We start from the raw sequence: 57,671 nt of genomic DNA, 5'->3' as shown, positions 1-57,671 counted from the left end.
CACTGATATTTATCTGGATCAGCACGTTTAACGGCGGCATTTCTGCGGGGCGCTGATCGTTCAGGCGCAGTGCAATACGTAAGCGGTCAACGGTGTGGCACCAGGCAAAGTGCTCTGCCACCAGCCTGCTTTTATTGGATTGCAGCGGGCCGATAAAGTGCCATTCCAATCCAGCCCCTTCCGGCCGCTGGGCAAAATACTGGATCTTGTCTACCCCTTCCTGCACGTAATTCTCGCCAAACGCGTGCTGGCCTGCGGCGATGGCTTGTGCGATCGCCTCCGCAGGTTTGGTTTTGCTGACTGCAAGCAATGTCACTTCTTCTGGAATGCGTGCGCAGTCTTGAGCGGCCGCTGCAATACGGCTCCTGACATCCTGCAGATTCTGTTGGATAGTGCTCATGATTAACCCGGGAGATTGATATGGATATCGATGAATTTGTGGCTCTTAGTGTAAAGCATAATGCCTCCGATCTGCACCTTTGTACCGGCCATCTGCCAATGTTACGTATCGATGGCGAACTCCAGGCCGTGGAACGTGGGGAAATCCTCACCCAACAGCAGATGTCGGCATGGTGCCAAACGCAGTTATCGCAAACGATGTGGCAGCAACTCCAGCAGGTGGGGCAGCTCGATCTGGCGCTAGCTCTGGCTGATGGTACCCGGCTGCGTGCCAATTTCTTTTTGCAAAACGCCGGGGTCTCCGTGGCGTTACGCCGGATCGCCAGCCACTGCCCAACGTTGGCCGAACTGACTACCCCGGAAATTATTCCGGCGCTGCTGCAACGCGAAGATGGCTTGATACTTGTCACCGGTGCTACCGGCAGCGGCAAGTCGACCACCTTGGCGGCGATGATCGACTTTATTAATCGGCATCAGCGCCGACATATCCTCACGCTGGAAGATCCGATCGAATTTATCCATCGTAGCCAGCGTTCCCTAATCCAGCAGCGCGAGTTAGGGCGGGATACCCATAGTTTTGACGATGCGCTGCGGGCCGCACTGCGTGAAGATCCAGACGTGATCCTGCTGGGGGAGCTGCGTGATACCACCACCGTTCGGCTGGCGTTGACCGCGGCAGAAACTGGCCATCTAGTTCTAGCTACTTTGCATACCCGCAGCGCACCACAGGCGGTGGAAAGGCTGGTGGATGTCTTCCCGGCGGAAGAGAAAACCTATGTTCGGGCCCAGTTGGCCAGTAGCCTGCAGGCGGTGATCGCGCAAAAGCTGCTGAGCAAACCCGGAGGAGGGCGTGTTGCCATTTACGAGATCCTCACGGCCACGGCGGCGGTGAGCAGCATGATCCGCGAAGGTAAAACCCATCAGTTGGTCAGCGTATTGCAAACCGGTGCGCAGTCAGGCATGCAAACTTTTGAACAGGGTTTGCAACAGCGTGTTGCGCAGGGAATATTATAATGCCACAATCGATTAGCTATTCCCCCCTTATACCTTATATTTAATTGCAATCAATAGCACAGAGGTTGCGTGCAAGAGCGAAGTATATTGGTAACTCAAGAGCGAATTGTGTTGCAGTATAAGCAACTCTCTATGGGTTTTTATTTTTAGGACTAGTATTAGGATAAGGATATTCTTATGGGTTCCTGGCTGATTGTTGACGATCACCCCGCAATTTGTTTCGCTGTGAAAGCAATTTTATCTTCATTAGGTAATAACTCGATCCAGACCGCAACTAACGGTCTGGATGCCATGGCGCGAATAAGGGAAAATACGCCGCAGCTGGTGATACTTGATATCATGCTGAACAAAATGGATGGGCTGCAGATCCTACAGCATATTCGCCAGGTGGACAGCGCTATTAAAGTGGTGGTCTATACTAGCCTGCCCACGGGGAGCTATGCAGAAAGAGCGTTGCGTGCCGGGGCTAGCGGGTTTTTCAACAAGGATCAGGATATCAGTCAATTGGCACCATTGTGCCAACTGGTGCTGCAAGGCTATGCTTGCTTTCCACAGATTACTCTGATGCCTTTGCTAAATTCACCGCAAAAAAGTGAGAATGATCTTGCTCGCCTTTCCGATCGTGAATTGACCGTGTTGCGGTATTTGTCAGAGGGTCTTAGCAATAAGGAAATAGCCGATCGTCTGATTTTGAGCAATAAAACTATCAGCACTTATAAGACACGTCTGATGGAAAAACTAAAAGTTAGCAGTACGGAAGATTTAGTGGCTTTTTTTCATCATCAGAGCGAACGACCTGACGATGAATAAATTGCTCTTGATACTTTTGTTTTTTGGCTGTGGTGTTTCCGCTGGGGAAGTTCCAGCGTTTCGTGAAACAAATTTGCTTAGCCGTAGCCAGGTTCAATTATCCGAGCCTGAGCTAACCAGTGATGATTGGCAATGGTTGCGCCGTAAACGTGTGCTGGTTTTCGGCATTGCGGCCCCCAATTATTCTCCTTTTGATATCATCAGTGGCACCCGGGATTATGGTGGTATCAATGCTGATTACCTGGGGATCGTCGGCTATAACCTTAACGTACAGATAAAGGTGCGTTACTACGAAGATGCCTCAGCCTTGCGGAGGAGTCTGGATAAGGGAGAAGTCGATCTGATCGGCAATGTCGCTGCAAAAAGCGTAGCCGATCCCGACATGCTGCTTTCTACACCTTATGTCTCTGCCTCACCGGCATTGGTGGTGCGCACCGACAGCCTGCTGCAACAGAATCCCCCCAAGCGCATTGCTATCGAACGCCTATACAGCGGTAATCAGAGCTTGGTAGCACGCTTTCCGGCGGATTATCAGGTTTTTGACATACCGCGCCGGGCGCTGGAGGCGTTGTCGTTCAAGAAGCTGGACGCTTTTATAGGTGATGCCACGGTGGCTCGCTATTTAATCAATCAGGGCAACCTGAACAATCTGCGTTTGCAATTGCTGCCACAGCAGGACATCAAAGGCTTCTCCTTTGGCATGGCCAAGGGGAATGTGCGTTTACAGCGAATATTGAACGCTGTTTTAGCGAGCATTCCGGAAAGCACCCATGCAGAGATCCAAAGCCGCTGGAATGGCGGGATCCCCATGTCACAAAGCGATGAACACCTGCTGCTGACCTCATTGGAAAGAAAGTGGGTGGAAGAACATCCCAGGGTGCGCTTGGCCGTTAATGGCGATTTTGCCCCTCTGGGCTTCTTCGACGTTCAGGGGGAGTTCCGTGGTCTGACAGCCGATGTGTTGGAGGCTATCTCTAGCCGTATAGGGCTCAAGTTTGACATTATCCGCGCGCAATCGCTGCAAGACTCCCTGGATGCGGTGAAAACCGGCAGGGCTGACATTGTCGCTGGCGTGACGCTAGATGCAATCTGGCCTAACGGGTTGCTGACCACTCGTTCTTATTTATTCAACTCTTGGGTATTGCTGGGGATCCAGGAGCAGATTAGCCATGATCCTCCGCAGTTGATTGCCCTGGTCGCAGGGCACCCTCTGCAGGTTATCTTGCGGGAACAGTACCCCGAGAGCCGGATCATTACCGTGCCTTCACCCCAAGCCGGTATTGAGGCGCTAAAAGCAGGGAAGGCTGAAGCACTCGTGTTGCCGATGATTAGCGCCGATTATTTCCTGGCTCGGGAGCCCACATCGGGGCTTAGTATTCTGAGTGCTCTGGATATTGAACCGGCGCGTTTTGTGATTGGTGTCTCTGGTAATGAATATCCCCTGGCAACCATCCTCGACAAGGCATTGCTGAATATCCCCCCAGAGGATATCCATGCGATGACCAGCAATTGGTATAACAACACCTATCTGCTTGAAGGTACCCCGGGTGATGGAGAATTGCTTGCCCACTGTTATTCCACAGCGTGGTTACCGATCGTTCTGTTGCTGGCAATGCTGGTGATAGTCTTGGTTATCAGCCGGTTGCGCAGTAAGCGCCGCCTGGTGCAGCGTTGCCAGGCGATCATCGATAGCGTGCCCTTGCCGATTTACATCACCAATCTGAAAGACCAGATAGTGATGGCGAACACGCCGTTTTTTAATGCCATCAATGCTCCCGCAGAGAAGGTGGTCGGTAGCTCACTGGAAAATTACCCACTGCAACTGCCTGTTACGCTGGATATTGGCCGGGGTGGTGAGCAGGAACAGGTTTTATCAGTTATGCAGTTGGGAGGCCAGTCGCGTACTTTGCAGCAGTGGGGCCAATTGTTAATTACTGAAGATCAGCGTGCTGAAGGAAAAATCGGCGGGTGGTTTGACGTGACCGAACGAGATCGCCTGATCGCGCAGTTACAGCAGGCGAAAGAGCGCGCAGACAGTGCCAACCGGGCTAAAACCACCTTCCTGGCCACCATGAGCCATGAGATCCGTACCCCGCTCAATGCCATTATCGGCATGTTGGAGCTGTTGCTGAACCGCCCGCAACGGGAGGAAGCTTTAGATCGAGAACTGCTGAGCGTTGCACATGAGTCCGCCCATTCTCTGCTGGCCTTGATTGGTGACATTCTTGATATCTCACGCATTGAGGCGGACCGTCTGATCCTGCATCCACAGCGTGCCGATATCCGTCGCCTGATTGAAGCCGTGGCGATGTTATTTGACGGTGTGGCACGCCAAAAAGGGTTAGCGTTCAGGTTGGATATTGACGCGGAGATCACTGGCGATGTGTTAGTAGATCCTATGCGTTTCAAGCAGGTGCTATCCAATCTGGTGAGTAACGCCATCAAGTTTACCGAGCAAGGGCAGGTCACGCTCAGCGTCGTGGTCGATCAGATTAGCGAAGAACGAGCGGATCTGCGGCTACGTGTTTCTGATACTGGCAAGGGGATTGATGCTGTTACTCAAGCGCGTCTTTTCCAACCCTTTACTCAGGGCAATGGGGAGGCTGGCGGGACGGGGCTAGGGCTGTATATTTGCCGCAAGCTGGTAGAGATGATGGGAGGGACCATCGCATTGAACAGTGAGGTGGGTATTGGCAGCGAGGTCATCGTGCTGCTTTCGGTGCCGAGATTGCTGAAATTCCCCCCTCAAACACCTCTGGAGGAACCCGCCCCGGTGGCATCATCCCAGCTGCGGGTACTGATCGTTGAAGATCATCCGGCGGGTAGAATGTTGTTGACCCAACAGTTGCAGTTTCTTGGCCATCAGCCCAGTGCGGTGGGGGATGGGGAGCAGGCGCTGCAGTTGTTGGAGCAGGACAGCTTCAACCTGATTATCACCGACTGCCAGATGCCTGAACGCGATGGTTACAGCCTGAGCCGCCAAATCAGGCTCCTCGAGCGTGAACAGCAGTCCGTTCCTACGGTGATCTGGGGGCTGACGGCCAATGCGCAAGAAAGTGCACGGGAGGCCTGTCTGCAGGCGGGAATGGATGACTGCCTGTTTAAGCCGGTTAACCTGAGCATATTAAAAGCGAAATTGTCTACGTTGCCACTGGCTGATGTGGGGAGCAGTGAAGAGGAGCCTGCGTTTGTCGTGGAAGATTTACCTGCGGAATTGCGCCAGCCAAAGATATTGCAAGAGTTCATCCAAACCCTGCTGGATTGCTTGCATGAAGACTGTACGCAACTTGCCATGGACATGAAGCAACAACCGATGGACCTGATAAGCATACGGGCGTTGGCCCATAAATTGGCTGGTGCGGCCCGGTTGGTGAATGCTGAAAAACTGAATCAAGCTTGTCAGTCATTGCATGACAACCCCGTTCAGGCCACCGCAACGGCGGTGCTGGGGGAAGCGCAACGGCTGCTCAGTAGCTTAAAGAAGGTACAACGGACTACAGGAGAATAGTCCCTTCCTACAGAGTGATTAAGCCTTCTGCAGATATTAAGGTAAGGGCGATCATTTTATTCTTTGTTGCACAGGAAGGGGGGCTTTTGGGCTCCTCATGTGTAATAACGTTTAAGGATAAAATGATGAAAAACACCACTAAATTAGCGATTCTGCCACTGGTTTTGGTTCTGGGCGCGAGCTTCTCTACCATGGCTAATGCGGCTTACGACTGTAACGCCAAGCGTGCTGCGATCGAATATCAGATCCAGCAGGCAGAGAAGTACGGTAACTACAACCGCGTAGCGGGTCTGAAGCGTGCTCTGAGCGAAGTTAATGCCCATTGCACCAACGGTAGCGTGCTGCAGGACGCGCAGAAGAAAGTCACCAAGCTGGAACAGAAACTGGCCGACAAGCAGCAAGACGTCCAGGAAATCAAAGCCGACCTGCGCGAAGCTCAGGCTAAAGGTGACGCCAAGAAAGTGGCCAAGTACCAGAAAAAACTGCAAGAAAAGCAGGCTGACGTAAAAGAAATCAAGCAAGAGCTGAAGCAGGCTCGTGCTGAACTGGCCGCTGCACAGAAATAAGCAGTCATGATTTGGTAATTAAGGGGCGCAGATGCGCCTCTTTTTGTGTCGGATAAATATTGTGGTTTGCACTCAGGGAACGAATGAAACCCACTTTTCATATTGCCATTATGTCGTTAGGCCTGTTGGTTAACGGTGCCAGGGCTGAAATAAATAACGTCTATCTCATTATTAACGATAACTTTAAGGGCGAGGTGGCCGTTAACCTGGGGCTGGATGAGCAGCCGTGTATTAATGCCCCCTTGCTACGTGAGTGGGGGATACGTGATGCCGCGATAGTGATGGAAACGACCCCTGAGGGCTGTATTCTGCCCGACGCATTAAGTGCGCGAAAAATTGGGGTGTTCTATGAGCCGATAGCACAATTGCTGACGGTAGATATCCCGGCTGGCATGCTGGGTGACAGCAAGCTGGCAGGCCGCTGGAATGACGGCATTAATGCGGCATTTGTTAACTATCAGTTCAATTACGGCCACTATGCGGGCGAAAACTATCGCGATACGCAGCGGCACGAAAGCCTGTATGCCGATATTACCACCGGGGTAAACGTGGGCCCTTGGCGGCTGCGTTATCAGCCCGTCTATCAGAAAGAGATCTGGGGCAACCCGACCTGGCACACCGAAAGGGCGCTAGCCTATCGGGATCTCAAAGCTTGGCGCGCCACGCTGACCTTGGGCGACAGCATGACGCCATCAGTTTTATTCGACAACGTCCGATTCCGTGGCATCAGCCTGGTATCGGATAGCCGAATGCTACCGGATGGCCTGCGGCAGTTTTCCCCCTGGATACGCGGCTTCGCACGGAGTAATGCGGAAGTGAGGGTGCGCCAGAACGGTGAAGTCATCTATCAGACATTTGTTTCCCCGGGAGCATTCGTGTTGAAAGATGTCTATCCGCCCGCGCTTGAGGGGGATCTTACCGTCACGATACGCGAAAGCGACAGTACCGAAACCGAACGAAAAATTCCCTACTCCTCCATGCCCAACCTGGTTTATGCCGGCCAGTGGCGCTATGACGCCTCGGTGGGTAAATACCAACCCTATTACGGTATGGAAGAGGTGCAGCCAGGCTTTGCCCAGGCCTCGCTCAGTTATGGGCTCCCGGGGAAGGTTACGCTGTATGGTGGTTTCCAGGGGGCAGATATTTATCGCAGCGTGGCGGTCGGGATTGGCAAGAGTCTTAACCACTGGGGAGCGATTTCGGCGGATTACACGTTTTCATCTGCCCGTCAGCCAAGACGTTCAGCGCCGGACACCGGCGGCATGGCGCGTATGCGTTACGCTAAGGCTTTCCCGGCCTGGGAGTCTTCCCTCAGCCTGATGGCGCAATATTATCCGCGGCAGCGCTATCGTACGTTTGGCACGGCAATAGATCAGCAGAGCACCTATTGGTGGGACTGGGAAGACGGCATTTTTGTCGGTGACTTTGACGAGGAAAAAAAGTATCGCCTGGAAGCGCGCTATAACCAGTATCTGTCCGATTCAGACAGCCTGTACCTGACGTTGGCTCGAGAAGCTACTCGGGGTAATCAAAGAGGTGAAACCAGCGTCGAGATGGGCTTCAGCGCCAGCCTGGGTAAGGTAGACGTTGCGCTGTATGCGGAATATAACCGTCCCTCGTATGGCAAAGAGCAGGCACAGTTGGGGCTCTCTGTCTCGCTGCCGTTGAACGCGATCGGCGCACCACGTATGAAGCTGAATTATGATCATACGTTGGCTAACGATCGGACCGACAGCCGGCGGATAGGCGTCAGTGGTACGCTGCTTGACGACTATAGCCTGAGCTACAACGCCAGCACTAGCCAAAGTCAACGCAATGGCAGTAGCCAGGATCTGAGCGCCAATTATCAATATAACGCAGGTGACCTGCGGGTAGGTCATTCGCAAGGGGCAGGCTATCGCCAGCAGAATCTGGAGCTTGCTGGCAGCCTGATGGCGCATCAGGAAGGACTCACGCTTGGGCAGACGTTAGGCGACACCGTGGCCATCGTCAGTGTGCCTGGGACGCCGGGGATTGGCATCGATAATCAGTATGGCGTCACCACCGACTGGCGGGGCTATGCCCTGATAGGCAATCTGACGCCGTACCGTATCAACAGTCTGACGCTGGACAGCCTTGAGCTACCCGATACGCTTGAATTGCCTGAATCTGATCAGGAAGTGGTGCCTACCGCTGGTGCGATCATGTTCAGCCGCTTTGCTCCGGCTCGGAAAATCAGCCCGGATGCTGCTCAAACCAGCTCTCCAGAATAACCACTGCGGAGGCAGAATCGACGCTGCCTTTATCCAATGCGCGGAATCCCCCATGGTCAAACAGATTGGCCCGTGCCTCCACGGTGCTCAGGCGCTCATCATGCAGGGCAATCTGCACACCAAAGCGGCCATGCAGCCGGTTGGCAAATTTACGCGCTCGTTCGGTCAGCGGCTGTTCGGTGCCATCCATATTCAACGGTAAGCCAACCACCACCAGGTCTGGCTGCCACTCTTTCAGCAGGCGCTCGATCTTCTGCCAGTCAGGTACGCCGTCCTGGGCTTTAAAGGCCGCCAGCGCTCGAGCGGTGCCAGTAATTTCCTGGCCGATCGCTGCGCCGATGCTTTTGGTCCCGAAGTCGAAGGCGATAATGGTGCGGTTAGTCATCAGGCGTGTCCTGCGTGGCTGGCAATGCTGCGAATATCGATGCCAAGGCGGTTGGCGGCTTCGCGCCAGCGGTTGGCGATCGGCGTGTGGAACAGAATGTCGGTATCGGCCTCGGCGGTCAGCCAGGCATTTTCCAGCAGTTCCTGTTCCAACTGGCCCTTTTCCCAGCCCGCATAGCCAAGCGCCACCAGCACATCGGTGGGCTGATCTGGCGTGCCAAGCGTTTCCAGCACGTCTTTCGAGGTGGTGATCATGGTGGCCGGTGAGATCTGAATGCTGGAGCCAAAGCCTTTGCGTGGGGTATGCAGAATAAAACCGCGATCGTCAGCCAGCGGGCCGCCAGCGAACACTGGTTTGTCCAGGCTGATCGCCAGATCGCGTGGTGAAGGCTTGATATCGAGTTTATCCAGCACCGTCTCCACGGTGAAATGTTCCACGGGCTTGTTGATCACTAATCCCATGGCTCCGTCGTCATTATGTTCGCAAACGTATATCACCGAACGTTTGAAGCGCGGATCTTGCATTGCGGGCATGGCAATCAGGAAATGGTGCTGTAAATTCATGGCGTTAATTCAATTCGGAAGTAAAATGCATGCCCTCTCCCAATGAGAGAGGGCGCGTCGTCGGCCTACTTCGCGGCCAGACGTTTTTCAATGGCGTCCATCAGCATGCCGGTGACGGAAACCGGGAATGCGGCTTCGATCTCACGGGCGCAGGTTGGGCTGGTGACGTTGATCTCGGTGAGGCGATCGCCAATCACGTCCAGGCCAACAAAGATCAGCCCTTTCTCTTTTAGTGTTGGAGCAACCGCGCGGGCAATTTTCCAGTCGCTTTCGCTCAGCGGGCGCGCTTCACCACGGCCACCTGCGGCCAGGTTACCACGGGTTTCGCCTTGGGCAGGGATACGCGCCAGGCAGTAAGGCACCGGTTCGCCATCCACCACCAGGATGCGTTTGTCCCCATCCTTGATGGCTGGCAGGAAGTTTTGCGCCATGCAGAAGCGGCTGCCGTGTTCGGTCAGGGTTTCTATAATCACCGACAGGTTGGGGTCGTCCTGCTTCACGCGGAAGATCGAGGCCCCGCCCATGCCATCCAGCGGCTTGAGGATGATATCGCCATGCTGCTGGTGGAATTTGCGGATATGGGCAGCGCTGCGGCTGACCAAGGTGTCTGGCGTCAGCTCCGGGAACCAGGCGGTGAACAGCTTTTCGTTACAGTCACGCAGGCTCTGTGGCTTGTTGACCACCAGCGTGCCTTTCACTTCGGCGCGTTCCAGGATGTAGGTTGCATAGATGTATTCAGTGTCGAACGGCGGATCTTTGCGCATCAGGATCACGTCCAGATCCTGCAACGCCAGATCCTGCTCGCTGCCAAAGCTGAAGCAGCTCGCTTTGTCTTCTTTCACGTTCAGCAGGCGCGTGCGGGCACGGCCATCACCGGCATGCAGATAGAGATCGTTCATCTCCATATAATGCAGTTCCCAGCCGCGGCGCTGCGCTTCGAGCAGCATGGCAAAGCTGGTGTCTTTTTTGATATTGATGGATGCGATAGGGTCCATCACGATGCCGAGCTTGATCATCTCTTCTCCTTACGAACCTGTGAGACAGGTTCTTAGCCCAGGTCGCCGAAACGGACCTGCAAAGCGGTAATTGCGGTGAGCGCGGTGGTTTCTGTACGCAAAACGCGTGGCCCCAGCAGGATATCAGTAAATCCATAGTCTGTGGTCATGGCAATTTCTTCGGCGGATAATCCGCCCTCCGGCCCAATGAGCAGACGTACGCTCACTACCGGCAACGGCAGGGTATTGATACTTTGGCTGGCGCGTGGATGCAGGTTCAGCTTGAGGCTATCGTCCTGCTCGGCGCACCAGTGTTCCAGAGACATCGCTGGGCGGATTTCCGGAATGCGGTTGCGGCCGCATTGTTCGCAGGCCGCGATGGCGATTTTTTGCCACTGCTGGAGTTTTTTCTCCAGTCGCTCACCGTCGAGTTTAACGCCGCAGCGCTCGGAAAATAGCGGAGTGATCACGTTCACCCCCAACTCAATGGATTTCTGGATGGTGAATTCCATCTTTTCGCCACGGGAGATCACCTGGCCAAGATGTAAGTTGAGCGGTGATTCGCGATCTTCCAGTTGCCCGGCGTTGATCTGAACCAGCACGTTCTTTTTATCCACCCGGGTGATTTCTGCCTCAAACACCTGGTTGCTGCCATCGAACAGTTGCAGTGCCTGCCCGGCGCTCATCCGCAGCACGCGGCCGACATGATTGGCGGCATCCTCGCTCAATGCAATTTCTGCACTGGCGCTCAAGGGCTCTGGATGGTAAATGCGGGGTTTACGCATAATGATTGTCAGATCCTGGCTCAATGATACGGCGCTGCCGGAGGGCAGCGCGAAAGCACTATAGTAGGTCAGCCTTTTTGCTGCTGACAAGCCTGTTGAATATAAGGGTTGTGATTCCCTTGTACCATGGCGATGCGTGCTTCACGTCGACATTCCCAGGCGCTGACCGGATACAGGCGGTTCCAGGCTTCAAACAGCTGGGTTTGCTGGCGTGAAAGCGGCAACTGGTAGCGATCGCGTATGTAGAAGTAGGTGCGGGCGATGGCGCCTCGCGCACGGGCAGGTGGCTCGGCCTGCTTGTTCTTGAAGTCCACCTTCATCTGGCACTGTCCGTATTGCCCTTCGCCACCTCGCCACTGGCTGTACATAAAGTTATTGCGGTCACCGTTTACTTCACCGATGGCGGGTTGCAGGTTGTGCAAGTCGATCTCTATCTGGCGATAAACCGGATCCTTGTTGCAGTTTTTACGCCCACCCTGTTGCCAGCACTGCAACTGATGGCCGAACTGCCAGGCCGGAACCACATGTTCCCACTCGATACGCCCGGCGCGTTGGGCATTTTTACGCACCTGATAGCCGCAGCTATCAAGATCGGGAACACCTTTCTTACCTTGCCAGTCGATCTTGCAGCCACAATAAAAGCTGCCTGGGGCATCCTGGTTGATTTTGGCGGCGGCAGCCTTGGCCTGGTTAAAGTTATTAATCCCCTTGGCTAGCGTGCCGCTAGAGGCCGTCAATACGACTAAAAATAAAATTTTGCGATGCATATTCCAAAACAGCTCAAAATTGGAAAGGCAGGCAGGGTAACGGAAGTCACCGACAGGTGCAAATCGAGATAATGGATTGTTTTAACTTATAAATATGATTGTTAACGGCTTTGATTAACCGGAAAATGTCAGCTTTTCACCACACTGGCGGCAGCGGTATTCGCTCTCGCCGCGCATCACCCGATTATGGCGGCGCAGGGTCAGCTGATGCTGCTGGCAATCGCAGCGGTAGGGAAAGGTTTTGCTCTGTACCGAGCGGGTCTCAAACTGGTGGGTACGGCTGGCGGGAACCTGCAATACGTTTTCCATCATCCAGCGCCATTCCCGGCCATGCGGCGGCACGCGGCCAAACTGGCGGAAGACCAGCAGATGAGCCAACTCATGGGGGACCACTTCGTCGATAAACGGCTGCTGGTTTTCCATCAGCAGCACCGGATTGAGGCGGATTTCCCAGGCTTGCAGCCAGGCAGTGCCCGCGCTGGTGCCGCGTTGCTGATACAAAATCTTGGGCTCTGGGAACTCGACGGCAAAATGCTGCCGCGCCAGCTGCAATTTGTCTCGCAGGCAGCGCATTACCGCCTGTTGCAGCGCAATGGGGATTCTTACTCTGTTCATAGTGGCGCTAGCTTAAGCAATGATGCGGCGGCTGGCAACGGGGCTGTAGGGAAAAGTCTATGGGTTCTAACCGTTACGCAAGGCTTGTATGTACGATGCTTGTGTCTACAATAGCAGCGATTTCCCCCTTACCCTAACGGCGATAACAATGCTTTTACCGAACCAGATTGAATTACTCAGTCCCGCCCGCGATGCAGATATCGCCCGTGAGGCTATTTTGCACGGGGCCGATGCGGTCTATATCGGTGGCCCAGGCTTCGGCGCCCGTCACAATGCTGGCAACAGCTTGAGCGATATCGCCGGGCTGGTTGAATTTGCCCGCCGTTATCGGGCCAAAGTGTTCATCGCCCTCAATACCATTTTGCATGACGACGAGCTGGAGCCGGCACGCCGCTTGATCCATCAACTGTATGACGCCGGAGTTGATGCGCTTATCGTGCAAGATATGGGGATCCTGGAACTGGATATTCCGCCAATTGAGCTGCATGCCAGCACCCAGACCGACATCCGTAGCGTAGAGAAGGCTCGTTTCCTGTCCGATGCCGGTTTCTCCCAACTGGTATTGGCGCGTGAGCTGAATCTCAGTCAGATAAAAGCTATCAGTGACAACGTCGACGCTGCCGTCGAATTTTTCATCCATGGTGCGTTGTGCGTGGCCTTCTCCGGCCAGTGTTACATTTCCCATGCTCAGACCGGACGCAGTGCCAACCGTGGCGATTGTTCGCAGGCGTGCCGGCTTCCCTACACCCTGAAAGATGATCAGGGACGAGTAGTAGCGTATGAAAAGCATCTGCTGTCGATGAAAGATAACGATCAAAGCCGCAACCTGACGGCGCTGATCGACGCCGGTGTTCGCTCATTCAAGATTGAAGGGCGCTATAAGGACATGAGCTATGTGAAAAACATCACTGCGTACTATCGTCAGCACCTGGATGCCATTCTCAACGAGCGTTCCGATCTGACGCCGGCATCGTCAGGCCGCACGGAACACTTCTTTATTCCGTCGCCTGATAAAACCTTCCACCGTGGCAGTACCGATTACTTCGTTAACCAACGCCAGATGGATATTGGTGCCTTTGACTCACCCAAGTTCATTGGCCTGCCTATAGGAGAAGTGCTAAAGGTGGGTAAAGATCATCTGGACGTGGAAGTAAAAGAATCGCTGACCAATGGCGATGGACTTAACGTGCTGATCAAGCGCGATATCGTCGGCTTCCGTGCCAATAAGACAGAGAAAATTGCCGAAGGGCGCTACCGGGTTTGGCCTAACGAAATGCCGGCAGATCTGCATAAGCTGCGTCCACAGCATCCGCTTAATCGCAACCTCGATCACAACTGGCAACAGGCGTTGCTAAAAACTTCGGCGGAACGCCGCATCGCCGTCGATATTCTGCTGACACAAAGCAGCGACGGAGTGACGCTGACCCTGATCAGCGAAGAGGGCATCAGCGTCAGCCATACGCTGCAGGGCGAATTCGGCGCCGCCAACCAGCCGGAAAAAGCGCTTGTCACACTGCGTGACGGATTGAGCAAACTGGGGCAAACCCTTTATTACCCGCGTGACGTTCATCTTGATCTGCCGGTGGTTTGCTTCATACCCAACAGCCAGGTCAACCAACTGCGCCGCGATGCGGTGGAAGCGCTGGACGCCGCACGCCTGGCGCAAAACGAACGCGGTGGCCGCAAACCGGTTTCCGTGCCGCCGCCGGTTTATCCGGAAACGCACCTGACGTTTCTTGCCAATGTTTATAACCACAAGGCGCGTGAGTTTTACCAGCGTTATGGTGTCACGTTGATTGATGCCGCCTACGAGGCACACCAAGAAAAAGGGGATGTGCCGGTGATGATCACTAAGCACTGCCTGCGCTTCGCCTTCAACCTCTGCCCTAAACAGGCCAAGGGTGTACAGGGTGTGAAGGGGCGGGCATCGCCGATGCAGTTGGTGCATCAGGGTGAGGCGTTGACGTTGAAGTTTGACTGCAAGCCGTGTGAGATGCATGTGATTGGGAAGATCAAAAATCATATTTTGCGGATGCCGGTGCCGGGGAGTGTGGCAGGGGGGATCTCGGTAGAGGAGCTAATGGCGACGTTACCAGGGAAGAAAAAATAGCCTAGGTGATGAATGAAAACGGCTTGGTGTGGAAACGGGGCCGTAAGGAAATCGTTGCAACGCTATTTTCCTACAATGATAAGCCGATCGACTCACATTGATTGTAATCATTGTGTTAACTGCGGGATAATAATCCGTGCATGATGAGTCTGTACCCGCAGTTCTCACCGGATGAGGTCAGAAAAACAACGCCAGCATTAAGTCCCTACGTTAATAGAGGTTATTTTGCGATTTGGCGCAATAACTGACTACCTAAAAATACGTAAGGTGTGGGGAGTTTTTTTGACGCAGCGCGCCCCGAGCACGCTGGGTAAGTGTGAATTTAACGCAGCTGATGTTGCAAGTGAGAGATCAATGTCGAATAAACCGTTCCATTATCAAGATCCGTTCCCGCTGAAGAAAGACGATACCGAATACTATCTGCTAAGCCGTGACCACGTTTCCGTCGGCGAATTTGCCGGCCAGGAAGTCCTCAAAGTTGACCCGCAAGCCCTGACTCTGCTCGCCCAGCACGCCTTCCACGACGCCTCGTTCATGTTGCGCCCTGCGCATCAGCAGCAGGTGGCGGATATCCTCAATGATCCCGATGCCAGTGAGAACGACAAGTACGTTGCGCTGCAATTTTTGCGTAACTCAGAAATCGCCGCCAAGGGTATTTTGCCAACCTGCCAGGATACCGGCACGGCGATCATCATGGGTAAAAAAGGCCAGCGCGTCTGGACCGGTGGCGGGGACGAAGAAGCCTTGTCGCGTGGGGTATACAACACCTTTATCGAAGACAACCTGCGCTATTCGCAAAACGCCGCGCTGGATATGTATCGGGAGGTCAATACCGGCAGCAACTTACCTGCGCAGATCGATCTCTACAGCGTGGATGGTGACGAGTATAAATTCCTGTGCATCGCCAAGGGCGGTGGTTCGGCCAACAAAACCTATCTGTATCAGGAAACCAAAGCGCTGCTGTCCCCTGGTAAGTTGAAAGACTATCTGGTCGACAAGATGCGTACTCTGGGTACCGCGGCCTGCCCACCGTACCACGTGGCCTTTGTGATTGGCGGTACTTCGGCGGAAGCCACGCTGAAGACCGTGAAGCTGGCTTCAACCAAATATTATGATGCGCTGCCAACCGAAGGCAACGAACACGGTCAGGCGTTCCGCGATGTGGCGCTGGAAGAGGAACTGCTGAAAGAAGCCCAGAATTTGGGTCTGGGTGCACAGTTTGGCGGCAAATACTTTGCCCACGATGTGCGCGTAGTGCGTTTGCCACGCCACGGCGCTTCTTGCCCGGTGGGGATGGGGGTTTCCTGCTCCGCCGACCGTAATATCAAAGGCAAGATCAACCGCGAGGGGATCTGGCTGGAGAAACTGGAGCATAACCCAGGTAAATTTATTCCACAGGAACTGCGCCGCGCGGGTGAAGGGGAAGCAATCAAGGTGGACCTGAACCGCCCGATGGCCGAAATTCTCAAGCAGCTGTCACAGTATCCGGTGTCTACCCGCCTTTCCCTGAGCGGCACCATCATCGTTGGGCGTGATATTGCCCACGCCAAGCTGAAAGAGCGCCTGGATCGTGGCGAAGGTTTACCGCAGTACGTGAAAGATCACCCGATCTATTACGCGGGCCCGGCCAAAACGCCAGAGGGCTATGCTTCTGGTTCTCTGGGGCCAACCACGGCAGGGCGCATGGACTCCTATGTCGATCTGTTGCAGTCACACGGCGGCAGCATGATCATGTTGGCCAAAGGTAACCGTAGCCAGCAGGTGACGGATGCCTGCCACAAGCACGGCGGATTCTATCTTGGCAGCATTGGTGGCCCGGCGGCGGTGCTGGCACAGCAGAGCATCAAGAGTCTGGAGTGCGTGGAATATCCTGAACTGGGTATGGAAGCGATCTGGAAAATCGAAGTGGAAGATTTCCCGGCCTTTATTCTGGTGGATGACAAAGGGAATGATTTCTTCCAGAAGATCCAGGAATCTCAATGTACGCGCTGTGTGAAGTAAGCTGATTGATAGCCGCCCCAGTGGGCGGCTTGTTCTTTGAGTAACAAGCTGTGATGTTTGTGATGAATTCGTCAGCCTTTGTAAAATAGTGTCGTCGCTTTGGACGCTCTAAATAAATCTGTATACCATTACCGTGGACAATTTTGGCTAGGAAAAGTAATGGTGACGCAGGAAACACATATCAAAGAATTACTGGTCTGGATAGAAAACAACCTACGCAATCCACTATCACTGGATATTGTTTGCGAAAAATCCGGCTACTCCAAATGGTATCTGCAGCGCATGTTTCGCAAACAGACCAACCTGCCACTTGCTGCTTATATCCGCGCCCGTCGCCTCTATCTGGCTGCCTTCTCATTACGCTTTACGCAGAAAAGCATTCTGGATATTTCGTTGGAGTATCAGTTCGATTCCCAACAGACATTCTCACGCTGTTTCAAAAAACATTTCTCTGTCACACCTAGCGCCTACCGTAAGGCCCAAAATTGTGACTTCAGCCATCTGGTGCAATCGCTGTCGCTGAATCAACCTAGCGATATCTCTATTGACTATGTTGAGGTTAAACCAGACAGCTACTCGCTGGTCGGCCAGTATTATTCTTATCACATCGATATTGAACAGTTGGGCGAATCCCACGCGGCAATTCGTGATGGAATAAAGGATCGTTTTTGTGATGAGTTTAAATTAAATCCAGACAAACTTTATGCGCTAACCAATTTTACGCCCGATGGTGAGCGGGTGAAGGTCGACTATTTTGTGGCGGTAGATAAAACCATCGCCAAAGGTAAATCGTTGCTGGAACTACCGGAAATCAGCGGCGGTTATTGCCGCTTCCACTATGCTGGCAAACCGGTGGCCCTTCACGAGCATATCGCCAGCGTTTATACCAAACTTCTGCCGCAGTTTAATCTGGTACGCCGGGAAGGGTACGATATCGCGCAGCATAGCTACTCGCTTGATAGCGACGAAGAGCTGTACCTGGAATATGAGTATCTAATCCCGATAGTGCCAGACAAAGCCTTCGCAGAGAAAACTTGCCCCTCACCCTAACCCTCTCCCACAGGGAGAGGGGACCGATCGAGTGTGTTTGAAATGGTAGTGACTTACCTCGGATGAGGGGGCGATCGGGTTGGGCTGAAGGTGTACTGATTTATCATGACCCCCGACTGCTTCACCCTGGTTGAAGGGGCGATCGAGGTTGTTGAGATTATCTGAACGCTTCCAAAAGAGCAGGGGCTATCAGCTCCCTCTCCCTGTGGGAGAGGGTTGGGGTGAGGGGTGATTCTTCTGCTGCACGATATCGGCCATTACGGCCAGAGCAATCTCCGCCGGAGTTTTACTGCCAAGCGGCAGGCCGATCGGCGCATGGATGCGGCCGAGTTCCTGCGGGCTGAATTCGGCGATTTGTTGCAGCCGCTGGCGGCGGCGATCGCTGTTCCGTTGGGAACCCATCGCGCCGATGTAAAACGCCGGGGTGTAGATCGCCTCCATCAGGGTTAAATCATCCATACGCGGATCGTGGGTCAGCGCCACAATCGCGGTGTTGGCGTGGCAACCGCCTGCCTCAATGAATTTGGCCGGGAACTGGCGCAGCAAGGTGATATGCGGTTTGAGCTGCGTGGCGAAGTTTTCCAACGCTTCCGGGCGGTTTTCGCATACCAACACTTCAAAGCCGAGTGCGCTGGCAAAGTCGGCGCAATACAGCGCCACGCTGGAAAGCCCGGCAATCAGCAACCGAGGAGCGGCGGCGATGTGCAACTGGATCTCCTGTTGGTTGCGCACGACCTGGGTTGCGCTGGCAAAGCTGGTGGTTTCCAGCGCGCTACAGGCATTGGGCAAGGTCAGGTGTTTGATCAGGGCATGATGGCCAGCCAATGCCTCGGCGATATTGCGCAAGTAGCTAATGCTGGCAGGGCCTGCGGGCAGATGCTCGATCAATACGTCCAGCACGCCACCGCAGGGCAGCGCCACGCTGGGGGTTAGCCCGCCAGCGCCGTAGCGGATCACCTGGCTGGCGGCTTGATATTCTCCCTCCGCCAGACGGCGCAAAAAGTCCTCTTCCACGCAGCCACCGGATAACGATCCACAATAGTGTCCGTCGCGGGTCGCCACCATCAACGCGCCAGGTGAACGTGGTGATGAGCCATAAGTGTTCAATACGGTACACAGCCATACCGGCTGCTGTTCCAGCCAGTTGATGGCTTGGCTGACTACGGTGATATCAAGATGCTGCATTAATTAACGGACTCGTTGGCCACTAGCTGAGAAGGGAGATCGATATCTTGCACGATGCTCGGTTTATCGAGATGGAGCAGGTAGACCTGCCCGTGACTGCTTAGCAGTTCCCGCGCACCATTATCGCCACGTAACGCACACAGTTGTTTGCGCAAAATGGCGGTGAAACCCACCGGGTGCCCGGGCTGTTGTTGGAAACAGGGCCGTACGATGTCGTGTTGGCTAAGGGCTGCGGCAACCTGTACAAAGATCTGCGATGAAACAAAAGGCATATCCGCCAAATGGATCAGCCAGCCGTCCCAGTCTGCCGTTGCGGCGACGCCAGCGGCAATTGACTCACCCAGACCACCGCTGGCCAGTAAGGTGCAGGGAACCTGATGCGCGGCACACACCTGTTGCACCGGCAGGTTTTCTGGCCGGGTGACGACCTGCACCGGTAAGCCGGAGGCTAGCGCCTGTTGCAGCGTCTGTTCGAACACCGTCTTGCCCTGCAATAGGGCATTCAGTTTGTTGCCACTGCCACCGGCCTGAATAAAACGCTCACCCCGCCCGGCGGCGGTAATTACGATACCTGTCGTCATCTTTTCTGCCCGCGTTTGCGCAAATCAGCCACACTATAGAGGCATTATATATTTCCAAGTGTTTCATTTTATGAAAACAAAATGTTAATGCTCACATAATTTTGGTTATAAGCTTATGATTATAACGTCTTCGGCAAGGTTACCCGCGGTTGCGCAACAAAACCGATAAAAAACGACTTACCTCCATCCTTCGGGGTACGGCGCTAATGCCCGCATCTGGATACCAGGGGTAAATAAGAACGTAAAGGATATTTTATGAGCAATTTCAACCCGTCACGACGCCGCTTTATTAAAGGTGCCGTGATAGCGGGGGTGTCTGTCTACCTCGCGCCTCTTTACAGCCGCGCCTATGCCGCGTTGTTTGAGCAAAAGATCCTGCAATCGCCCAACTGGGATGCGCAGACTAAACGCATTCGCTACCGTATAGATGGTCGCTCCAAGGTCATGGGCCAGAAAGTGTTTGCCCGTGATATTCGTGCCGTTGATATGCCGCATTGGCCGCAGCAGCAGGCTCATGCCTTTATTCTGCGCGCCACTAAAGCCGATCGTCTGTTTACCGGCATCGATCTCTCCTTGCTGGGTGACGATCTGCAACCGGATCGGATAGTAACGGCGGAAGATCTTGAGCTTGACGGTTTGGCCTTCCCGGCGTTTTATGGCGATGACATGCTGCTGCCTACAGGGAAAACCCCAGCCTATCTTGGCCATGCGGTGGCAATCCTGATTTATCATGATTTTGCTCGTTTCCGCTTTGCCAAAGACAAGCTGAAATTCCACGACGAAGTGATCCAGTATGGTACTGAAACCGGCCCGTTACAGCGCGATCCTTGGGGCAGCTTCCGCTACGTGCGCGTCGGGGGCGAACAGCCATTCGATGACGATCGCTTTTCCAGCCTGAAAGACACCCCTATCTTCCCACTGTCAATGCGCAGACATTTGCCGGTGTGGCCGGAAGGGCGTGAGGGCGGCAAGCTGGATCAGGAAGGCATGTATTACGCCGGGATGATTGCCGACCAGCTGCAAACCCCACCGCAGGACTGGTTGGTAATGTCACGCCGCTATACCACACAATCTGTTGATACTTCGGCCTTGGAGCCAGACAACGCCAACGGCTGGTTTGATACCGCCAGCCAGACCTTGCATCTGGTGATCCCGACCCAGTCCCCGCAGGAGGTGGCGGACGAAATGCCACGTATGTTGGCCAAACGTCATCAGCCGATCAAACAGCTGATCCTGCACCCTTGTTACACCGTGGGCTACGGCTCGAAAGATCACTATAACTTCCCGTATTACGGTGCGGTTGCCGCGCTGTACGGTGACGGGCTACCGGTGCGGCTGGCTAATGACCGCTATGAGCAGTTCCAGACCTCGATCAAGCGCCATGCCTTCGATATGGATTACCGCATTGCGGTAGACAGGCAGACCGGCATATTGCAGGCCTTCCAAGGGGCGATGACCGCCGACGGTGGTGGGCGCTGTAACTTTACGCCATCGGTGGTGATGGTTGGGGCTACGGCGGCGCAGTCGATTTACTACTTCCCGAAAAGCGATCTTTCCTCGGTCGGGCTGGCCTCTCGTGCCATCGATGCGGGTTCCGCACGCGGCTACGGCACGTTGCAAAGCATGGCCGCCACCGAGATGATGATGGACGAATTGGCACAGGAGCTGAAGCTCGACCCGATCGAGTTTCGTTTGCGCAACGTGCTCAAGTCCGGCATGAAAAATACCCAGGGGGCGATCCCGGCAGGAGCCATTCGCGCCGATGAAGTGCTGGTAAAAGCCTCACAGCATGAGATGTGGCGCAAACGCGCCGAACGCAAGGCCGAGTTTGAGAGCCAATATCCCGGTAAACGTTATGGCGTGGGTTTTGGGTGCGTGCAGAAAGACTTTGGCACTGGAGCCGAAACTTCCTTTGCTCGCGTGGAGTTCAGCGAGGACGGGCGTATCTCGCTGTATCACAGCGGGGCAGAAATGGGCACCGGCATGTCAACGTCGCAGTCGGTGCTATGTGCACAATGGCTGGGTAAACCGGCAGATGAGGCTCATTTCTCGGTGACTGATTGGGCGCTGTTGCCGATGGTGACCAGCGGCGATCCCTACACGATGTCGCAGGATGAGCAGGACAAGCTGCAAACTAATCCGAACTGGACGCCAAGCTACTGCTCACCTTCCAGCGCCAGCAACTCCGCTTACTATTTCTCGCACAGTACGCGCGAAGCGGCCCGGTTGGTGTTTGAACAGGGGCTGTGGCCTGCCGCGCTATCTATCTGGCAGTCTGGCATTGGTGGCGGCCAGGCGGCACCGCTGGTGGTGCGTAAAGAAGATGCTCGCTGGGTCGAAGGTGGTCTGACGGCGGCCGGTATGCAGATATTGCCGTTTGAGCTGTTGGCGAAGAAAGCCTATCAGATGGGCAACCTGACTGGCGCAGTGGTGCACGTCTTCAACCGCTGGCAGTGGGCTGAAGCGGACTTCAAGCTGAATAATCACAGCGAGCGCCTGCCTGTCGACGGTTTGTCGGTACGCATTGGCAACGGCGAATTCAGCACTCTGGCACGTGAGCAGGTTTATTACCCGCCAACCCAACGTAATAACGCAGCTGTGACCTATTACAGCGCCGTGGGTACGCTGGTAGAAGTGGCGGTAGATATCGCTACCGGCAAGGTTGAACTGCTAAATCATCATTCGATTATGGAGTGTGGCAACCTGATCGTGCCTGAGCTGGTTTCCGGCCAGCTACAGGGCGGTTTGGCGATGGGGATCGGCCATGCGCTGCATGAGTATTTACCGCTGTACGAAGATGGGCCGGGTAACGGCACCTGGAACTTTAACCGTTACCATTTGCCGCGTGCCAGCGATGTGGCTGTCTGGAAACAGACCGGTGACATCCTTCCTGCGCTCTCGGAAACCGATCCGCCGAAAGGGATGGCGGAAGTGGTCATGATCCCTGTGGTTGCCGCATTGGTTAACGCCATTGCCCACGCCACCGGTCATCGGTTCCGTGATTTGCCTGTTCGTGCCGAAAATATTCTTGAGGTGTTACCATGAGCATTAAAACCCAACCCATTACCCTGACCATTAACGGCAAACAATATGGTCCCATCGAGGTACCTGAAGGGCTGATGATGATCGATTTTCTGCATGAATATCTCGATCTGACCGGCTCACGTCTCGGCTGCGGGCAGGGTATCTGCCACGCCTGCGTGGCGATCCTCGACCATCCAAGCGGCACCAGCGAAGAAATCCGTACCTGTATCACCGGCGCTCACTTTTTCAATGGCAAACAGGTACGCACCATCGAAGGCGTTGCGCAGGTGGATAATCAGGGCGAAGTGGTTGAACTCTCGCCGATCCAGCAGTCGTTCCTCGATCACTACAGCTTCCAGTGTGGCTATTGCACGCCGGGCTTTGTCAATGCGGCCACCATTTTTGTCGAGAAGCTCAAGCGTGAGCCAATTCCGCGCGATCGGTTGGAAGGCGCGATTGAGCAGGCGTTGGAAAACCATATATGCCGTTGCACCGGCTATGTCCGTTATTACGAGGCGGTGCGTGACGTGGTGTTGAAAACCCCAGGCCTGCTGAAGGAGACGGCGTAATGAAAAAACGTCTCGCATTGTTGATTGTGCTGATAGCGGCGATTGTCATCGCCGTGCTGTGGTGGCGAGAAAACCGCAGCTATGACGGCCCAGTCCAGCAGGTTACCGCCAGCAGCGAACAAATTGCCCGTGGGCGTTATCTGACGCAGGCTGCCGACTGTGCTGCCTGCCATACTGCCGCTGGTGGGGCACCGCTGGCGGGAGGCTATCCGCTGGATACTCCATTCGGCACCATTTATGGTAGCAACCTGACGCCTTCTGCCGATCAGGGTATTGGCCGCTGGACCAAGGATGACTTCTTCCTGGCGTTGACGCAGGGGGTGGCTCCGGGTGGCCGCCATCTGTATCCGGCGATGCCTTATACCTCCTACAAAGGCATTTCGCGCGAAGATGCGGATGCTATTTATGCCTATCTGATGTCGCGCCCGGCGGTGGACGTAGCCATTCCAGCCAACGATATGCCGTTCCCGTTCAACCAGCGGATGGCGCTGATCGGTTGGAATTTACTGTTCCGCAACAGCGATCCGCTACCCGCCAGTTCGCAGGGGAGCTCCGCCGAATGGCAGCGGGGGCGTTACCTGTCTGACGTACTTGGCCACTGTGGCGAATGCCATACGCCACGGGGCATGCTGGGGCAGATGGAAGTGAACAAGCCAATGCAAGGTGGCGATCTGGGACGGTTTATCGCGCCGGATATCACGCCACAGGGTTTGGCTCAGCGCGGTTGGACACCAGAGGATCTTAGCCGTTTCCTCAGCACCGGGTTAGCGCCGCAGGGCTCGGCGTTTAGCGAAATGCACATGGTGGTCGATCTCAGCACTCGCCATTTGACGCCGGAAGATCATCGGGCGTTGGTGACCTACCTGATGGGCGACAAGCCACCGCAGCCGGTGGCCGCTAAAATCGGGCAGGGCAGCAATGCCGGGCGTATCACCTATCTCGACCAGTGTTCCGCCTGCCATGAGCGTGATGGTGCAGGTATACCGCATGTTGCGGTAGCGATGCGTGATAACGCCACGCTGCGCCAACCGGACGGCAAGAACCTGATCGTGTCGGTGCTGGATGGGCTACCAGCACAGCAGTTCCCCGGTAACGAAAGTATGCAGAGCATGCCGAGCTTTGCCGATCGTCTGGACGATGCGCAAATTGCCGAACTGGTGAATTACCTGCGTGTCACCTGGGGCGGACTGCCGGCGGATATCACCGCCGAGCAGGTGAAGGCACTGCGTAAAGCCCATTAATGATGAAGAAAAACAATAGGCCCGCGTGCGGGCCTATTGATCGTCAACAATGATATCAGTGGGTATTGGTGGCGCTTACAGCACGTTGGCCACGCTGCTTGATGAAGTAACCGATGCCGAGAATGACGAGCCATACCGGGATCAGCAGCACGGAAATCTGGATCCCTGGTGTCAGATACATGATCACCAGAATACCGGCCAAAAAGGCCAGGCACAGATAGTTACTGAACGGATACCAGAAGGCCTTGAACTTCGGCTCGACGCCTTCATGGTTTTTCGCCTTGCGGAATTTCAGGTGTGCCAGACTGATCATCGCCCAGTTGATCACCAGGGCAGACACCACCAGCGCCATCAGTAATTCAAAGGCACGGCCTGGGATCAGGTAGTTGATCAACACGCACAGTGCGGTTGCCAACGCTGAGAAACCGATGGCAACTACCGGCACACCGCGGCTATCCACTTTCAGCAGGGCTTTCGGGCCATTACCTTGTTTGGCCAAGCCGTACAGCATGCGGCTGTTGCAATAGACGCAGCTGTTGTAGACCGACAGCGCAGCCGTCAGGACCACGATATTAAGCACCGTTGCGACCATATTGCTGTTCAGCGCATGGAAGATCAGCACGAACGGGCTGCCGCCTTCGACTACTTTTCCCCACGGATAGAGTGACAGCAGAATAGTCAGCGAGCCGATATAGAACAGCAGGATGCGGTAGATCACCTGGTTGGTGGCTTTCGGGATGCTTTTTTCCGGGTTATCGGCTTCGGCGGCGGTAATACCCACCAGTTCCAATCCACCGAAGGAGAACATGATCACCGCCATCGCCATGAGCAGCCCCATAGTGCCGTTCGGGAAGAACCCGCCCTGCGCCCACAGGTTGGTGACGCTGGCTTCTGGGCCGCCCAGGCCGCTGAACAGCAGGTAGGCACCAAAGGCGATCATGCCAATGATAGCGACCACTTTGATGATGGCGAACCAGAACTCCATTTCACCATAGACCTTCACACTCGACAGGTTGATGGCGTTGATGGCCAGGAAGAACACGGCAGCGGAGATCCAGGTTGGGATACCCGGCCACCAGTACTGCACGTAAATACCTACCGCGGTCAGTTCTGCCATGGCAACCAGCACGTACAGCACCCAGTAGTTCCAGCCGGAGGCGAAACCGGCGAAGTTCCCCCAGTATTTATAGGCGAAGTGGCTAAACGATCCGGCCACCGGCTCTTCTACCACCATTTCACCCAGTTGACGCATGATCAGGAAGGCAATAAAACCGCCAATTGCATAACCAAGGATGACCGACGGGCCGGCCATTTTTATTGTTTGAGCGATACCGAGGAACAGGCCGGTACCTATTGCGCCACCTAAGGCGATCAGCTGGATATGGCGGTTTTTCAGGCCGCGCTTCAGCTGGTCGCCATGCTGTTGACCATCCATCAATGAAACCCTCTGTGCTGACATAATGCTCATTACCGTAAAGTAATGATTACGATGTGTGTTTTTTTTTGTTTACGACGTTATAGCTATAAATTCCACGGCGTCGCTACCGTTTGGCAGAGAATAATGGTATGTGCGAAAGTTTGCACCTGCTTTGTTGTTTGAATGATTAAGATTGCAGCAGTTTAGGCAACAAAATGCGGGTTGTGTGACGAGCGGGGGGATTGCGTGCACGAAATAAGCAATAACTCACAGAATTGGCAAAAATAATCGCCATTGTTGTTGTTTTTTTGTTAACGATGCGGGGCTCGGTAAGCGGTTGTAAAGCGAAAATAACCCTTAATCTCCTTGCCATATAACCCGGGCATTGTTCTAACCAGAGGTTTCACAAAAGTTAAATTCGGCGGCTACCTCGTAAATGGTATTACCAACGCTGAGTTGCCGGTTTGCAAAGGCTTATGGATTGAAGTGTTAAAATGTGCGGCATTCATGATTTCGATCAAGGCCCATATGGACAGCAGGTGAATACTTTGTTACTTTACCGTCACGTTTTTGAAATTGGTATTACCAATTGACTCCGGGCACTTCGCAGAGAAGAAATCACCCATGGCCTACAGCAAAATCCGCCAACCCAAGTTGTCAGATGTTATCGAGCAGCAGCTCGAATACCTGATCCTCGAGGGTACGCTACGTCCAGGCGAAAAGCTGCCTCCAGAGCGCGAGTTGGCGAAACAGTTTGATGTTTCCCGTCCTTCTCTGAGAGAGGCAATTCAGCGTCTGGAAGCTAAAGGGCTGCTCCTGCGTCGCCAGGGAGGCGGCACCTTTGTACAAACTAATCTGTGGCAGAGCTTCAGCGATCCGCTGGCTGAGCTGCTGGCCGATCATCCTGAATCACAATTCGACCTGCTCGAAACCCGTCATGCTCTCGAAGGTATCGCTGCCTATTATGCGGCGTTGCGTGGGACTGACGAAGATCTGGCGCGCATCCGCGACTGCCATCATGTGATCCAGCAAGCTCAGGACAGTGGCGATCTAGACGCCGAAGCCGACGCGGTCATGCAATACCAAATTGCCGTGACCGAGGCTGCCCACAACGTTGTGTTACTCCATCTGCTGCGCTGTATGGGCCCGATGCTGGAACAGAACGTTCGTCAGAACTTTGAATTGCTCTACTCGCGCCGTGAGATGTTGGCAACAGTGAGTAGCCATCGCGCCGGGATCTTTGAGGCGATTGTGGCACGCGAACCTGAAAAGGCCCGTGAAGCCTCGCACCGCCATTTGGCGTTTATCGAGGAAATTTTGCTGGATCTCAGCAGAGAACACACCCGGCGTGATCGATCGCTGCGGCGTCTCCAGCAACGCAAGGATTAAGAGTGGTTCTCTTCAAGGCACACCAGCTTGTAGAGATAAAGCTCGGAGTGCTTAATTAAGTACTTAAGCGGCAACCAAACTGATGAGCCTGTCTTCGTGCGTTTTATGACAGAACGCACGAAGACAGGCTCCAAACAAACCATTAGACAGATAAGGAATACCACCATGTCAGAACGTTTAAACAATGACGTGGATCCGATCGAAACCCGCGACTGGCTGCAGGCGATCGAATCGGTCATCCGTGAAGAGGGTGTTGAACGCGCTCAGTTCCTGATTGATCAGGTGCTGGGAGAAGCCCGCAAGGGCGGTGTTAGCGTTGCAGCGGGTGCTGCGGCTAACAACTACGTCAACACCATCGCGGTAGAAGACGAACCGGCATACCCGGGCAACCTGGATCTGGAGCGTCGTATTCGTTCTGCCATCCGTTGGAACGCCGTGATGACCGTGTTGCGTGCTTCCAAGAAAGATCTGGATCTGGGCGGCCACATGGCTTCCTTCCAATCTTCTGCGACCTTCTATGAAGTCTGCTTTAACCACTTCTTCCGTGCTCGCAACGAGAAAGACGGCGGCGATCTGGTTTACTTCCAGGGCCACATCTCTCCGGGCGTTTATGCACGTGCCTTCCTTGAAGGCCGCCTGACCGAAGATCAAATGAACAACTTCCGTCAGGAAGTGCACGGTAAAGGCCTGTCCTCTTACCCGCATCCAAAACTGATGCCTGAATTCTGGCAGTTCCCGACCGTCTCCATGGGTCTGGGCCCAATCAGCGCCATCTATCAGGCCAAATTCCTCAAGTATCTGGAACACCGTGGTCTGAAAGACACCTCTGGCCAGACCGTTTATGCCTTCCTGGGCGACGGCGAGATGGACGAACCAGAATCCAAAGGTGCGATCACCATCGCAACCCGTGAGAAGCTGGACAACCTGGTCTTCGTCATCAACTGCAACCTGCAGCGTCTGGATGGCCCGGTTACCGGTAACGGCAAGATCATCAACGAGCTGGAAGGTATCTTCGCAGGTGCTGGCTGGCAGGTGCTGAAAGTGATCTGGGGCGGCCGTTGGGATGAACTGCTGCGTAAAGACACCAGCGGCAAGCTGATCCAACTGATGAACGAAACCCTGGACGGCGACTACCAGACCTTCAAATCCAAAGACGGTGCTTACGTGCGTGAGCACTTCTTCGGCCGCTTCCCGGAAACCGCTGCGCTGGTCAAAGATATGACCGACGACGAAATCTGGGCGCTGAACCGTGGTGGTCACGATCCGAAGAAAGTCTTTGCTGCACTGAAAAAAGCGCAGGATACCCAAGGCAAACCAACCGTGATCCTGGCCCATACCATCAAAGGTTACGGCATGGGTGAAACCGCGGAAGGTAAAAACATCGCTCACCAGGTGAAGAAAATGAACATGGAAGGGGTTCACCACTTCCGCGATCGTTTCAACGTGCCAGTGGCCGATGCTGACATCGAAAAACTGCCATACATCACCTTCGAGAAAGACTCCGAAGAGTACAAGTATCTGCACGAACGCCGTCAGGCGCTGCAAGGCTATGTACCAACTCGTCTGCCTAACTTCACCGAGAAGCTGGAAATGCCAGCTCTGGAAGATTTCAGCTCACTGCTGGAAGAGCAGAACAAAGAGATTTCTACCACCATCGCCTTTGTGCGTGCCTTGAACGTGATGTTGAAGAACAAGTCGATCAAAGATCGCCTGGTGCCCATCATCGCCGACGAAGCGCGTACCTTCGGTATGGAAGGTCTGTTCCGTCAGATCGGTATCTACAGCCCGAACGGCCAGCAGTACACCCCGCAGGACCGTGAGCAGGTTGCATACTATAAAGAAGACGAGAAAGGCCAGATCCTGCAGGAAGGTATCAACGAACTGGGTGCAGCCTCTTCCTGGTTGGCCGCAGCGACTTCCTACAGCACCAACGATCTGCCAATGATCCCGTTCTACATCTACTACTCCATGTTCGGTTTCCAGCGTATCGGCGACCTGTGCTGGGCAGCGGGTGACCAACAGGCGCGTGGCTTCCTGATCGGCGGGACTTCAGGGCGTACTACCCTGAACGGCGAAGGTCTGCAGCACGAAGATGGCCACAGCCACATTCAGTCTCTGACCATCCCTAACTGCATCTCTTACGATCCGGCTTACGCGTATGAAGTCGCGGTGATCATGCATGACGGCCTGGTGCGTATGTACGGTGACGCGCAAGAAAACGTCTACTACTACCTGACCACGCTGAACGAAAACTACCACATGCCAGCCATGCCACAGGGCGCAGAAGAGGGTATCCGTAAAGGTATCTACAAGCTGGAAACTCTGGAAGGTAGCAAAGGTAAAGTACAGCTGTTGGGCTCCGGTGCGATCCTGCGTCATGTGCGTGAAGCTGCGCAGATCCTGGCGAAAGACTACGGCGTGGGTTCTGACACCTACAGCGTAACTTCCTTCACCGAACTGGCGCGTGATGGTCAGGACTGTGAGCGTTGGAACATGCTGCACCCAACCGAAACCCCACGTGTGCCTTACATCGCTCAGGTGATGAATGAGGCGCCAGCGGTAGCGTCTACCGACTACATGAAGCTGTTCGCAGAGCAGGTTCGTACTTTCGTACCAGCCAGCGATTATCGCGTACTGGGTACTGACGGCTTCGGTCGTTCAGACAGCCGCGAAAACCTGCGTCACCACTTCGAAGTTGATGCTTCCTACGTGGTGGTTGCTGCTCTGGGTGAACTGGCTAAACGCGGTGACATTGAAGCTTCTGTGGTCGCTGATGCGATTAAGAAATTCGACATCAACCCAGAAAAAGTTAACCCGCGTCTGGCATAAGAGGTACTGAACAATGTCTATCGAAATCAAAGTGCCGGACATCGGTGCAGATGAAGTTGAAATCACCGAGATCCTGGTGAAGGTTGGCGATAAGGTTGAAGTTGAACAATCGCTGATCACCGTGGAAGGCGACAAAGCCTCCATGGAAGTGCCTTCGCCGCAGGCTGGCGTGGTCAAAGAGATCAAAGTGGCCGTCGGTGATAAAACCGAGACTGGCAAACTACTGATGATCTTTGAAGCAGAAGGTGCGGCCGCTGCCGCACCAGCCGCCAAGGCAGAAGAAAAACCGGCCGCGGCTCCTGCTGCTGCCGCAGCCAAAGACGTTGAAGTACCGGACATCGGGGCTGATGAAGTTGAAGTCACCGAGATCCTGGTGAAGGTTGGCGATACCGTGACTGCCGAGCAGTCTCTGATCACCGTAGAAGGCGACAAGGCCTCTATGGAAGTACCTGCACCGTTCGCTGGTACCGTGAAAGAGATCAAAATCAACACCGGTGACAAAGTGAAAACCGGTTCCCTGATTATGGTCTTCGAAGTGGCTGGCGCGGCTTCCGCTGCCCCTGCTGCTGCGGCTACCCAGGCGACTCCGGCTGCTGCCCCTGCGGCAAGCGCGGCGAAAAACGTCGAAGTGCCAGACATTGGCGGCGACGAAGTAGAAGTGACCGAAGTGATGGTGAAAGTGGGCGATAAAGTTGCCGCTGAGCAGTCACTGATCACCGTTGAAGGTGACAAGGCTTCTATGGAAGTTCCGGCTCCGTTCGCGGGCACCGTGAAAGAAATCAAAATCGCTACCGGCGACAAAGTGAAAACCGGTTCTCTGATCATGGTGTTCGAAGTGGAAGGCGCTGCACCAGCACCTGCCGCTGCTCCGGCCCAGAAAGCAGAAGCTGCTCCGGCTCCGGCCAAGCAGGAAGCCAAAGCGGCTGCACCTGCCGCCGCCGCCGGTAAAGGCGAGTTCGCTGAAAACGACGCCTACGTTCACGCGACCCCAGTCATCCGCCGCTTGGCGCGTGAGTTCGGTGTTAACCTGGCAAAAGTGAAGGGCACAGGTCGTAAAGGCCGTATCCTGCGCGAAGACGTTCAGGCTTACGTGAAAGACGCGGTCAAACGCGCCGAAGCCGCTCCTGCCGCTACCGGTGGTGGCTTGCCAGGCATGTTGCCTTGGCCGAAAGTGGACTTCAGCAAGTTTGGTGAGATCGAAGAAGTTGAACTGGGCCGCATCCAGAAAATCTCTGGTGCCAACCTGAGCCGCAACTGGGTGATGATCCCGCACGTGACTCACTTCGACAAAACCGATATCACCGACTTGGAAGCGTTCCGCAAGCAGCAGAACGACGAAGCTGCCAAGCGTAAGCTGGACGTGAAGTTCACCCCGGTGGTGTTCATCATGAAAGCCGTTGCCGCTGCCCTGGAGCAGATGCCACGCTTCAACAGCTCACTGTCCGAAGATGGCCAGAAGCTGACGCTGAAGAAATACATCAACATCGGCGTGGCGGTAGATACGCCAAATGGCCTGGTGGTTCCGGTATTCAAGGATGTGAACAAGAAGAGCATCACTGAGCTGTCCCGTGAACTGATGGCGATCTCCAAAAAAGCGCGTGACGGTAAGTTGACCGCAGGCGAAATGCAGGGCGGTTGCTTCACCATCTCCAGCCTGGGCGGTATCGGGACTACTCACTTCGCGCCGATTGTTAACGCGCCGGAAGTGGCTATCCTGGGTGTCTCCAAGTCTGCGATGGAGCCGGTCTGGAACGGTAAAGAGTTCACACCGCGCCTGATGATGCCAATGTCGCTCTCCTTCGACCACCGTGTGATTGACGGTGCTGACGGTGCGCGCTTTATCACCATCATCAACAACATGCTGGCCGACATTCGCCGTCTGGTGATGTAATGAAAAAAGGGCGCAGCATGCTGCGCCCTTAGTAATTCAGTAGCAGTTTTGTCGGGTTTTGCATGACTCGACAGAATTGTTGGGACACGGGTCACTCGAACACGCTTTGCAGATTATTAACAATTCTGTAAACTGCTCGCGGTGTATGCGTCCCGGTGGATGAAGGGCGTTATGAGATTGATTAATAACATACCCAAAATAATTGGAGCTGCATCAAGGCGGCAAGTTCGTGAATCCTGATGAGCTTACTTTAAGTAAGTGATTCAGGTGAACGAACGCAGCCAACGCCGAGGCAGCTTCAAGTATGACGGGTATAAAATGACGTCTGACCCGCCGGACAACTAATTAAGAGGTCATGATGAGTACTGAAATTAAAACTCAGGTCGTGGTACTTGGGGCGGGCCCTGCGGGTTACTCTGCTGCTTTTCGTTGCGCTGACTTAGGTCTGGAAACCATTCTGGTTGAGCGTTACTCCACTCTGGGCGGTGTTTGCCTGAACGTGGGCTGTATTCCTTCCAAAGCACTGTTGCACGTTGCCAAAGTGATCGAAGAAGCCAAAGCGTTGGCCGAACACGGCATCGTTTTCGGCGAGCCGAAAACCGACATCGACAAAGTGCGCGTCTGGAAAGAGAAAGTCATCAATCAGCTGACCGGTGGTCTGGCTGGCATGGCTAAAGGCCGCAAAGTGAAAGTGGTCAACGGCCTGGGTAAATTCACCGGCGCCAACACGCTAGTGGTTGAAGGCGAGAATGGTGCTACCACCATCAACTTCGACAATGCCATCATCGCCGCAGGCTCCCGTCCGATCCAACTGCCATTTATTCCTCATGAAGATCCACGCGTGTGGGATTCCACCGATGCACTGGCGCTGAAAACCGTTCCAGAGCGCATGCTGGTGATGGGCGGCGGTATCATCGGCCTGGAAATGGGCACCGTATACCATGCTCTGGGTTCACAGATCGACGTGGTTGAAATGTTCGACCAGGTGATCCCGGCTGCAGATAAAGACGTGGTTAAAGTCTTTACCAAGCGTATCAGCAAGCAGTTCAACCTGATGCTGGAAACCAAAGTGACCGCGGTAGAAGCCAAAGAAGACGGCATCTATGTCACGATGGAAGGTAAAAAAGCCCCCGCAGAACCACAGCGTTACGACGCGGTGCTGGTAGCGATCGGCCGTGTGCCGAACGGTAAACTGCTGGACGCTGGCCAAGCCGGTGTAGAAGTTGACGACCGTGGCTTTATCCACGTCGACAAACAGCTGCGTACCAACGTGCCGCACATCTTCGCGATTGGTGACATCGTCGGTCAACCGATGCTGGCGCACAAAGGCGTGCATGAAGGCCACGTAGCTGCTGAAGTTATCGCTGGTATGAAGCACTACTTCGACCCGAAAGTGATCCCATCGATCGCTTACACCGAGCCAGAAGTGGCATGGGTAGGGATGACCGAGAAAGAAGCCAAAGAGAAAGGCATCAGCTACGAAACGTCCACCTTCCCGTGGGCAGCTTCAGGCCGTGCTATCGCTTCTGACTGTGCAGACGGTATGACCAAACTGATCTTCGACAAAGAAACGCACCGTATCATTGGTGGCGCGATTGTCGGCACCAACGGCGGCGAGCTGTTGGGTGAAATCGGTCTGGCGATCGAGATGGGTTGTGACGCAGAAGATATCGCGTTGACTATCCATGCTCACCCAACCCTGCACGAATCCGTAGGTCTGGCAGCAGAGATCTACGAAGGCAGCATCACCGATCTGCCAAACCCGAAAGCCAAGAAGAAGTAATTTCAGCGGTTGGTAAGGTTGATAAGCGGCTCCTGTGAAGGGGCCGTTTTTTTGGAATAAATGCCAATAAAAGGCCGCTCAAAGAGCGGCCAGTAGCTTACTTGTTCTGGAATACGACGTTGAAGATCAGTTGGTTGCCGGAAACTGACCAGCCGCCTTTGCTGATCCCAAACAGCGATCCCAGTACAATGAGCAGGATAAAGAATGATCTCCCTTTCATTGCGCGTTCCTTGTGGAACCACGACCACCGCGACTTCACCGGGAAAGCCCCGGTGGAACAAGCACTTGGTAATGCTTGTATCGCAGTAGTTGCAGCACTGTTCTCAAGCCCGATGACCGGCTGCTAAACCGGCAGAACAGACCCAAAATCAGAGTACATAAAACAGCGTTTTTTTGCATCAGATTGGTTGATTTTTTAACCATCTTTACGCACAATGTTGGAACTTGGTAGTGCTTGTATCGTTCTTTAACGATGTAAAAAATTCGTTCGGTGCCTGCTAACACCGCACGGATACAAAAGAACCGTCTTTATGGCGGTTTTTTTGTGCCCAACGCCCGCCAATTTCTCACAACCCTATCGATAACCATTGTAAAAGTATGGACGTTATGTTGTGCTCATTGGGCTGAGATTGCTGTTGTGCCGTGACGAACCCGAGCCCGTCCCGCCTGCTTTGCAGCCGATTACGCTGCGGTCAACGATTCAGCAAAGATTTAATGTTGCTTTTATGTGAACGAATTAACAACCGATTTAAATCCTGATATGCTGGCTGGGCGGAACCGGGCACTGTACCTTACTTACAGTCCAGGATATCGACAGCAGTGCCCCGTCAAATATCGCCGTGCGCTAAACCCGGTTTGAATATAAAACGCCAGGCACAATAAATGACAATGAGAGCGAGGAGAAAGTCGTGCTAGAAGAATACCGTAAGCACGTGGCCGAGCGTGCTGCAGAGGGCATCGTCCCTAAGCCATTAGATGCGACACAAATGGCAGCGCTGGTTGAATCATTAAAAAATCCGCCAAAAGGCGAAGAAGAATTTCTGTTAGACCTGCTGATTAACCGTGTACCACCGGGCGTCGACGAAGCCGCCTATGTCAAAGCAGGTTTTCTGGCAGCCGTTGCCAAAGGCGAAGCCACTTCCCCCCTGGTTACCCCTGAAAAAGCCATTGAACTGCTAGGCACCATGCAGGGCGGTTACAACATTCATCCACTGATCGAGGCGTTGGATAACGAAAAGCTGGCACCGATTGCTGCCAAGGCGCTTTCCCATACGCTGCTGATGTTTGATAACTTCTACGACGTAGAAGAGAAAGCCAAAGCTGGTAACCCACACGCTAAGCAAATCATGCAGTCCTGGGCCGATGCCGAATGGTATCTGTCACGCTCACCGTTGGCGGAAAAGATCACCGTGACCGTGTTCAAAGTGACTGGTGAAACCAACACCGACGATCTGTCACCCGCTCCGGATGCCTGGTCACGTCCAGATATCCCACTGCATGCGTTGGCAATGCTCAAGAGCGAACGTGAAGGCATTTTCCCGGATCAGCCGGGTAGCGTTGGCCCAATCAAGCAGATTGAAGAACTGAACAAGAAAGGTTTCCCGCTGGCCTACGTCGGTGACGTGGTTGGTACCGGTTCTTCCCGTAAATCGGCCACCAACTCGGTGCTGTGGTTTATGGGCGACGACATTCCTTACGTGCCGAACAAGCGTGGCGGCGGTGTGGTGCTGGGCGGCAAGATTGCGCCAATCTTCTTTAACACCATGGAAGATGCTGGCGCATTGCCAATCGAAGTGGACGTTTCCAACCTGAACATGGGCGATGTGATCGACATCTTCCCGTATAAAGGCGAAGTGCGTAACCATGAGACCGGCGAACTGGTTGCCAGCTTCGAGCTGAAAACCGATGTGTTGCTGGATGAAGTGCGTGCCGGTGGCCGCATCCCACTGATTATCGGCCGTGGCCTGACCACCAAGGCGCGTGAAGCGCTGGGCCTACCGCACAGCGAAGTGTTCCGTATTGCCAAGCCGGTAGCGGCTAGCAGCAAGGGCTTCTCGCTGGCGCAGAAAATGGTTGGCCGTGCCTGTGGCGTTGCTGGTGTTCGCCCTGGCGAATACTGCGAACCTAAGATGACCTCGGTAGGTTCACAAGATACCACTGGTCCAATGACCCGTGACGAGCTGAAAGATCTGGCTTGCCTGGGCTTCTCTGCCGATCTGGTGATGCAGTCGTTCTGTCACACTGCCGCGTACCCGAAACCGGTAGACGTCACGACTCACCATACGCTGCCAGACTTCATCATGAACCGTGGCGGCGTTTCGCTGCGCCCTGGTGATGGTGTGATCCACTCCTGGCTGAACCGTATGTTGCTGCCGGATACCGTTGGTACCGGTGGCGATTCCCACACCCGCTTCCCGATCGGCATTTCCTTCCCGGCCGGTTCTGGTCTGGTAGCCTTTGCTGCCGCGACCGGCGTGATGCCGCTGGATATGCCTGAGTCGGTGCTGGTGCGCTTCAAAGGCAAAATGCAGCCTGGTATTACCTTGCGTGATTTGGTGCATGCTATTCCTTACTACGCGATCCAGCAGGGCCTGTTGACCGTAGAGAAGAAGGGTAAGAAGAACATTTTCTCTGGCCGCATTCTGGAGATCGAAGGTCTGCCGGAACTGAAGGTCGAACAGGCGTTTGAGCTGACCGATGCCTCTGCAGAACGTTCCGCTGCCGGTTGTACCATCAAGCTGGACAAGGCACCGATTGCCGAATATCTGAGCTCCAACATCGTGCTGCTGAAGTGGATGATCTCCGAAGGTTATGGCGATCGCCGTACCCTGGAGCGCCGTATTCAGGGGATGGAAAAATGGCTGGCGGATCCGCAGTTGCTGGAAGGCGATGCGGATGCGGAATATGCCGCAGTGATCGAAATCGATCTGGCTGATATCAAGGAGCCAATCCTGTGTGCGCCGAACGATCCGGACGACGCGCGCCTGCTGTCCGATGTGGCCAACAGCAAGATCGACGAAGTGTTTATCGGTTCCTGCATGACCAACATCGGCCACTTCCGTGCGGCGGGTAAACTGTTGGATCAGCATAAAGGCCAACTGCCAACCCGTCTGTGGGTGGCTCCGCCAACCAAGATGGACGCAGCGCAATTGACTGAAGAAGGCTACTACAGCGTCTTTGGCAAGAGCGGGGCGCGTATCGAGATCCCTGGCTGTTCACTGTGCATGGGTAACCAGGCACGCGTGGCGGACGGTGCGACCGTGGTTTCCACCTCAACCCGTAACTTCCCGAACCGTCTGGGTACTGGAGCCAACGTTTATCTGGCTTCCGCAGAGCTGGCGGCAGTGGCATCACTGCTGGGCCGTCTGCCAACGCCTGATGAGTATCAGACCTATATGGCACAGGTCGACAAGACGGCGGCGGATACTTATCGCTACCTGAACTTCGACCAGTTGACCCAGTACACGGAAAAAGCCGACGGTGTGATCTTCCAAACCGCGGTGTAATTCAATACTGAGTTAGCATCATCACGGGGAGCCTTTGGGTTCCCCGTTTTTTTGTGATCGACCCCGGCTTTTATTGATGTTAACTGATTGATTAATATTGATTTGATGAAACCATTACTCTCAGGCTAATAAACCATCCCCCTGCTTGATTGATGGCGTTCTCCTAGACTCTTACTCTAACCGTACTGAACAGAACCAAGTAAACCCAGGAGGTTGAGGTATGTCGCTTCATCAAAGCCCCACGCGCGTTTGGGATACCCGGCGGCAGGAAAAAAAACGCCGTATCGCGAGTGTGCAAGGGCAGTCGCAGGGCAAAGTGATCCCCACCGCCGATCTGACCAGCGTGCTGGAAAAACTGCTGGTTTCTGGCGATCGGGTGGTGCTGGAAGGCAATAACCAGAAACAGGCCGATTTTCTCTCCCGTATGCTCGCCGAGGTCAACCCCGCCAAGGTCCACGATCTGCATATGATCATGCCAAGCGTTGGCCGCGCCGAGCATCTGGATATTTTTGAAAAGGGCATCGCCCGTAAGCTCGATTTTGCCTTCTCTGGCACTCAGAGCCTGCGTATCTCCCAATTGCTGGAAGATGGGCAGCTCGAAATCGGTGCCATCCATACCTATATCGAGCTCTATTCCCGCCTGTATGTGGATCTGGTGCCGAACGTGGCGCTAGTGGCCGGGTTCAAGGCCGATCGTCACGGCAATCTGTACACCGGGCCAAGCACCGAAGATACCCCAGCGCTGGCGGAAGCCACTGCGTTTAAAGACGGCATCGTCATCGCTCAGGTCAACGAACTGGTTGATGATGAAACGGACCTGCCAAGAGTTGATATCCCCGGCTCCTGGATCGATTTTGTCGTGGTGGCAGACAAGCCGTTCTTTATTGAACCACTATTTACCCGCGATCCGCGCCTGATCAAACCGGTGCATGTGTTGATGGGGATGATGGCGATCAAAGGCATCTACGCCAAACATCAGGTGCAATCGCTGAACCACGGTATCGGTTTTAACACCGCCGCCATTGAGTTACTGCTACCGACCTACGGCGAGCAACTGGGCCTGAAGGGCAAAATCTGTAAGCACTGGACTCTGAACCCACATCCAACCCTGATCCCAGCGATCGAAAGCGGCTGGGTAGAGACCGTGCACTGTTTTGGCGGTGAGCTGGGGATGGAGAATTATATCGCCGCCCGCCCGGATATTTTCTTTACCGGTAGCGACGGTTCCATGCGCTCCAACCGTGCGTTCTGCCAGATGGCCGGTCAGTACGCCGTAGATATGTTTATCGGTTCAACCTTACAGATCGACGGTATGGCCCACTCTTCTACCGTGACACGTGGTCGCCTATCCGGTTTTGGCGGCGCACCGAACATGGGGCACGATCCACACGGTCGTCGCCACGCTACGCCTGCCTGGCTGGATATGATCGAAGAGCCGGATCCGTTGGCTCGTGGCCGCAAGCTGGTGGTGCAAATGGTGGAAACCTTCCAGGCGGGGGCCAAACCGACCTTCGTAGAAAAACTCGATGCCGTCGATGTGGCGCAAGAGTCTGGCATGCCGCTGGCACCGGTGATGATTTACGGCGATGACGTCACCCATGTGCTGACCGAAGAGGGCATCGCTTATCTGTATCGTGCACGCTCGCTGGAAGAGCGCCGCGCCATGGTGGCAGCGGTGGCCGGTATCACCGATATCGGGCTGGGTGTGGACGCTAAACGCGTGGCCGAGCTGCGCCGTGAAGGCAAAGTGGTGTTCCCGGAAGACCTCGACATTCGCCGCACCGATGCAACGCGTTCTTTGCTGGCCGCAGGCAGCGTAGCGGATCTTGTCGAGTGGTCCGGCGGCCTGTATAACCCGCCAGCGAAATTTCGGAGCTGGTAATGAAACTTTCCCCCTGTTTAATCGCTTCTGATGCGGACCGAGTTGCCGCACGCTTGGCGGAGCTTGCCACGCAGGCGCTAGTGGATGAGGCGCGCCTCAGCCCGAAACCGGGGCTGGTGGATGCCCGGGGTTCCGGCGCGCATCAGGATTTGACGTTGGCGTTGATGGTGCGTTCCGCCCACAGCCTGACGCCGGTCTTCCACCGGCTGGCGATTGCCGGTTGGCAGCGTCCGGCAGATAGTGCGTTGCGTCAGGAAGTGGGCCGGATTGGCCGGGAAGGTGAACAGCGGATGATGGTTGCCACTGCCGGTGTTAATACACATCGCGGGGCAATCTGGGCGATGGGCCTGCTGGTGACGGCGGTAGCCATGCAAGGGGGGAACGCAACGCCATCCAGCAGTTGCACATTAGCCGCTCAGTTGGCGCAGTTGCCGGATCATGCTAGCCCGAAGGTGTTCAGCAAAGGCTTGCGAGCCACTCAACGTTATCAGGTACCCGGCGCGCGGGAGGAGGCCCAGCAAGGTTTCCCGCATGTGATGCAACGTGCGCTACCGCAGCTGTGGTACAGCAGGAACCAGGGGGCCAGTGAGCCAGCCGCGCAGATTGATGCCTTGATGGCCATCATGACCACCCTGAGCGATACCTGCGTGCTGTCGCGCGGTGGGTTAACGGCGCTAAACGCGATGCAGCAAGGGGCAGCCGAGGTACTGCATGCCGGAGGGTATCAACATCCGGCAGGGCAGGCGGCGTTGGCCAAATTGGAGCAACGGCTATTGGCGAGCAACGCTTCACCCGGCGGCGCGGCCGATTTACTGGCTGCGGCTCTGTTCCTCGATCGGGCTACGGCCCGCTGAATAATCAATCCAGAGGATGTTATGGAACATATCGATTTGAGTTATCCGGCCAGCATTACGCTGCCGGGTAAGGCACTAACCGGCGTCGTAGGCTCCGGTGACATGGAGGCTCTGTTTGAGCCTGCGGCTGACGGCACGCTGACGGTGGCAATCAAAACCTCCGTAGACGGTAGCCGGCAGCGCTGGCAGCACCTGTTTGAACGCTTGGCGTCATTGCGCGATTTACCTGCCGGGCGGTTAGAGATTAACGACTTCGGTGCTACGCCGGGAGTGGCTCGGCTGCGTATTGAACAGGTATTTGAGGAGGCCGCCCATGCGTGATGATCTCAGCTTTATCGAACTCAGCGCCCGGGAGCGCGCCCGCAATTTGCTGGACAGTGGCAGTTTCCGTGAGCTGTTGGGGCCATTTGAGCGTATTACTTCTCCCTGGCTGGAGCCGCAGGGCATAGTCACCCAGGCCGATGACGGCATGGTGGTTGCTAAAGGCACCATTGACGGTAAACCGGCAGTGGTGGTGGCGGTAGAAGGGGCGTTCCAGGGCGGCAGCATGGGGGAGGTTTCCGGTGCCAAGATGGCCGCGGCTCTTGAATTAGCGGCGGAAGATAACCGCAACGGCATTGCGACCCAGGCAGTCTTGCTGCTGGAAACCGGTGGCGTACGTTTGCAGGAGGCCAACCTGGGGCTGGCAGCGATCGCGGATATTCATGCGGCGATTGTCGATCTGCGCCGCTACACCCCGGTGGTGGGTATTATTGCCGGTACCGTGGGCTGCTTTGGCGGGATGTCGATCGCGGCAGCCTTATGCAGCTACCTGATCGTCACCCGTGAAGCGCGCCTGGGCTTAAATGGCCCACAGGTTATTGAACAGGAAGCCGGTATTGAAGAATACGATTCCCGCGATCGGCCTTTTATCTGGAGCATGACCGGTGGCGATGTGCGCTATCGCAGCGGCTTTGTCGATGAAGAAGTCCCGGATGCGCTGCATGCGGTCAAGGCGGCGATGAAAGGTTGCCTGCAACGCGGCGTGCCTGCTCAGCATCGATCCGACAATTATCACTACTATTTGCCGAAACTGTCGCAGTTCGACACCCGCCAGCAGGCGGATTCGGCGGTCATTGCTCAACTGTTTGCTGCGGAGGATCGGGTATGAGTACGTCATCATCAAGCCGTGGAGAATATTGGTTCTCTTTGCTGACGGCGGGGGCCGAGCAGCGTCGGGGGCAGTGCGCCTCGATCCGGGTTGCGGACGCTGAACTAGAGGGCCAACCGGTGCGTTTTATCGCCGTGGTGCCGGATGCAAATAACCATTACCCACGCGCTGCACGCGGCGAAGTAGGATTGCTGGAAGGTTGGACGTTAGCCCAGGTAGTCAGTGAAGCAGTCGCGGCTGACGTGGGTAAAGTACAAAAGCGCGCCATCGTGGCGGTGATCGATGTGCCGAGCCAGGCCTACGGGCGCCGGGAAGAGGCCTTTGGTATTCACCAAGCCTTGGCCGGTGCAGCTGGGGCTTATGCCAAGGCTCGGCTGGCAGGCCATCCGGTGATTGGTTTGATCGTCGGGAAAGCCATGTCTGGCGCGTTTCTGGCGCACGGCTATCAGGCCAACCGCTTGATCGCCTTCAACGATGCAGGCGTGATGATCCATGCGATGGGCAAAGAGTCTGCGGCGCGCATCACGTTACGTTCCGTAGAGGCGCTGGAGAAACTGGCAGCAACCATTCCACCGATGGCTTATGACATCGAGCATTACAGCTCGCTGGGCCTGCTGGAACAGTTACTGGATATCCGTGACCCGCTGCAGGCCAGTGAGCAGGAACTTAATCTGGTACGCCACGCACTGATCCAGGCGATCGCCAAAACTCGCCGTGAAGGGGTTGGATTAACTAACCGCCTGGGAGCAGACAACCGCCATAGCTCTTCGCTGGTGCGTGAACGTATGCGCGCAGAGTGGTAATGCCACGCTAGCCATTTTTACGTCAGAGTTCAGGAACAAAATACTACCCGCCGGGAGGGCGCATATGATGCGTTCCGACCCGGCATAAAGCTTCACCTGCATATAACAATATAACTAATACCATCGCACCTGATCTGACTGATTTTTTCTTTTTAACAGGTGATTTATGACATACGTAATTATTCATGCCTTGGCGCCGATTTTTGTCATTATGCTGCTGGGCTTTTTTGCCGGTAAGGCAAAAATGGTCGATAACCAGAACGTTTCATTACTCAACATCTTCGTGATGGATTTTGCACTGCCAGCGGCCCTGTTCGGTGCCACCGTACAAACGCCTTGGGCGGGGATCGTCGAGCAATCACCGCTGATCGTGGTGTTGGTGCTGGCGATGTGGATCACCTATGCGGCGATCTATTTTACCTGCACCGGGATCTTCCATAAGTCTCCGCAGGATGCCGCGGTGCTGACGCTCACCGTGGCATTGCCCAACTATGCCGCGCTTGGCCTGCCGATCCTCGGTAGCGTGCTGGGGGAAACGCCGGGAACCTCGCTGTCCGTGGCGGTGGCTATCGCCTGTGGTTCGGTACTGATGACGCCGTTCTGCCTGCTGATCCTCGAACGTGAAAAGGCCCGTGCGGCCGGCGGGGTTCAGGGTTCCAGCCTGGGCATGTTGCCGGTGCTGATGTGGCGTTCGGTGAAAAAACCGATCGTCTGGGGCCCGCTGCTTGGGGTGGTGCTGTCGGCTGTAGGCGTGCATATGCCTGAAATGGTGCTGGCCGCGATCAAACCGCTTGGCCTGTCGGCCACGGCGACGGCTCTGTTCCTGACCGGGGTGATCCTGTCTGCCCGTAAGTTGCAGATCAACGGCCCGGTGCTGCTGTCGAGCGTGACCAAACTGTTAATCCAACCGTTTATTGCCTGGGGGCTGGTGCTGGCATTGGGCCTGCATGGTAGCGTGGCCATCACCGCTATTTTGATGATCGCCCTTTCTGCCGGTTTCTTCGGTATCGTCTTTGGTAACCGTTTTGGCGTGCAGTCGCCGGATGCCGAAGCCACGTTACTGATCAGTTCCGTGTTGTGTATCATTACCTTACCGCTGTTTATCACCCTGACCTCAGGGATGTAACTGGAGAAGCCGATGATTCGCCCGCATGACCTGATTTGGATTAGTGACCGTGCTGCCCTCAGTGCCGATCAGGCGTTGCCGGAGTGGGTTGGCCAGCAGTGGCGCACTTCATTACCGTTGGTAGTACGGCGCGATGTTCAGGATAGCGGGCGGATCCCGGTGGGGATCCGGGGGATGAAACGCAGCCAGCGCGCCGCAGCTTGGGTTAGCGCAGAGGCTATCCGGCGCGTAGTGACGCCGGAGTCTTTGGTGAGCGAGCCGCTGGCGTTGCTGCACTCGAGCTTTGTTTCCCAGCCTCCGGTGCAGGCGCTCATTATGCTGGCTCAGCGGCCTTGGCCGTGGGGCTGGGGCGTGACCGGCAGCTGTGGTTATGCGTTGGCGACTGAAATCCCGGTGATGCATGCCGACAGCGATCTGGATCTGTTGGTTCGCTGCCCGCAGCCTGCCAGCCTTGATGAGTTGCAGAGGTTGGCACAGTGGTTGCAGGCGTTGCCTTGCCGCGCCGATGCCCAAATAGAAACACCGCTCGGCGGCTTTGCCCTGAGCGAATGGCTGCGGGATGGGCGAGCGATGCTGAAAACCGCTGAGGGACCGTTGTTGACGACGGATCCCTGGGCCAGCTCTCAGGAGATCTGATGAAGATTTTATTTACCTTTCCCGGACAAGGGCCACAGGTGCCTCAGATGCTGCACCAACTGCCGGCCAATGAAACAACCCAGCGGTTGTTAAGCGAGGCCTGCGCTGTTCTTGACCAGGATGTACTGGCGTTGGACAGCGCCGAAGCCTTACAGAAAACCCGGGCAGTGCAGCTGTGCCTGCTGATAGCCGGTGTGGCCTACGCGCGGGAATTACAGCAGCACGGGGTCGAGGCTGATTTTGTCAGTGGGCTATCCATCGGCGCTTTTCCCGCTGCGGTGATCGCCGGGGCCTTGGCATTTCCCGATGCCGTCCGGCTGGTGGCGTTGCGCGGCCAGCTAATGGAGGAGGCTTACCCTGCGGGATATGGCTTGGCGGCGATTGTCGGTTTGCCGTTGCGGCAGGTGGAAAGGCTGATAGACGAGGTCAATAGTGCTGAGTTACCGGCCTATCTGGCCAATATCAATGCCGAAGACCAATTGGTTATCGCGGGTAGCGAAGCCGCGATGGCGCAGGTCATGGCGTTGGCAAAAACCGCCGGTGCAGCGAAAACCCAGCGTTTGGCGGTGAGTGTCCCTTCCCACTGTGCCCTGTTGGCACAACCGGCGGAAAAGCTGGCGCAGGCCATGAAGCAGGTAACCATCAATCGGCCGCAGGTTGCGTATCTCAGCGGCAGTACCGGGCGCGTGTTATGGCAACCGGAGCGAATTGCTGACGATCTGGCCTTCAATATGGCCCGCACCGTGCGCTGGCATGAGGCGATGGTGGCGGCCTACGAACGGGAAGTCCGTCTGGCGATCGAAATGCCGCCGGGCGCGGTATTAACCGGCTTGACCAAAAAAGTGATGGAGCAGGGGGAAGCGCTGTCCCGCTGCCAACTGGGCCTGAACGCGGTCTGCGGCATTGTCGCCAAATATCGGCGCGATTAAACCGGCCCTTCACCGCGAGCGTACATGCGGCCTTCCGCCGTCAATGCCAGCAGGTTCGGATCCTGCTGCTGGTTACGATTGAACACCAGCGCGATGGTTTGGCGCATCTGGTACTGTTCGCACAGCGGCAGTAATTTCAATGTGTGTTCATACATCTTCTTCATCCGCCCAGGCACCAGCGTGTAGCCCACCCCGGCCTGCACCAGGCTGAGCATGGAGAAAATATCATTCACCCGGGTGACGATTTCCGGTTCAAAACCGGCAATCTGAAACGCTTCGCTAAAGCCGTGGTAGGTGGCGAAGCCTTCGGTCAGGGAGACAAACTTCTGGCTGCGAAAGTCTTGCAGGTCTGCCGTGCCATCGCTGTTTAGCGCCGAGGCTGCCGGTGCGGCAAGATAGATATCATCCTCAAACAGCGGCAGGATCTCAAAGCGCAGCGGATCGATTTGGCTGTCGGAAACCGAAATCAGGATGGCGTCCAGCAATTGGTTTTCCAACTGGGCCAGCAGATCTTCATTCGATCCCATAGTCAGGCTGATCTCCATGGCCGGGCGGCGCACCTTCAGCCCCATGATCAACCGTGGAATGGTTTCCAGCGTCAGTGAGTAGAGCGTGCCGATACGCATGCGTTGCTGGCCAAACCCCGCCTTCAACCGAGTTTCTTCGATACCTTTGTAGGTGAGATCCACGATATCGCGTGCGTATTCTGCCAGCGTAAGTGCTGCGGGCAGGGGCAGCAGGTTGCGCCCTTTATGAATAAACAGCGGGCAGCGAAAGCCCTCTTCCAGGGTATGTAACGCACGGTGCACGCTAACGCTGCTCAAGCCAAGCTGTTCTGCGGCTCGGCCGATGTTTTCCTTCTCCATAAACGCCAGAAAGATTTCCAATTTTTTCAGGGTGATTTCGCTGTCGATCATCGGCTCAGGCTTGGGTAAGGGCTAAGAAGTGTCATGATAACAACAATTGCCCGTCCATAGCAGGCACCAAGAGCCTTCCCGCTTCCCAAGTGGAGGGCGGACCGTTATATTGCGCCACGAATTATTGAACAACTTTGCGAGCGCTCACTGAGTTAGCTGCGAATTTAAGGTTAAACTCAGTCTTATACACCGCTCAGGAGGGCATGCTATGGATTACGAATTTCTGCGTGACGTAACCGGTCAGGTGGTGGTCAGATTTTCGATGGGGCATGAGGCCATCGGCCATTGGATTAACGAAGAACTCAACGGTGATTTTAACCTGCTGGACCGCATCGAAGCCGGTGCGGCAGGGGTCAAGGGCAGTGAGCGTCAATGGCAGTTGGAAGGCCACGAATACACGTTGCTGATGGACGGTGAAGAGGTGATGATCCGCGCCAACCAGTTGGAGTTCGAAGGCGACGAAATGGAAGAGGGGATGAACTACTACGACGAAGAGAGCCTCTCTTTCTGCGGCATCGAAGACTTTCTGACGGTGCTGAAAGCCTACCGCTCGTTTATGCTCAACTACTGATTATCCAGACGGGCGCAGGATGCTGCTCCCCTTGTGAGTCACAGGTGGCCGATTCTCGGCCGCCTTCCCCCCACCTTCTTCTGTAATGATTAAATAAAATCAAATAATCATGTTACTGATTTTTTAATCTGCGACACAGCGCCGATTTTTTCTTTTTTGATTTTATATAATCATTTTGATTAAAATAAATCATAATGACGAGGGTAGGATGAAAATTAAGGCGGCAATAGAGAAAATCCCTGGAGGGATGATGGTCGTCCCACTGGTGCTTGGCGCAATGATCAACACCTTTGCTCCACAGGCGCTGGATATCGGCGGCTTCACCACGGCACTGTTTAAAAACGGTGCGGCTCCACTGATTGGTGCTTTCCTGCTGTGTATGGGGGCCGGCATCAGCTTCAAGGCGGCTCCGCAGGCACTGTTGCAAGGCGGCACCATTACCTTGACCAAGCTGCTGGTTGCCATGGCCCTGGGGTTAGGCGTTGAACATCTGTTTGGGGCGGAAGGTATTTTCGGCCTGACCGGTGTGGCGATCATTGCCGCAATGAGCAACTCCAACGGTGGCCTGTATGCGGCGTTGGTAGGCGAGTTTGGTAATGAGCGGGACGTAGGAGCGATTTCGATCCTATCCCTGAATGACGGGCCGTTCTTCACCATGATCGCGTTGGGTGCGGCAGGTATGGCGAATATCCCACTGATGGCGCTGGTGGCGGTGTTGGTTCCCCTGCTGGTAGGGATGATGTTGGGTAATCTGGATCATCAGATGCGCGACTTCCTCACCAAGGGGGGCCCAATCCTGATCCCATTCTTTGCCTTCGCGCTCGGTGCTGGCATCAATCTGGAAATGTTACTGCAAGGCGGTATGGCCGGGGTTCTGCTTGGCGTGTTGACCACTTTTGTCGGCGGTTTCTTTAATATTCGCGCCGATCGACTGGTAGGGGGCTCAGGCATTGCCGGTGCGGCAGCATCAAGCACTGCCGGTAATGCGGTGGCGACGCCATTGGCGATTGCTCAGGCGGACCCTTCGTTGGCTAGCGTAGCGGCTGCTGCGGCTCCGTTGATTGCCGCTTCGGTGATCACCACCGCGATACTGACCCCGATACTCAGTTCTTGGGTGGCGAAGCGTAATGCCGCGAAGGGCGCAGCGCTGAAGGAGACAGCATGAAGATGATCGTGATTGCCGATGATTTTACTGGAGCCAATGATACGGGTGTGCAACTGGCCAAAAAGGGCGCGCGTACCGACGTGGTGCTCAACGAACTACCACAGTCAACCCGGCGCACGGATGTGTTGGTGATCAATACCGAAAGCCGGGCATTATCTCCTGCAATGGCCAGCGCCAAGGTGCACGAAGCCTTGCGGGCTTATTGCCAGAGCGATACGCCGCCCCTGGTGTATAAAAAAATCGACTCGACCTTTCGCGGTAACGTAGGGGCAGAAATCGAAGCGGCGATGATCGCCAGCGGTTCACAGTTGGCTATCGTGGCCGCAGCCATCCCTGCAGCGGGTCGGGTAACGCTCAATGGTGAATGCCGGGTTCACGGCGTACCGCTGGTGGAAACCGAGTTCGCTAGCGATCCGAAAACGCCGATTGTTTCTTCTCATATCAAGACCTTGATTGGTTTGCAGACTGCCTATCCGATCCACGAGTTGGATTTACAGGTAGTACGCAGTGGCCAGCTCGGTCGAGAGTTGCCGCTCCTGAGCCACAACGGGCCTGCGATTGTGGTCGTTGATGCCGAAACGGATGGCGACCTGGCGCAGTTGGTGCAGGCAATCCAGCAGCTTGGCTGCCGTTATCTGTTGGTGGGCGCTGCCGGGCTGGCAAATGCATTACCAGCCAGCAGCTATCTGGCCGCTCGCCAACGCTTGCCTGTACTGGTGGTTGCCGGATCGATGAGTGAAGCCACCCGGCAGCAGATTGTGTTTGCCGCAGAAGAAAAGTCGCTCGGCATACTGGATATTGATGTCGAAGCCTTGTTGCAACCGCACAGCCAGTCTGCGGTAGATGAAATTATTCGCCAGGCCGTCAGCGTACTGCGAGATCGGCAGCACTGTGTACTACGCACCTGTAGAGATGCCGATGCCCGCCAGATGATCGATACGCTGTGTGAAAAGCATGACCTTTCGCGCCAGCAGTTGGGGGATAAAATCAGCCAGACATTAGGCTCCATCACCTTGGCGATTATCAATCAGGCTCAGATTGGTGGCTTGTTCCTGACCGGTGGTGACATCGCCATTGCGGTTGCGAGAGCGCTGGGCGCGGAAGGTTACCGTATTACCAGTGAGGTTGTTCCTTGTGTGCCCTGTGGCACTTTCGTCAACAGCGAGATCGACGATCTGCCGGTGATCACCAAAGCCGGCGGATTTGGCGGTGCTTCAACGTTGCGGGATGCACTTTATTTTATTGAGGAGATGTACAGTGGCAAATAACACGATTGCGGTCACCATGGGCGATCCGGCAGGCATTGGGCCAGAAATTATCATTAAGGCGCTGTCTGAAGGCGAGTTGGCGGGAACGCCAGCGGTCGTGGTGGGCTGTCTGCAAACGTTGCAACGCATTCAGGCATTGGGGATCGTGCCAAAGGTCGAATTGAGGCCGATCCTGAACGTTTCGCAGGCACGCTTTGCGCCCGGTATTATCAACGTGATTGATGAACCGCTAGAGGATCCCGCCGCGCTGACACCAGGGAAAGTGCAGGCACAAGCGGGCGATCTGGCTTACCGATGCGTAAAGCGTGCCACCGAACTGGCCATGGCGGGTGAGGTGATGGCCATCGCCACGGCGCCGCTGAATAAAGAGGCGCTGCATCTGGCCGGGCATCTGTATCCAGGCCATACGGAGTTGTTGGCAAAACTGACCAACAGCCGGGATTATGCGATGGTGCTGTACACCGATAAGCTGAAGGTGATCCATGTTTCCACCCATATCGCCCTGCGCAAGTTCCTTGATACGCTGAGTGCCGAGCGGATCGAAACGGTGGTGATGATGGCGGATACCTTCCTCAAGCGCGTCGGTTTTAAACATCCAAGGATCGCGGTCGCGGGCGTTAACCCCCACGCGGGTGAACATGGCCTGTTTGGCGATGAGGAGATCAACATCGTCAGCCCGGCGATTGCGGCAGTACAACAGCGGGGGATCGATGTCTCAGGCCCGTGCCCACCGGATACCGTCTTCCTGCAGGCTTATGAAGGCCAGTACGATATGGTGGTCGCCATGTATCACGATCAGGGGCATATCCCCCTCAAGCTGCTGGGCTTCTACGACGGGGTTAACATCACGGCGGGTTTGCCGTTTATCCGAACGTCTGCCGACCACGGCACTGCATTTGATATTGCCTGGACAGGTAAAGCCAAGTCTGAGAGCATGGCGATCTCGATTAAATTAGCCACTCAGTTGGCGTGATACCACGGACGACATGAAGCCACAAACTCGCCAGGACCAGATTCTGGAATACCTGAAAGCCCATAATCTGGTCACCGTTGAGCAATTAGTCAGCGCTATCGATGCTTCTCCTGCCACCATCCGGCGCGATCTGATCAAGCTGGATGAGCAGGGGATCATCAATCGCAGCCATGGCGGCGTGGCCCTCAACCGTTTTATCCCTGCACAGCCCACCACTAACGAAAAGCAGTTGCGCAACCCGCAGGAGAAGCGGGCGATTGCCCTGTATGCGGCCACGATGGTTAAAGCCGGTGATGCAGTGGTGCTGGACGCAGGCACCACTATGCTAGAACTGGCGCGGCATTTGACCCACCTTCCGCTACGGGTGATCACCGCCGATCTGCATATCGCACTGTTTCTCTCAGGATTTAAACAGATTGAAGTGACCATTATTGGTGGCCGTATTGATGACAGCAGCCAGTCCTGCGTTGGCGATCATGGGCGCAGGTTGCTGCGAGGGATCTACCCGGATATTGCGTTTGTCAGCTGTAACTCGTGGAGTATTGAGAAAGGTATTACCACGCCCACCGAAGAGAAGGCGGGCCTGAAGCAGGATCTGATGGCCAATGCCCGCCAGCGGGTACTGTTGGCAGACAGCAGTAAATACGCTGCCTACTCGTTATTTTGTGTGGCGCCGCTTGGCAGCCTGACGGATATTGTCACCGACAAGGCGCTACCTACCACTGCACAGCAGCAGTTGGCAGATTTACCCGCAGGTTTGCACTTGGTGTAACTGACACAGGGCAACCTTGGCTGCCCTGTATCTCAACGTCACAGGTGCGGAATATTGCGCCCGTAGTAGATCTCCTGCATCTCTTTCCACAGCAGATCGGTGATCCTTTTCCGCTCCGCCTCGCTCAGTTCGTCCGGCCTGGCGTTGAACAGATAGTGCTTCAGATCGAAATCCTTCAGCAGCATCTTGGTGTGGAAGATGTTCTCCTGATACACATTGACATCCATCATGTGGTACAGCGCCTTCATATCCTCGGACATAAAGTTCTGGATCGAATTGATCTCATGATCGATGTAATGCTTCACGCCGGCGACATCGCGGGTGAAACCGCGTACGCGATAGTCCATGGTGACGATATCGGATTCCAACTGGTGGATCAGATAGTTCAGCGCTTTGAGCGGTGAAATCACGCCGCAGGTAGAGACTTCAATATCGGCCCGGAAGGTACACAGGCCGCCTTCTGGGTGGCTTTCCGGATAGGTGTGAACGCAGATATGGCTTTTATCCAGATGTGCTACCACCGTCTTTGGCAGCGGCCCTGGGTGTTCAGAGGTATCCACGTCTTTCGGATCGACCGGCTCTTCGCTCATCAGAATGGTGACGCTGGCGCCTTGCGGATCGTAGTCCTGGCGGGCGACGTTGAGAATATTGGCGCCAATGATCGAGCAGGTTTCACTGAGGATCTCGGTCAGGCGGTTGGCATTGTACTGTTCGTCAATGTAGGCGATATAGCCGTCGCGGTCGTCTGCGGTTTTGGCATAACAAATATCGTAAATACAAAAACTCAGGCTCTTGGTCAGGTTATTGAAGCCGTGCAGTTTGATCTTTTGCAATTAGATTTAGCCCCTATCTTCTCGCTTAACGTGAAACGTTCAGTGCATTGAGCAAATACTGCGGCAGGGCAAAGCTGCCAGCGTGAATTGCCGGATTGTAGTAGCGGCAGTCTAAGCCACTTTGATGAAAGCGTTGTTGCAGCGTGGTGACATCCAGCTGGCGCAAAGCCGGATTCTGGCTGGCCCAGGCAAAGGTCATGATGCCGCCGTAATAGGTTGGGATCGCCGCCTGATAGAAGCTGACGTCGTTAAAATACTGGCTGAGCTTGGTGTGGCTGTTGACCGCTTCGTCCTGCTGCAGGAAGCAGACGCCGTTCTGAGCTACGAAGATGCCACCCTCGTTGAGGCAGCGTGCGCAACCTTCATAGAACGCCGAGGTAAACAGGCTTTCACCGGGGCCGATCGGATCGGTACAGTCAGAAATAATCACGTCGAATTTTTCGTCGCTCTGGCTGACGAAATTGACACCATCGTCGATCACCAGCTTGAAGCGAGGATCGTCATAGGCACCGGCGTTGTGATTCGGTAAGTATTGGCGGCAGAACTCCACCACGCCTGCGTCGATCTCAACCATGGTGATCTGTTCAACGCCCTGATGACGGCAGACTTCACGCAGCATAGCGCCGTCGCCACCGCCGATAATCAGCACTTTCCTGGCCTTGCCATGGGCCAGCAGCGGCACGTGGGTCATCATTTCGTGATAGATAAACTCATCGCGTTCGGTAGTCTGTACCACGCCATCGAGAGCCATCACGCGGCCCAGCACCGGGTTTTCAAATATCACCAGATCCTGATGCTCGGTTTTCTCACGGTAAAGTACCTGCTCTACTGAGAAGTACTGGCCAAAGTTGGCATGCAGCGTTTCATACCAAATCTCTTTCTGGGTCATGTGCGGGTTACTCCGTAATAACAACCATGAAAAATGAGCGCAACATCATAAACCCTACGTGTGGCAAATTACAGCATTGTCGGCAGGGCAACAGATAGGCGATAGCAAACCCTGCCAGCTATCGTTGGCAAGGCTGAGAGAACGCAGGGGAAGTTAGTTGGCGTAGGCCAGCAGGCTCAAGGAGTCGCGTGCCAGAGATTTGCACTTGTTGGGGGTAGGAATAGCAATGCCGCTGAGATCGCGGTAGCTGTCTTCACCCAGGGATTTCATATTAAAGCTATTATAGTTAGTCAAATCCCAACGGTTTTGCTGGGCGAAGTACACGATGGCGCGTTTGATTTGCGCGTTAGGCAAATCATTGTAGCCGCAATCGTTTTTGAGATAGACAAACACCGCGGTCAGATCGGCAAGATCTTCCGCTTCGGATTCATTTAGCGCCAGGCTGGCATTGGAAAAGCCCAGCATAGTCAGCAATAGCATTAACAACGTTGTTTTTTTCATCATGAAATAGACCTGTTCAATATCTGCTGACGTTACCACACTTGGCTGTAAAGGCACCAAATTAATTATGTGGGCTTAACACTCCTTAATAGTAGCTCTTGACCTTCCACTAAGGGGAGGGTTTAGGCTGCGGATCTTAAGCTTTCGATCACTGAGAAAAGGGAACCAGCGATGTTACGCCGTGATTTTATCAAACTGACCGCCGCAATAGGTGCCGCAAGCGCCTTGCCATTATGGAGCCGTGCCGCCTTGGCGGCCGATCGTCCAGCCTTGCCGATCCCACCGATTTTGACGCCAGATGCGCAAGGAAAGATCGCGCTGGCGCTGCAAACCGGTGAGATGAACTGGCTGCCTAACGTGGCTACCCGCACCTGGGGGATTAACGGTGCGTTGCTTGGCCCAGCGGTCCGTTTGCAACGGGGTAAGCCGGTGACGGTAGATATCAGTAATAAACTGCCAGAGGCCAGCACGGTGCACTGGCACGGTTTAGAGATCCCCGGTAATGTCGACGGTGGTCCACAAGCCTTGATCCAACCTGGTACTACCCGCACGGTGAGTTTCACTGCCGATCAGCCAGCGTCTACCTGCTGGTTCCATCCCCATACGCATGGCAAAACTGGCGAGCAGGTGATGAAGGGGCTGGGGGGACTGGTGCTGTTGGAAGATGAAGAAAGCAGCCAGCTACCCTTGCCGAAGACCTGGGGAACCGACGATATTCCCGTGATCCTGCAAGATAAGCGCCTGGGCAAAGACGGTCAAATCGAATATCAATTGGACATCATGAGCGCGGCCGTGGGCTGGTTTGGTGACCGCATGTTCACCAACGGTGCCAGCTATCCGCAACACATCGCGCCACGCGGCTGGCTGCGTCTGCGTTTCCTGAACGGCTGTAACGCCCGCTCGCTTAACCTGTCCACCAGCGACAATCGGCCATTATACGTGATTGCCAGTGACGGTGGCTTCCTGGGCGAACCGGTTAAGCTGACCGAACTGCCGATGCTGATGGGCGAGCGTTTTGAAGTGTTGGTCGATGCCTCCGATGGCAAGCCGTTCGATATCGTTACCCTGCCGGTAAAGCAAATGGGTATGACGCTGGCTCCGTTCGACCAGCCGCTGCCGGTATTGCATATTCAGCCATCGCTGGCACTGGGCGTGAAATCCATGCCGGACAGCCTGGTGAAATTGCCTGCGTTACCATCGCTGGCCGGAGTGCAGGAACGCTGGTTGCAGCTGATGATGGATCCTAAGCTGGATATGCTGGGGATGCAGGCTTTGATGGATCGTTATGGTCACCAGGCGATGGCCGGGATGAGCATGGACCACGGCAATGCCGCGGGTAACATGGCTGGTATGGACCATAGCAAGATGCAAGGCATGGATCACGGTAACATGGCGGGAATGGACCACAGCAAGATGGATCATGGCAGCAAGCCGTTTGATTTCAGCCATGCCAACACCATCAATGGCAAAGCCTTCGATATGACCAAGCCCGCGTTTGAGGCCAAGCGTGGCAAATACGAGAAATGGACCATTTCCGGCGAAGGCGACATGATGCTGCACCCGTTCCATATCCATGGCACCCAGTTCCGCATTCTGTCGGAAAACGGCAAGCCACCGGCGGCCCACCGGGCAGGCTGGAAAGATACGGTGCTGGTAGAAGGTTGGCGCAGCGAAGTGCTGGTACGTTTCAATCATCTGGCTAGTGCCGATCAGGCCTATATGGCCCACTGCCACCTGCTGGAACATGAAGATACAGGGATGATGCTAGGCTTTACCGTAGCCGATTAAGTTATCCGAGGCTGCGGCTTGTCACGCCGCAGCCTGTAAAGTGGTGACGCACTCGCGTCGCCACCGCCCGCCAGCTATGCTAAACTCTGCGCCCTTCTTCCGGCAACTGACCTGAAAACTATGAAACACACTGTAGAAGTAATGATTTCCGAGCAGGAAGTTAAGACCCGTATTGCTGAACTTGGCCGCCAGATCACCGAAGACTACCGCGATAGCGGCAGTGATATGGTGTTGGTCGGGCTGCTGCGTGGTTCTTTCATGTTTATGGCCGATCTGTGCCGCACCATTGAGGTGCCGCATGAGGTCGATTTTATGACCGCTTCCAGCTACGGCAGCGGCATGTCTACCACCCGTGACGTGAAAATCCTCAAAGATCTGGATGAAGACATCCGTGGTAAAGACGTATTGATCGTCGAAGACATCATCGATTCCGGCAACACTCTGAACAAGGTACGTGAGATCCTGGCGCTGCGTGGGCCGAAGTCTTTGGCGATTTGTACGCTGCTGGACAAGCCTGAGCGCCGTGAGGTTGAAGTGCCGGTGGAATATGTCGGCTTCCCGATCCCAGACGAGTTCGTGGTAGGTTATGGCATCGATTACGCCCAGCGTTATCGCCATCTGCCTTACATCGGCAAAGTGGTGATGCTGGACGAATAATCCAGCCGGGGTTCAGCTAGGCGCGGAACCCCGATCTGGCGCTAGAACAGGCCTTTCTCCTGTTTGAGTGTGGCTATCGCTTTGCGGTAGCCCATCTCCAGGCTCTCACGGCTGGTGGCGGTGACTTCCAGATCGTGCAGACGACCGTCCTGGATCCCGTATACCCATCCGTGGACCATCACTTTCTGGCCGCGTTTCCAGGCAGACTGCATGATGGTTGAGTGGCCCAGGTTATATACCTGCTCAATGACGTTGATCTCGCACAGCACATCCAGACGTTGTTCCGGTTCCAACTCGCCGAGCAGGGAACTGTGCTTGTACCATAGATCGCGAATGTGCAGCAGCCAGTTGTTGATCAACCCCAGTTCCGGGTTCTCTACAGCAGCTTCTACCCCACCGCAGCCCAGGTGACCACAGATAATGATATGTTCCACCTCCAGCACGTCGACGGCATACTGCACCACTGACAGGCAGTTCAAATCGGTATGGATCACCAGATTGGCGACGTTACGGTGAACGAACAGCTCACCCGGCTCCAGGCCGGTCAGGCGTTCGGCGGGCACGCGGCTATCTGAGCAGCCGATCCACAAGAATCGCGGTTTTTGCGCTTGAGCCAAACGTTCAAAGAAGCCGGGATCTTCCTTGTTGATGTTAGCGGACCAGGCTTGGTTGTTGGCGATAAGCCTTTCGATTTCTTGCATGGCGGTTATTGGCCTGTTATGAACGAATTGCGTTGATGTAATATATGGCAAGCGTCACAATTTGGAAATCGGAACAGTTAAGCAATTTTCTGCCCTCTGGAATTCGCACGGATTCAACTCGGTAATCTGGCCGCTGATGATAAACTCCCCCTTAGACAAGTTCGGCAGCCAACTCCATCAAAAGGTACTCTCATAACTTATGAATTATGCACTGGAAATAGCGCAGCTGACCAAAACCTATGCGGGTGGCGTCAAGGCATTGCGCGGTATCAATTTGAACGTGGAGGCGGGGGACTTTTATGCCCTGCTGGGGCCGAACGGCGCCGGGAAATCCACCACCATCGGCATTATCAGTTCGCTGGTCAACAAGACGGCGGGCACGGTGCGAGTGTTTGGCTACGATATCGATAAGGATATCGTTAATGCCAAGCGCCAGCTCGGGCTGGTGCCGCAGGAGTTCAACTTTAACCCGTTTGAAACCGTGCTGCAGATTGTGGTCAACCAGGCGGGATATTATGGCGTGGAACGCCGCGAGGCGATGGCGCGGGCAGAAAAGTACCTCAATCAGCTCGATCTTTGGGGTAAACGTAACGAGCGGGCGCGTATGCTGTCTGGCGGGATGAAACGCCGCCTGATGATTGCCCGTGCGCTGATGCATCAGCCCAAACTGCTGATCCTCGACGAACCGACAGCCGGGGTGGATATCGAGTTGCGTCGCTCGATGTGGGGCTTCCTCAAAGAGCTGAACGCCCAGGGCACCACCATTATCCTGACCACACACTATCTGGAGGAAGCAGAAATGCTGTGCCGCAATATCGGCATCATCCAAAATGGTGAGCTGGTAGAAAACACCTCGATGAAGGGGCTGTTGGCCAAGCTGAAGTCCGAAACCTTCATCCTCGATCTGGCGGCGAAAAGCCCATTGCCCCATCTTGAGGGTTACAACAGTCGTTTGACGGACACCTCCACGCTGGAAGTGGAAGTGATGCGTGAGCAAGGTCTGAACGGTCTGTTCACCCAACTGAGCGCGCAGGGGATCCAGGTCCTGAGTATGCGTAACAAGGCCAATCGGCTGGAAGAGCTGTTCGTCAACCTGGTGAACGGCAATGGAGAACAAGCATGATGCATTTGTATTGGGTGGCCTTGAAAAGCATCTGGGCCAAAGAGATCAATCGCTTCGCCCGCATCTGGATCCAGACGCTGGTACCGCCTGTGATCACCATGACCCTGTATTTCATCATCTTTGGCAACCTGATTGGGTCGCGTATTGGTGAGATGCACGGTTTTGATTATATGCAGTTTATCGTGCCGGGCCTGATCATGATGGCGGTGATTACCAACTCCTACGCCAACGTGGCGGCATCATTCTTTAGTGCCAAGTTCCAGCGCAATATTGAAGAGCTGCTGGTGGCACCGGTACCGACGCACGTGGTGATTGCCGGTTATGTTGGCGGTGGCGTGGCGCGTGGTATCTGTGTGGGGATCCTGGTGACGGTGATCTCGCTGTTCTTCGTTCCGCTGGTGGTCCATTCCTGGTGGGTGATCGCGGTGACGCTGTTGTTGACGGCGATCCTGTTCTCGCTAGGCGGTTTGCTTAATGCCGTCTTTGCCAACACCTTTGACGATATCAGCCTGATCCCGACCTTTGTGCTGACGCCGCTGACCTATCTGGGCGGGGTATTTTACTCGCTGACGCTGTTACCGCCGTTCTGGCAGGCGGTCTCCAAACTGAATCCGATCGTCTACATGATCAGCGGTTTCCGCTTCGGTTTCCTGGGCATTTCCGACGTGCCGTTAGCGCTGACCATGCTGGTGCTGGTGGCGTTCATTGTGGTGTTCTACGGGCTGGCCTGGTATCTGATTGAGCGTGGCCGCGGCTTGCGTTCCTGATGTGATGCCCCTCACCCTAACCCTCTCCCAATGTACAGACCGGGGACATCATGAACACTTGTTCGGGGACATGGTAGACACTTACAACATAGGTATGAGTACTTCTGAGTGGAGCTGCTTATGCCGTGGGA

Annotated in this window: 49 protein-coding genes (1 of these 49 running past the window's edge); 33 read left to right on the top strand and 16 right to left on the bottom strand. The window is 55.0% G+C overall.

The genetic code is table 11. From position 1 onward, the window contains the following. Positions 1-400: the 5' portion of a YggS family pyridoxal phosphate-dependent enzyme gene (locus tag AC6HVW_RS14785; RefSeq protein ID WP_021179668.1), read on the bottom strand. 314 nt of this gene lie to the left of the window's left edge; only the first 400 of its 714 coding nucleotides appear in the window; its start codon is at positions 398-400; the stop codon falls past the left edge of the window. 20 nt (positions 401-420) lie between these two features. Between AC6HVW_RS14785 and AC6HVW_RS14780 the strand changes: the two genes are divergently transcribed. From AC6HVW_RS14780 to AC6HVW_RS14760, 5 genes are all read left to right on the top strand, one after another. Further along, on the top strand, positions 421-1,413 hold the full coding sequence (locus tag AC6HVW_RS14780; protein WP_071682025.1) for a type IV pilus twitching motility protein PilT: 993 nt from the start codon (positions 421-423) through the stop codon (positions 1,411-1,413). A gap of 177 nt (positions 1,414-1,590) precedes the next feature. After that, positions 1,591-2,223, top strand: a complete 633-nt coding sequence (locus tag AC6HVW_RS14775; protein WP_071682024.1) for a response regulator transcription factor — start codon at positions 1,591-1,593, stop codon at positions 2,221-2,223. Positions 2,224-2,359: 136 nt separating this feature from the next. Next, positions 2,360-5,731: an ATP-binding protein gene (locus AC6HVW_RS14770; protein ID WP_175415637.1), complete on the top strand. Its 3,372-nt coding sequence runs from the start codon at positions 2,360-2,362 to the stop codon at positions 5,729-5,731. 125 nt (positions 5,732-5,856) lie between these two features. Then, positions 5,857-6,297 carry a DUF1090 domain-containing protein gene (locus tag AC6HVW_RS14765; protein WP_021179672.1) on the top strand — a complete coding sequence of 147 codons (441 nt, stop codon included), beginning with the start codon at positions 5,857-5,859 and terminating at the stop codon, positions 6,295-6,297. Between the two features lie 83 nt (positions 6,298-6,380). Next, positions 6,381-8,549, top strand: coding sequence for a fimbria/pilus outer membrane usher protein (locus AC6HVW_RS14760; protein WP_071682022.1), 2,169 nt, complete (start codon positions 6,381-6,383; stop codon positions 8,547-8,549). On the opposite strand, the gene ruvX is transcribed toward AC6HVW_RS14760, so the two are convergent. From ruvX to AC6HVW_RS14730, 6 genes are all read right to left on the bottom strand, one after another. Further along, the gene (gene ruvX, locus AC6HVW_RS14755) at positions 8,512-8,934 is read right to left on the bottom strand and encodes a Holliday junction resolvase RuvX (protein ID WP_021179674.1); all 423 of its coding nucleotides are present in this window, start codon (positions 8,932-8,934) and stop codon (positions 8,512-8,514) included. The two genes, AC6HVW_RS14760 and ruvX, sit on opposite strands and share 38 nt — an antisense overlap. Then, positions 8,934-9,497 carry a YqgE/AlgH family protein gene (locus AC6HVW_RS14750; RefSeq protein WP_059201753.1) on the bottom strand — a complete coding sequence of 188 codons (564 nt, stop codon included), beginning with the start codon at positions 9,495-9,497 and terminating at the stop codon, positions 8,934-8,936. The genes ruvX and AC6HVW_RS14750 overlap by 1 nt, the downstream gene beginning before the upstream one ends. 65 nt (positions 9,498-9,562) lie before the next feature. Next, positions 9,563-10,513, bottom strand: a complete 951-nt coding sequence (gene gshB, locus AC6HVW_RS14745; RefSeq protein ID WP_071682021.1) for a glutathione synthase — start codon at positions 10,511-10,513, stop codon at positions 9,563-9,565. Between the two features lie 32 nt (positions 10,514-10,545). After that, positions 10,546-11,277: a 16S rRNA (uracil(1498)-N(3))-methyltransferase gene (rsmE, locus tag AC6HVW_RS14740; protein ID WP_071682020.1), complete on the bottom strand. Its 732-nt coding sequence runs from the start codon at positions 11,275-11,277 to the stop codon at positions 10,546-10,548. 68 nt (positions 11,278-11,345) lie between these two features. Next, a complete protein-coding gene (gene endA / locus AC6HVW_RS14735; protein ID WP_071682019.1) occupies positions 11,346-12,044 on the bottom strand; it encodes a deoxyribonuclease I in 699 nt (232 codons plus the stop codon). A 114-nt stretch (positions 12,045-12,158) separates the two neighbouring features. Then, positions 12,159-12,659 (bottom strand): SprT family zinc-dependent metalloprotease, encoded by a 501-nt coding sequence (locus AC6HVW_RS14730; RefSeq protein WP_021806282.1) that lies wholly within the window; start codon positions 12,657-12,659, stop codon positions 12,159-12,161. Between the two features lie 148 nt (positions 12,660-12,807). Here AC6HVW_RS14730 and AC6HVW_RS14725 point away from each other — a divergent pair, with 148 nt between their 5' ends. The 3 genes from AC6HVW_RS14725 to AC6HVW_RS14715 all read left to right on the top strand — a co-directional run bounded on the left by AC6HVW_RS14725 (position 12,808) and on the right by AC6HVW_RS14715 (position 17,820). Next, positions 12,808-14,769 (top strand): peptidase U32 family protein, encoded by a 1,962-nt coding sequence (locus AC6HVW_RS14725; RefSeq protein WP_071682018.1) that lies wholly within the window; start codon positions 12,808-12,810, stop codon positions 14,767-14,769. A gap of 354 nt (positions 14,770-15,123) precedes the next feature. Next, positions 15,124-16,770: a class I fumarate hydratase FumA gene (gene fumA, locus AC6HVW_RS14720; RefSeq protein ID WP_021179681.1), complete on the top strand. Its 1,647-nt coding sequence runs from the start codon at positions 15,124-15,126 to the stop codon at positions 16,768-16,770. Between the two features lie 159 nt (positions 16,771-16,929). After that, entirely contained in the window at positions 16,930-17,820 is an 891-nt protein-coding gene (locus AC6HVW_RS14715; protein ID WP_071682017.1) for a helix-turn-helix domain-containing protein, read from the top strand. 189 nt (positions 17,821-18,009) lie between these two features. Here the strand turns inward: AC6HVW_RS14715 and AC6HVW_RS14710 are convergent, their stop codons facing one another. Next, positions 18,010-19,005, bottom strand: coding sequence for an XdhC family protein (locus tag AC6HVW_RS14710; RefSeq protein WP_059201748.1), 996 nt, complete (start codon positions 19,003-19,005; stop codon positions 18,010-18,012). Then, positions 19,005-19,586, bottom strand: a complete 582-nt coding sequence (locus AC6HVW_RS14705; protein ID WP_071682016.1) for a nucleotidyltransferase family protein — start codon at positions 19,584-19,586, stop codon at positions 19,005-19,007. The genes AC6HVW_RS14710 and AC6HVW_RS14705 overlap by 1 nt, the downstream gene beginning before the upstream one ends. A 255-nt stretch (positions 19,587-19,841) precedes the next feature. Here AC6HVW_RS14705 and AC6HVW_RS14700 point away from each other — a divergent pair, with 255 nt between their 5' ends. Genes AC6HVW_RS14700 through AC6HVW_RS14690 form a run of 3 tightly spaced genes read left to right on the top strand, consistent with a single transcriptional unit; the run spans position 19,842 to position 24,420 of the window. Further along, positions 19,842-22,631, top strand: a complete 2,790-nt coding sequence (locus tag AC6HVW_RS14700) for a xanthine dehydrogenase family protein molybdopterin-binding subunit (protein WP_071682015.1) — start codon at positions 19,842-19,844, stop codon at positions 22,629-22,631. Further along, entirely contained in the window at positions 22,628-23,179 is a 552-nt protein-coding gene (locus AC6HVW_RS14695) for a (2Fe-2S)-binding protein (RefSeq protein ID WP_021806274.1), read from the top strand. The genes AC6HVW_RS14700 and AC6HVW_RS14695 overlap by 4 nt, the downstream gene beginning before the upstream one ends. Next, positions 23,179-24,420, top strand: a complete 1,242-nt coding sequence (locus AC6HVW_RS14690) for a c-type cytochrome (protein WP_071682014.1) — start codon at positions 23,179-23,181, stop codon at positions 24,418-24,420. Before AC6HVW_RS14695 ends, AC6HVW_RS14690 begins: the two co-directional genes overlap by 1 nt. A gap of 55 nt (positions 24,421-24,475) precedes the next feature. Here AC6HVW_RS14690 and AC6HVW_RS14685 read toward each other — a convergent pair whose 3' ends face one another. Further along, positions 24,476-25,855 (bottom strand): amino acid permease, encoded by a 1,380-nt coding sequence (locus tag AC6HVW_RS14685; protein WP_021806272.1) that lies wholly within the window; start codon positions 25,853-25,855, stop codon positions 24,476-24,478. Positions 25,856-26,461: 606 nt separating this feature from the next. On the opposite strand from AC6HVW_RS14685, the gene pdhR reads away from it, so the two are divergent. The 4 genes from pdhR to lpdA all read left to right on the top strand — a co-directional run bounded on the left by pdhR (position 26,462) and on the right by lpdA (position 33,729). Beyond that, a complete protein-coding gene (gene pdhR / locus AC6HVW_RS14680) occupies positions 26,462-27,226 on the top strand; it encodes a pyruvate dehydrogenase complex transcriptional repressor PdhR (RefSeq protein WP_021179689.1) in 765 nt (254 codons plus the stop codon). 165 nt (positions 27,227-27,391) lie between these two features. Continuing rightward, complete coding sequence (gene aceE, locus AC6HVW_RS14675; protein ID WP_021179690.1) at positions 27,392-30,055, top strand: pyruvate dehydrogenase (acetyl-transferring), homodimeric type; 2,664 nt, start codon at positions 27,392-27,394, stop codon at positions 30,053-30,055. A 13-nt stretch (positions 30,056-30,068) separates the two neighbouring features. Further along, a complete protein-coding gene (gene aceF / locus AC6HVW_RS14670; RefSeq protein WP_186485939.1) occupies positions 30,069-31,946 on the top strand; it encodes a pyruvate dehydrogenase complex dihydrolipoyllysine-residue acetyltransferase in 1,878 nt (625 codons plus the stop codon). A 358-nt stretch (positions 31,947-32,304) separates the two neighbouring features. Continuing rightward, a complete protein-coding gene (lpdA, locus tag AC6HVW_RS14665; protein WP_021806270.1) occupies positions 32,305-33,729 on the top strand; it encodes a dihydrolipoyl dehydrogenase in 1,425 nt (474 codons plus the stop codon). 97 nt (positions 33,730-33,826) lie between these two features. Here the strand turns inward: lpdA and AC6HVW_RS14660 are convergent, their stop codons facing one another. Then, positions 33,827-33,949: a hypothetical protein gene (locus tag AC6HVW_RS14660; protein ID WP_256221128.1), complete on the bottom strand. Its 123-nt coding sequence runs from the start codon at positions 33,947-33,949 to the stop codon at positions 33,827-33,829. 688 nt (positions 33,950-34,637) lie between these two features. Between AC6HVW_RS14660 and acnB the strand changes: the two genes are divergently transcribed. The 9 genes from acnB to mdcH all read left to right on the top strand — a co-directional run bounded on the left by acnB (position 34,638) and on the right by mdcH (position 44,615). Further along, positions 34,638-37,235: a bifunctional aconitate hydratase 2/2-methylisocitrate dehydratase gene (gene acnB, locus AC6HVW_RS14655; protein WP_021179695.1), complete on the top strand. Its 2,598-nt coding sequence runs from the start codon at positions 34,638-34,640 to the stop codon at positions 37,233-37,235. Between the two features lie 220 nt (positions 37,236-37,455). Then, positions 37,456-39,117, top strand: coding sequence for a malonate decarboxylase subunit alpha (gene mdcA / locus AC6HVW_RS14650; protein WP_186485938.1), 1,662 nt, complete (start codon positions 37,456-37,458; stop codon positions 39,115-39,117). Continuing rightward, positions 39,117-39,971 (top strand): triphosphoribosyl-dephospho-CoA synthase, encoded by an 855-nt coding sequence (locus tag AC6HVW_RS14645; protein ID WP_186485937.1) that lies wholly within the window; start codon positions 39,117-39,119, stop codon positions 39,969-39,971. The genes mdcA and AC6HVW_RS14645 overlap by 1 nt, the downstream gene beginning before the upstream one ends. Before the next feature lie 21 nt (positions 39,972-39,992). Next, positions 39,993-40,292, top strand: coding sequence for a malonate decarboxylase subunit delta (locus AC6HVW_RS14640; RefSeq protein ID WP_021806268.1), 300 nt, complete (start codon positions 39,993-39,995; stop codon positions 40,290-40,292). Next, complete coding sequence (locus AC6HVW_RS14635) at positions 40,285-41,121, top strand: biotin-independent malonate decarboxylase subunit beta (RefSeq protein WP_071682008.1); 837 nt, start codon at positions 40,285-40,287, stop codon at positions 41,119-41,121. The genes AC6HVW_RS14640 and AC6HVW_RS14635 overlap by 8 nt, the downstream gene beginning before the upstream one ends. Next, the gene (mdcE, locus tag AC6HVW_RS14630; protein ID WP_071682007.1) at positions 41,118-41,924 is read left to right on the top strand and encodes a biotin-independent malonate decarboxylase subunit gamma; all 807 of its coding nucleotides are present in this window, start codon (positions 41,118-41,120) and stop codon (positions 41,922-41,924) included. The genes AC6HVW_RS14635 and mdcE overlap by 4 nt, the downstream gene beginning before the upstream one ends. 166 nt (positions 41,925-42,090) lie before the next feature. Continuing rightward, complete coding sequence (locus tag AC6HVW_RS14625) at positions 42,091-43,050, top strand: AEC family transporter (RefSeq protein WP_021179701.1); 960 nt, start codon at positions 42,091-42,093, stop codon at positions 43,048-43,050. Positions 43,051-43,062: 12 nt separating this feature from the next. Then, positions 43,063-43,686 carry a malonate decarboxylase holo-ACP synthase gene (locus AC6HVW_RS14620; RefSeq protein WP_094981436.1) on the top strand — a complete coding sequence of 208 codons (624 nt, stop codon included), beginning with the start codon at positions 43,063-43,065 and terminating at the stop codon, positions 43,684-43,686. Continuing rightward, positions 43,686-44,615, top strand: coding sequence for a malonate decarboxylase subunit epsilon (gene mdcH / locus AC6HVW_RS14615; RefSeq protein WP_071682005.1), 930 nt, complete (start codon positions 43,686-43,688; stop codon positions 44,613-44,615). Before AC6HVW_RS14620 ends, mdcH begins: the two co-directional genes overlap by 1 nt. On the opposite strand, the gene AC6HVW_RS14610 is transcribed toward mdcH, so the two are convergent. Beyond that, a complete protein-coding gene (locus AC6HVW_RS14610) occupies positions 44,612-45,532 on the bottom strand; it encodes a LysR family transcriptional regulator (protein WP_024484333.1) in 921 nt (306 codons plus the stop codon). The genes mdcH and AC6HVW_RS14610 overlap by 4 nt on opposite strands. Positions 45,533-45,740: 208 nt before the next feature. On the opposite strand from AC6HVW_RS14610, the gene yacL reads away from it, so the two are divergent. From yacL to AC6HVW_RS14585, 5 genes are all read left to right on the top strand, one after another. Continuing rightward, entirely contained in the window at positions 45,741-46,103 is a 363-nt protein-coding gene (gene yacL, locus AC6HVW_RS14605; protein WP_021179705.1) for a protein YacL, read from the top strand. A gap of 208 nt (positions 46,104-46,311) precedes the next feature. Beyond that, positions 46,312-47,268, top strand: a complete 957-nt coding sequence (locus tag AC6HVW_RS14600) for a 2-keto-3-deoxygluconate permease 1 (RefSeq protein ID WP_021806261.1) — start codon at positions 46,312-46,314, stop codon at positions 47,266-47,268. Next, on the top strand, positions 47,265-48,536 hold the full coding sequence (dtnK, locus tag AC6HVW_RS14595) for a D-threonate kinase (RefSeq protein ID WP_071682001.1): 1,272 nt from the start codon (positions 47,265-47,267) through the stop codon (positions 48,534-48,536). The genes AC6HVW_RS14600 and dtnK overlap by 4 nt, the downstream gene beginning before the upstream one ends. Beyond that, positions 48,496-49,509, top strand: a complete 1,014-nt coding sequence (locus AC6HVW_RS14590) for a D-threonate 4-phosphate dehydrogenase (protein WP_071681999.1) — start codon at positions 48,496-48,498, stop codon at positions 49,507-49,509. The genes dtnK and AC6HVW_RS14590 overlap by 41 nt, the downstream gene beginning before the upstream one ends. Before the next feature lie 13 nt (positions 49,510-49,522). Continuing rightward, entirely contained in the window at positions 49,523-50,281 is a 759-nt protein-coding gene (locus AC6HVW_RS14585) for a DeoR/GlpR family DNA-binding transcription regulator (RefSeq protein WP_021806258.1), read from the top strand. A gap of 38 nt (positions 50,282-50,319) precedes the next feature. On the opposite strand, the gene speD is transcribed toward AC6HVW_RS14585, so the two are convergent. From speD to AC6HVW_RS14570, 3 genes are all read right to left on the bottom strand, one after another. Then, a complete protein-coding gene (speD, locus tag AC6HVW_RS14580; protein WP_021179725.1) occupies positions 50,320-51,114 on the bottom strand; it encodes an adenosylmethionine decarboxylase in 795 nt (264 codons plus the stop codon). A gap of 25 nt (positions 51,115-51,139) precedes the next feature. After that, on the bottom strand, positions 51,140-52,003 hold the full coding sequence (gene speE / locus AC6HVW_RS14575; RefSeq protein ID WP_021179726.1) for a polyamine aminopropyltransferase: 864 nt from the start codon (positions 52,001-52,003) through the stop codon (positions 51,140-51,142). A gap of 153 nt (positions 52,004-52,156) precedes the next feature. After that, positions 52,157-52,504 (bottom strand): YacC family pilotin-like protein, encoded by a 348-nt coding sequence (locus AC6HVW_RS14570; protein ID WP_037375824.1) that lies wholly within the window; start codon positions 52,502-52,504, stop codon positions 52,157-52,159. Positions 52,505-52,675: 171 nt separating this feature from the next. On the opposite strand from AC6HVW_RS14570, the gene cueO reads away from it, so the two are divergent. Beyond that, positions 52,676-54,292: a multicopper oxidase CueO gene (gene cueO, locus AC6HVW_RS14565; protein ID WP_071681994.1), complete on the top strand. Its 1,617-nt coding sequence runs from the start codon at positions 52,676-52,678 to the stop codon at positions 54,290-54,292. Positions 54,293-54,412: 120 nt separating this feature from the next. Then, positions 54,413-54,949 (top strand): hypoxanthine phosphoribosyltransferase, encoded by a 537-nt coding sequence (hpt, locus tag AC6HVW_RS14560; RefSeq protein ID WP_071681992.1) that lies wholly within the window; start codon positions 54,413-54,415, stop codon positions 54,947-54,949. Between the two features lie 41 nt (positions 54,950-54,990). On the opposite strand, the gene can is transcribed toward hpt, so the two are convergent. Next, positions 54,991-55,650, bottom strand: a complete 660-nt coding sequence (can, locus tag AC6HVW_RS14555) for a carbonate dehydratase (protein ID WP_021179730.1) — start codon at positions 55,648-55,650, stop codon at positions 54,991-54,993. A gap of 199 nt (positions 55,651-55,849) precedes the next feature. On the opposite strand from can, the gene AC6HVW_RS14550 reads away from it, so the two are divergent. Continuing rightward, a complete protein-coding gene (locus AC6HVW_RS14550; protein WP_021806255.1) occupies positions 55,850-56,773 on the top strand; it encodes an ABC transporter ATP-binding protein in 924 nt (307 codons plus the stop codon). Then, a complete protein-coding gene (locus tag AC6HVW_RS14545; protein WP_021179732.1) occupies positions 56,770-57,540 on the top strand; it encodes an ABC transporter permease in 771 nt (256 codons plus the stop codon). Before AC6HVW_RS14550 ends, AC6HVW_RS14545 begins: the two co-directional genes overlap by 4 nt. Positions 57,541-57,671: the final 131 nt, after the last annotated feature.

It is taken from the genome of Serratia sp. NCCP-200 (assembly GCF_059697885.1).
Note: the sequence above shows the minus strand (reverse complement) of the source record. Positions and strands in the feature narration are given on the sequence as shown.

Bases quoted from the DNA above. Each gene is read 5' to 3' on its own strand.
- speE (WP_021179726.1), bottom strand. From the start codon at position 52,003: ATGACCCAGAAAGAGATTTGGTATGAAACGCTGCATGCCAACTTTGGC.
- AC6HVW_RS14750 (WP_059201753.1), bottom strand. From the start codon at position 9,497: ATGAATTTACAGCACCATTTCCTGATTGCCATGCCCGCAATGCAAGAT.
- AC6HVW_RS14635 (WP_071682008.1), top strand. From the start codon at position 40,285: ATGCGTGATGATCTCAGCTTTATCGAACTCAGCGCCCGGGAGCGCGCC.
- endA (WP_071682019.1), bottom strand. From the start codon at position 12,044: ATGCATCGCAAAATTTTATTTTTAGTCGTATTGACGGCCTCTAGCGGC.
- dtnK (WP_071682001.1), top strand. From the start codon at position 47,265: ATGAAGATGATCGTGATTGCCGATGATTTTACTGGAGCCAATGATACG.
- AC6HVW_RS14775 (WP_071682024.1), top strand. From the start codon at position 1,591: ATGGGTTCCTGGCTGATTGTTGACGATCACCCCGCAATTTGTTTCGCT.
- rsmE (WP_071682020.1), bottom strand. From the start codon at position 11,277: ATGCGTAAACCCCGCATTTACCATCCAGAGCCCTTGAGCGCCAGTGCA.
- AC6HVW_RS14645 (WP_186485937.1), top strand. From the start codon at position 39,117: ATGAAACTTTCCCCCTGTTTAATCGCTTCTGATGCGGACCGAGTTGCC.
- fumA (WP_021179681.1), top strand. From the start codon at position 15,124: ATGTCGAATAAACCGTTCCATTATCAAGATCCGTTCCCGCTGAAGAAA.
- AC6HVW_RS14715 (WP_071682017.1), top strand. From the start codon at position 16,930: ATGGTGACGCAGGAAACACATATCAAAGAATTACTGGTCTGGATAGAA.
- aceF (WP_186485939.1), top strand. From the start codon at position 30,069: ATGTCTATCGAAATCAAAGTGCCGGACATCGGTGCAGATGAAGTTGAA.
- AC6HVW_RS14550 (WP_021806255.1), top strand. From the start codon at position 55,850: ATGAATTATGCACTGGAAATAGCGCAGCTGACCAAAACCTATGCGGGT.
- AC6HVW_RS14585 (WP_021806258.1), top strand. From the start codon at position 49,523: ATGAAGCCACAAACTCGCCAGGACCAGATTCTGGAATACCTGAAAGCC.
- AC6HVW_RS14700 (WP_071682015.1), top strand. From the start codon at position 19,842: ATGAGCAATTTCAACCCGTCACGACGCCGCTTTATTAAAGGTGCCGTG.
- aceE (WP_021179690.1), top strand. From the start codon at position 27,392: ATGTCAGAACGTTTAAACAATGACGTGGATCCGATCGAAACCCGCGAC.
- ruvX (WP_021179674.1), bottom strand. From the start codon at position 8,934: ATGACTAACCGCACCATTATCGCCTTCGACTTCGGGACCAAAAGCATC.
- AC6HVW_RS14600 (WP_021806261.1), top strand. From the start codon at position 46,312: ATGAAAATTAAGGCGGCAATAGAGAAAATCCCTGGAGGGATGATGGTC.
- AC6HVW_RS14590 (WP_071681999.1), top strand. From the start codon at position 48,496: ATGCACTTTATTTTATTGAGGAGATGTACAGTGGCAAATAACACGATT.
- mdcE (WP_071682007.1), top strand. From the start codon at position 41,118: ATGAGTACGTCATCATCAAGCCGTGGAGAATATTGGTTCTCTTTGCTG.
- AC6HVW_RS14765 (WP_021179672.1), top strand. From the start codon at position 5,857: ATGAAAAACACCACTAAATTAGCGATTCTGCCACTGGTTTTGGTTCTG.
- can (WP_021179730.1), bottom strand. From the start codon at position 55,650: ATGCAAGAAATCGAAAGGCTTATCGCCAACAACCAAGCCTGGTCCGCT.
- AC6HVW_RS14620 (WP_094981436.1), top strand. From the start codon at position 43,063: ATGATTCGCCCGCATGACCTGATTTGGATTAGTGACCGTGCTGCCCTC.
- AC6HVW_RS14690 (WP_071682014.1), top strand. From the start codon at position 23,179: ATGAAAAAACGTCTCGCATTGTTGATTGTGCTGATAGCGGCGATTGTC.
- AC6HVW_RS14730 (WP_021806282.1), bottom strand. From the start codon at position 12,659: ATGAACAGAGTAAGAATCCCCATTGCGCTGCAACAGGCGGTAATGCGC.
- AC6HVW_RS14640 (WP_021806268.1), top strand. From the start codon at position 39,993: ATGGAACATATCGATTTGAGTTATCCGGCCAGCATTACGCTGCCGGGT.
- AC6HVW_RS14695 (WP_021806274.1), top strand. From the start codon at position 22,628: ATGAGCATTAAAACCCAACCCATTACCCTGACCATTAACGGCAAACAA.
- mdcA (WP_186485938.1), top strand. From the start codon at position 37,456: ATGTCGCTTCATCAAAGCCCCACGCGCGTTTGGGATACCCGGCGGCAG.
- AC6HVW_RS14710 (WP_059201748.1), bottom strand. From the start codon at position 19,005: ATGCAGCATCTTGATATCACCGTAGTCAGCCAAGCCATCAACTGGCTG.
- AC6HVW_RS14625 (WP_021179701.1), top strand. From the start codon at position 42,091: ATGACATACGTAATTATTCATGCCTTGGCGCCGATTTTTGTCATTATG.
- AC6HVW_RS14725 (WP_071682018.1), top strand. From the start codon at position 12,808: ATGCTTTTACCGAACCAGATTGAATTACTCAGTCCCGCCCGCGATGCA.
- gshB (WP_071682021.1), bottom strand. From the start codon at position 10,513: ATGATCAAGCTCGGCATCGTGATGGACCCTATCGCATCCATCAATATC.
- AC6HVW_RS14780 (WP_071682025.1), top strand. From the start codon at position 421: ATGGATATCGATGAATTTGTGGCTCTTAGTGTAAAGCATAATGCCTCC.
- AC6HVW_RS14760 (WP_071682022.1), top strand. From the start codon at position 6,381: ATGAAACCCACTTTTCATATTGCCATTATGTCGTTAGGCCTGTTGGTT.
- AC6HVW_RS14610 (WP_024484333.1), bottom strand. From the start codon at position 45,532: ATGATCGACAGCGAAATCACCCTGAAAAAATTGGAAATCTTTCTGGCG.
- AC6HVW_RS14685 (WP_021806272.1), bottom strand. From the start codon at position 25,855: ATGGATGGTCAACAGCATGGCGACCAGCTGAAGCGCGGCCTGAAAAAC.
- AC6HVW_RS14660 (WP_256221128.1), bottom strand. From the start codon at position 33,949: ATGAAAGGGAGATCATTCTTTATCCTGCTCATTGTACTGGGATCGCTG.
- AC6HVW_RS14545 (WP_021179732.1), top strand. From the start codon at position 56,770: ATGATGCATTTGTATTGGGTGGCCTTGAAAAGCATCTGGGCCAAAGAG.
- cueO (WP_071681994.1), top strand. From the start codon at position 52,676: ATGTTACGCCGTGATTTTATCAAACTGACCGCCGCAATAGGTGCCGCA.
- hpt (WP_071681992.1), top strand. From the start codon at position 54,413: ATGAAACACACTGTAGAAGTAATGATTTCCGAGCAGGAAGTTAAGACC.
- AC6HVW_RS14705 (WP_071682016.1), bottom strand. From the start codon at position 19,586: ATGACGACAGGTATCGTAATTACCGCCGCCGGGCGGGGTGAGCGTTTT.
- mdcH (WP_071682005.1), top strand. From the start codon at position 43,686: ATGAAGATTTTATTTACCTTTCCCGGACAAGGGCCACAGGTGCCTCAG.
- pdhR (WP_021179689.1), top strand. From the start codon at position 26,462: ATGGCCTACAGCAAAATCCGCCAACCCAAGTTGTCAGATGTTATCGAG.
- AC6HVW_RS14570 (WP_037375824.1), bottom strand. From the start codon at position 52,504: ATGAAAAAAACAACGTTGTTAATGCTATTGCTGACTATGCTGGGCTTT.
- lpdA (WP_021806270.1), top strand. From the start codon at position 32,305: ATGAGTACTGAAATTAAAACTCAGGTCGTGGTACTTGGGGCGGGCCCT.
- yacL (WP_021179705.1), top strand. From the start codon at position 45,741: ATGGATTACGAATTTCTGCGTGACGTAACCGGTCAGGTGGTGGTCAGA.